The organism is Maribacter sp. 1_MG-2023 (genome assembly GCF_030547005.1).
GTDB lineage: Bacteria > Bacteroidota > Bacteroidia > Flavobacteriales > Flavobacteriaceae > Maribacter.
This window is the reverse complement of record NZ_JAUOPN010000009.1, coordinates 1-57,671: the sequence shown is the minus strand read 5'-3', so window position 1 is coordinate 57,671 and position 57,671 is coordinate 1. Positions and strand designations below refer to the sequence as shown.

Sequence of the window (57,671 nt, the reverse complement as noted above, 5' to 3'; positions counted from 1 at the left end):
GGTAGACTACGCCAAGGCTTCAAAGCATTCGGTGATAAAATGCATGGGTATTATACTGCCGAGGCAAATATTGTAGGTGTAGAATCTAGAACTTCATCACCCATAAGTATTCCAAGAAATGAAAAATTAGAACACCCTGTTATTAAAGGTCTTTTCCCTTGTGGTGAAGGCGGTGGTTATGCTGGTGGAATCGTATCTGCCGCTATGGACGGAGAACGTTGTGCCGAAGCTGCAATGGTGGGACTTTAATTGGTTGTTGGTTGTTGGAAAATAAAATTTTGCGTAGCTAAATTGTTATTGCCTGTAGTCTTTCCTCTCTACTCTATTATCTCTTTTCTACTTTATACTTTATACTTTGTACTTTGTACCTAATACTTAATACTGGCAACTGAAAACTGAAAACTGAAAACTGGTGTAAAAAGTACGGTGGTATGGAAAAACAGGAACTCAAACGCCTGAAAGATTTAGAAGAGAAAATCTGAGACTTAAGCAAAATGTATGCCGACGTAAGTCTCGATAATAAGATGTTTAAAGATATACTGTCAAAAAAATTCTAAGACCTTCCGACAAAAAAGTTCGAGCAAAATATCTCTTCAAAGAATATTTAGTACCTATCTTACATGGGTGTAAAGTAGCTGGTCTGACCAGTATGAAATGGTTAAACGGAATGAATTTAAAGTTGTAGAACACCTCAAAAAAAATGATAAAAACTCTGTGTATATTCAATAAAACAGTTGTCGGTTAGTTTTGACACATTATAATAGTGTTCTTTTGCCTAATTAAAATAGATGAAGGTTGCTATCTTATAGTGTTGAATCGCGTGTGTGGACTATAGGACATAAAAGTTCTAGCGCTACATTTAATTCTTTACCCGGTACGTAATTCTTCTATTGGTAATTACATTACACTTACTAACAGTTAAGCTAGTGGTGGCAGAAATATTCAAAACTGGGTCACCCGGCATACCACCGTATTCTACTACATAACCTTGTGAAGCATAAGCTCCCCCACCCCCATTGTTTGGTAAATCGTTCCAAGCACCTATTGGCGCTCCACCTCTAATTACAGATGCTGCTGCAATGTGCGCATAGTCTTCTCCATTACTACCAACGTTATTAGGTTCACCACCATTCCAATTGGCGAAAGTTAGTTCTGTACCATTAGAGAGTCCTTGCCAGAATTGAGTCCCTGCCTCAGGTCCAGTAACCCAACGCCATTCACCTTCAACTGCTAAATCTGTTGCCCCTATCCATCCAAAACCACTGGCTTGTGCTCCAGAAAAATCAGCTTCTTCCTGTGTTGTAAGCGTTACCAAATATCCTTGTAATCCAAAATAAGTTCGAGCAGATGCGGCGGCCTCTGCTGCTGTCCAAGAAATACCTGGTGCAGAAACAAATTCGTAATAATGCTGGGTAGAAGGTAAAAAATTAGCCTCACCTACTGTAATCGAAAATTGCCTAATTCCAGATGGAGTTAGGGAACTGCTAGAGAATTCAGTCTCTAAGACCGCAGCTTCAAATTCGGTATATGTTGCAGGACCTTGTAAGGTTAACTCACCTTGCACAATATCCCAACTTGTAGTAATGTTAGGATGAAATCCAGTTAGTGTCAAAATATCCTCGCCATTGATATAACCGTTAGATATTTGTATATAAACGGCAGAAGTACTTGTATCATCTGGATCAGTAATACTTATGGATTGTGCTACGGGCAGTGATGCAGCCGGACAATACAGCTGATTTCCTGTTGCCGACAGTACCGGAGGTAAATCTGTGCCTTGCCCTTTTACAAGACTCGTCATCAAACAACATAAAATACTACAAATGAAAAATTTATACCTCAATATCATTCAACAATAATTAACAAAATAAAGCTAACCAAATAGACACCTATGGTCAAAAAAATGTTGTGTAGCGATCCATTTATAACACAAATGGACATTTTAGCATCATTATCCCTTATAAGCCATTACACAAGAGGAAAGGTTTTTTTCAAATCCTTTTAATAATAGCCGTAACTTCGCGCTTTATTAAAAATTATGACATTTAAAGAACTCGGCCTAGCCGAACCAATCCTAAAAGCCTTAGAAGCCGAAGGTTATACTCACCCTACTCCAATTCAAGAACAATCAATTCCTATATTACTTAAAGGCAAAGATCTTTTAGGTGTTGCACAAACAGGTACTGGTAAGACAGCTGCTTTTGGTATTCCAATACTTCATCAATTATATGAAGGTATTAGTTTAAGCCAAAACAAACGAAAGATAAAAGCACTGATTGTTACTCCTACTCGTGAACTTGCCATACAGATTGCCGAAAGCTTTACGGCTTACGGTAAACATACTGGCTTACGTAATACTGTTATTTTTGGCGGTGTAAAACAAGGTAAACAAGTAAATGCACTTAGAGGTGGCGTTGATATTTTAATAGCTACTCCCGGTCGTTTATTAGATTTAATGAACCAAGGTTTTATTTCTTTTAGAGATTTAGAGCATGTAGTTTTAGATGAAGCCGACCAAATGTTGGATATGGGTTTCATTCACGACATTAAAAAAATCATTGCAAAATTACCAGCTAAAAGACAATCGTTGTTCTTCTCGGCAACCATGCCTAAAGATATCGTAGAACTTTCTCGTAAAATGCTTGGTGATTTTGAACGTGTTACTATTAAACCTGAACAAGCAACCGCAGAGAAGGTTGAACAAGGTGTCTATTTTGTTAGTAAAGCGAATAAGCCTAAACTTCTTATTCACCTTATTAATGAAAACCCTGAGAATACGCTTATTGTATTTTCAAGAACTAAACACGGTGCAAATAAGATTGTAAAGAAATTAGACCAAGCTGGTATAAGTTCTGCTGCAATACATGGTAACAAATCGCAAACGGCTAGACAAAAAGCTTTAGGTAGTTTTAAAGATGGGTCGTTGAAAGTATTAGTAGCTACCGATATTGCCGCAAGGGGTATCGATGTTGAAGATTTATCATTAGTTGTTAATTACGATTTACCTAATGTTTCTGAAACTTATGTACACCGTATTGGTAGAACTGGGCGTGCAAATGCAAGCGGAATCGCAATTTCCTTTTGTGATAAAGAAGAAAGAGCATACTTACGTGATATTGAAAAGCTAATAAAGCAACCTATACCACGCATGCCAGAGCATCAATTTACTGATGGGGATTCTGATGATGCACAAGATGAGAAACCAGCTCAACAACCAAGAAATAACGGCAATAAAAATAAAAACCGTAACAGACCTGGTGGCAACAACTTTCGAGGAAAGAACAATAGAAATACGAGTAGACCTAAAAAAAGAAATGACTCTAGCAGAAGCGAATAGCTTCTGTTAGAATTTCATTTATACTAACACACTACATTATGAAAAAGCAACTGGTTATTTATGGCAGCGGTCGTCATACCGTACCATTTTTAAATTACATCGCAAAAGCTACAGGTAAGGAAAAACCAAATATGTGCTTTATACCAACAGCTAGCGGTGAAGATGAACAATATATTGCTTCTTTCTATGATGTGTGCTCTCAAATAGACGTTACTCCGCATGTACTTTCCGTCTGGATAAATTCATACGACCAAAAAGAATCTTTCGAGGAGATTATCTCTCGAATGGATGCTATCATTGTGGGTGGAGGTAACACCTTAAACATGTTAGCAATTTGGAAAGCCCAAGGTATTGATATCGCTCTTAAAAAAGCCTATGATAAAGGCGTAGTTATGGGCGGCGGTAGCGCTGGGTCTTTATGTTGGTTTAATGGCGGTACTACAGACTCCAGACCTAAAGAATTAAGTATCGTTGGTGGTATGGCATTTATTGACAAAAGCCACTGTCCGCATTACAATTCAGAAACTTCACGTAGACCTTTGTATTTCGATAATATAAAAACAGGTAAACTTTCTAATGGTTACGCCTGCGACGACCGTTCTGCAATTCATTTTATTGATGGTGAAGTTCATACTTCTGTTTCGTTAAATGATGAAAACCATTCTTATTACGTGTATTTAAAAGATGGTGAAATTGTTGAGGAGTTGATACCGAGTACGGTATTTTCTTAGATTCTAGGGATTCGGACTAATTCTATAATTATTTATTGAATTCAAATCATTTTAAATTATAGTACTTACAAAACCCACCCCTAGCCCCTCCCAAGAGGGGAACAGTTTGAGCATGTATTTAATCCTTCGTGAAAAAATTTACTAAGCGACTTTAAATTGCTTTTTGGTCAAATACTCCCAATCAAAAACGCAATAATCCCCTCTTGGGGGGAATAGTTCTTGCTTAAATAATCTTTGTCCCTAACGTCAACAGTGTAACTATAGACTTCAAAACTTGATCGGGATATTCATCTAAGTAACTATATATGATAATTTGTTAGAAACTCGCAAACAAAAACGCAAATCTCCCCTCTCGGGAGGGGATTAAGGGGTGGGTAATATGGATGATGAATTGTTCTAAAAGGTAAATCAAACTAAGGAGATTAAATTAGATTTTTACCTATGAAATTTTTACGAACTGTTTGCGAAATACTGCCTACAATACCCACCCCTAACCCCTCCCTAGAGGAGTATAACTCTTGGTTTAATTAATCTTTATTACTAAAATCAAAACAGTAACTAAAGAGTTCAAAATTTGCTTAAAACTCACAAACAAAAACGAAAATCTCCCCTCCGTGGAGGGGATTAAGGGGTGGGTAATACGGATGATGAATTAGTCTAAAAAGCTAAATCATACTAATGAGATACCAACTAGATATTTACCCTGAAAAATTTACGGATTATTTGTTAAATACTGCCTACAAGACCCACTCCTAGCCCCTACCGAGAGGGGAATAAATACTGCGTGTGAGAAACCATTATTATAGACTAATCATTTAAAACTGAAAAATGAGAGCGTTGTACATATGAGTTCAATAATTATTGATTAAATGTTAAAATAAGAAGATTTTTACTACAATAATGTACTTTTTGTATCGTTCAGTATAAATATAACACAATAAAGTAAGAATTAACCTACTTTATTTTAGTTAAAAATCAACCATAAATGAAAATAGCTATTTTAGGTAATTACCTTCCAAGACGTTGCGGTATTGCAACTTTTACAACAAACCTTACAGAGTCCATCATAAATTCTTACAACACTGCTAACGAGGAAAATGAAATATTCGTCATTGCGATGGAAAATGGTGAGACCACTCACGATTATCCTGAAATTGTAAGTAAAACTATTAACCAAAATGAACCTTTGGAATACGATGCTGCTGCTCGTTACATAAATGACTTAAATGCTGACATTTGTATAATACAACATGAATTTGGTATTTTTGGTGGTGCTAGTGGGGTGTTTATATTACGATTAATGAGTAATCTGCAAATGACAATAATTACTACAGTTCATACAATACTTAAAACTCCCAGTTTTCATGAAAAACACATCATAAAAAAAATGGGTGAACTATCTGAAAAAATGATAGTTATGAGCCATTTGGCTGTTGATTTCTTAAATTCTATTTATAAAATTCCTAAGCAAAAAATTGTCCTTATTCAACATGGTGTACCTGATTTTACAGATGTAAAGAAATTAAAAAAATTTAATTATGGAAATAGAAAAGTGCTCGGCACATTTGGATTTTTAGGACGTAGTAAGGGTATAGAAACTGTTATTAATGCACTACCTAGTGTTGTGAAAAATTATCCAGATGTTGTGTATATAGTGATGGGGCAAACTCACCCTAATGTTAAAAAGCATAGTGGAGAATCTTATAGAGATTATTTAAAGAATCTTGCAATTGAAAATGGCGTAGCAGATTATGTGATTTTTGAGGATGGCTTTTTTGAAGAAGAAGATTTAAAAAGCTTTCTTGTCGGTTTAGATTTCTACATAACTCCCTATATAAATGAAGCACAAATTACAAGCGGTACTATTTCTTATGCCATTGGTGCCGGTGCTTGTACCATATCTACACCATTTTGGCATGCAAAGGAATTACTTGCAGACGGGCGTGGTAAAACATTTGATTTTAACGATAGCGATAAGCTAAGCCAAGAATTATGTAATCTACTTAAAAATCCAAAAGAAGCCGACTCAATCCGAAAAATAGCTTTTGAGTATGGTAAAAAAATGTACTGGCCTCAAATTGGTAAAGCTCACCATGCTCTTTTTAAGGAAGTAAAAGAAGCAAATAAAAAACTAAAAAATAGAAATAACTCCAACAAAATTAAATATTTGCCGTCATTTGGTCTAGATCATTTAAAACGACTTACAGACGTGACAGGAATTTTAGAACATGCAAATTATTCTGTTCCAGATTATAAAGAAGGATACTGCCTAGATGACAATGTTCGTGCTTTACTTGTAGTTCTAATGGCTAATGAACAGCATTATGACGATTCTGCCTTAAAGCTTGCTGATACTTATTTAAGATATATAAAGTTAATGCAACAAGATAATGGCTATTTTCATAATGATATGTCTTTTGATAAAAGGTTTTTAGATATGATTGGGTCAGAAGATTCTTTTGGCAGAACAATTTGGTCTATGGGCTACTTAATAAAAGTAGCAGCAAACGATAATTATCTGCAATTTGCCAAAGATGTTTTCTTTAAATCTTTTCAGAATTTTGAAAAGATTAAATCCATACGTGCCATATCATATATTATACTCGGGATAAGTTATTTTTTAGAACGTTATCCTGGTGATGAAAGTTTATTAAATGTATTAAATTCTTTAAGCATGAAATTACTTCAGCAGTATAATGATGAAAATAGTAAGGACTGGAGGTGGTTCGAGCCTATTTTATCTTATGATAATGCCTTAATGCCATTAGCTCTTTGGCATACTTATGCAATTACAAAAGAAAGAAAAGTTCTTGAAGTAGCTTTAGAGACGACAATTTTCCTAGATGAACAAATTCATTTAAAAGACCGAATTTCATTAGTAGGAAACTCTTGGCAAAGAAAAGGTCAATTACGCTCTTCTGATGGGCAACAGCCTATTGATGCCATGGCAATGGTAATGCTTTATAGAAAAGCCTTTGATGTTACTAAAAACAATATTTTTTATGAAAAAATGCATACCGCATTTAGCTGGTTTTTAGGTAATAACGATTTACTAATTCCGCTTTATGATGCCGAATCTAAGGGATGTTGTGACGGACTTGGTGCTGAAGGTATAAATAGAAACCAAGGAGCCGAGAGTACCATATCTTATTTAATTTCTTATTTAACCGTACAACAGTTGGAAAATGCAAATAAATCAGAAAACCATAAAACAATTGAAAATCAACGAGAACCTAACGTTATGCCTTTTAATAAAGTAGTTTAATGTAAAGTATTGATATTGAGTCGTTCTAAAAAGTAGGTTGATATTTTTAAAAAATTAACAAAAAGCCTACGAGCTTAGCTTCTCGGGCTTTTTGTTATTTATAAAGTTAGGTGTTTTATATTTTAGACTCAAGTGTGGTATTTTGTTATTATAAGTTTCAGTAGATTCTTAAATAAGCTGTTTGAATCGATGCCCGTTATTATATTTATAGATTAAGATTTGAGCTTTAAATATGCCGTTTATCCATTCTACCAATGTATGTTGGTAATAATTATAACCAACATACATCGATGGTTATAAATGACTTAGCTGTATTTTTTTTGATATATGATCAAGCAATACTGTAAACGTCTATTGGAACGATGTATTAGAACCTTGTTCGTAAATTTATTGTTTTCAGATTTTTACGCCCTTTAACAAATACTCCGCACTCTTATCATCACTAAAGTGATACCCCATTATTCTTCTACTATAGGCATCGGTTACTAATGATAGGTAATGTGTCCGCTCTCTACTTTTGATATATGTAATGTCGCTGACGAAGAACTCTTCTGGTCTGAAACTTTGATTTCTTTTATCAGATTGGCATGTTTTCTAAGCCAATGTTTAGAGTTTGTTATACTGGTGTAATTCTTCCTTGGCCTTATCAGCATCAATTTCGAGCGTAAATATCCAAACAGGGCATCTCTTCCTATTTTTAAATTGTGCTTTGCGAATTCGTCCTTTAACAGGTAATACAGCTTTCATGTACCGAGCCTGGGAATATTCTTGTGAAAGCTCTGGACCAAATTCTTGACTCTCATAAACTCTTGCTCCTTTTTTGCTATACATTTTTTTGATTGGCAGAAAGCTCGTCTACTTATCCCAAACAATCGACAACAACGAGATAAACTTAATTGTTGTTCTTGTCGGATGCGATGGATTGATCGGGTAAATACTTTTTTCTAATAGCGGTACCATACTGTTTATCGAAAATGTCGATTATGGTGTTGAAAATTTTTTTCCTCAAATTTTAATAGTAAAGCTCGCGTTCCGAGTATTTAATTTTTTTGGCATTGTTTCATTTGATTTTGCATTTGAAGGCGTGTAGAGTTACTTCAGTCACTAGTATCATGTTTTCTGAGCCCAAATAAAACTTATACCTTGAATACTATAAGCCTTTTGCGCCTGTTTATAAGTAATCTCACCTTTTTCAAACTGATTGACAACCGCTAATTTAAAGCCCAAATTACAATCGCGTTGATTACGCCTTTTTACCGTAATAATTGAATGTTTCTTAAATGAGTCGATATTGTGTCAACTTATTTCAGGACAGGATATATTAAACAGCAAAGGCTCGCAAATTAATGCGAGCCCTTGCTGTTTATAAATTTCATTATACTCTTATGAAAGAATCTTATTTAAGCGAAGTTTTAAAATATTTCGCTCTACAGGTTTTTTTATATACTCTGAAGCTCCTAATTCTAATCCCTTTATCTCATCTAGTTCACTAACATAAGCACTCAAGAATACAACTGGTATTTTTATAGCCTTTTCCTTAATAAACTCTAATAATTTATAACCATTTAGATTAGGCATTTCTATATCTGACAAAATTAAATCATAATTCGTTTTACCAATTTTTATTAATGCAAGTAGTCCGTCTTCTGCATGATCTACATCAAATCCATCTTCCGTAAGTGTTTTAATAAGCATCATAGACGTAGTAATATCGTCTTCTACTAAAAGTATTCTCTTGCCGCGATTTTTAAGATTGACTTTTTTTCTATCCACAAAAGTCATGTTCTGTATAATGTCTTTTAATTCTACATGTGCAAAACCACTACTTGTATCACTCATAGCATATGGTATTACAATTGAGTCATTATGTAAGAGGGCTCCACAAGAATACACAACATTAGGTACATAACCTTCTCGTTCAGTTTCATTTGCTGACAATAATGGATTTTCTAGCTGAGCTATCACTTTTGTAGGATCGTTCAAGTCTAAAAGAATTGCACCTAGTACATATTTACGAACCGGTCCTACCCCATGAGTTATAACTAACCAGCCTTCACTAGTTTCAATTGGAGAGCCAGAGTTACCTAATTGAACAAATTCCCAGGCAAACTTAGGTTCTTGAATTAAAACAGCTTCATTATCCCAATTATTTATTTGATCGCTGAACATTACATAATTATTTTCGCCATCATGTCTAGAAAGCATAGCATATTTACCATTTACTTTTCTTGGGAATAACCCCATACCTTTATTTTGCGCATTTCTACCATAAATTGGTTTTACTGTAAATGTGTAAAAATCTTTTGTTTCAATAAGTTGCGGCATGATAACAAAACCATTGTAGGCAGTATATGTAGCATAATACGTTACTTCACCATCATCATCTGTAAATTTTACAAATCTAGCATCTTCAATTCCATTACTTTCTGCATCTGTAACTGGAAAAATAACTCGTTCATTTATTGACGTATCTAACGAAAAACCTATTTGATATTGAGCATTGGCAATGAATTTTATCGCATGAAGAACTTTATTAACTTCTACCGTAATTTCATTATTCTTTTCAAATTCATTTATAGTATACAATAGCTCACGAAAAATAAAAGTATCATTTAAACGATTCATGATTTTCTCTAGCGCTTCTACAGCACTAAGGTTCATGTCATTTAGTTTTACCAAAAAATCTTCCTTTTTATACTCATGTAACTGAACTGTTTCTGGAACATCTACCAACTTACCTAATGGGCTAAATTCTAAACTGCAATCTTTATTCAAGGTTGCACCTCTAAAACAAATAGATGAAACGTGACCTTCACCAGTTGCTCTAAAACTTACAATTACCCTTTTTTGTCCGTCTTCCAAATGCGACTGATCCGGATCCTCTATAATTGAAGGATTAAAAAACGCTGCTGATTCTATAGAATATTCGTGTGTAAAATAAGCCCCAATTAATAGTTTACGCTCGTCTGAAATGTTTTGACTATTTAAGCCAAGTGCATTAAATATATAAGACACCCTTTCAAAATGATTTAAAAATATTCTAGTTATATTTCTATGGCGATTACTAAAATCACGCAGAGTTTGATTTAGTACTTGGGCAGTATCTGAATCTGACATCATTATTACCCTATCTATAATTTTTTTTGCTCTAGATTCTCCTCCAGGCATAAAAAATCGCACAATAACTCGTTTAGGGTCTGGAGTAAAATGTGTGTCTAGTCTGTTTATTTTAATGGCCATGTATAGTAATTAATTGATTTATAAGATTATAACGAAATTATGTTTCAAAACGTATATATTTTCCTACAATTTATGTTGATTAGTATTAAATAGAGGTGAATAAATTTCATGTCCCTACTTGCCTAGCCTCTCAGGTGTCGAACAGTTTGTTGCTGTGTTCAAACTTTTTAATACGTTAAGAATTGTAAACTTGGATTTTCAAAGTAATTATACACTTACCACACAACCTAAATTTCCACTTCTGAGAGGGTAATGGCTCTTGCTTGAATTAAATTATATTGAGAAAAAAATCTCCGTAACTTTAGATATAAATTTGACACAAACTAGCAAACAAAAACGTAACCCTCCCGTCATGTGAGGGGATAAAGGGGTGGGTAATATGGATGATGAATTGTTCTAAAATCCAAAATAAAACTAACAAGATTCAAATAGATGTTTACCCTGAGAGCATTACGAATTATTTACGAAATACTGCCTACGAGACCCACCCCTAGCCCCTACAGAGAGGGGAATAACTCTTGGTTTAATTAAACTTTATTGCTAAAGTCACTAGAGTAACAATAGACTTCAAAACTTGTTAGAATCTCGCAAACAAAAACGCAAATCTCCCCTCTCGGGAGGGGATTATGGGGTGGGTAATACGGATGATGAATTATTGTAAAATGCTAGATATAACTAATCAGGTTCAACTAGATACCTACCATTTAATACTACCAATCACTTGTGAAATACTGCCTACAATACCCACCCCTAGCCCCTCCCTAGAGGAGAATAACTCTTGGTTTAATTAATCTTTATTACTAAAATCAAAACAGTAACTAAATAGTTCAAAATTTGCTTAAAACTCACAAACAAAAACGAAAATCTCCCCTCCTGGGAGGGGATTAAGGGGTGGGTAATACGGATGGTAAATTAAACTACTTGTTCTCTCGAAAACCTACAAACCCTTATAAGCACTCAACACATTCTCAATTTTAGCCTCGGTCTCTTTATCGATATTCTGATGCTCGGGGTTTTCTTTTAGCCACTTTACGGTTCTCTTAATTCCTTCTGAGAACGGAATGGTTGCTTTAAAACCAGGTACGAAGGTTTTAATTTTGCTATTATCAAACAAAACACTTTCTGCTTTGTCCGCCAATAACGTTCCTGTAAATGATGGTTCTACTTTACATATAAAATCTGATGCTATGTGTACTAAATTTGCTTCTTTTCCTAAGGCATCCGCAAGGATTTTATAAATCATATTCCAACTTAAAACCTCATCTGAAGTAATGTGAAAAGCGTGACCGATTGCTGGCTGTAATCCTAATAAACCAACAAATCCTTTTGCAAAATCATCAGAATGGGTAACTGTCCATAGCGATGTTCCATCACCATGTATTATAATTTCTTTACCATCTAGAATTCGTTGTGCCGTATTGTATTTATTAAATCCGCCAATAGCAATCGGTATTACGGTATCGTACGTTAAAGACGGACGAACAATAGTGATAGGAAATCCTTCTTCTCTATATGCTTTTTGCAATCGATCTTCGCACTGTATTTTACCTTGAGAATAGTCCCACAGATTATTACACAACGGAGTAGATTCGGTTATCACCGGATAGCTCAAAGGCGTCTGATAACATGATGCTGAACTAATAAAAATATATTGTTTTGTTTTCCCTCTAAACAATTTAATATCACGCTCAATGTCTTCTGGTGTAAAAGCAATCCAGTTTACTACAACATCCCACTCATGCTTTTTTAGTTCTGTAAGTTCTTCTGGCTTATTGATGTCTCCAATAATGGAATGTGCTCCTTCAATCTCAACTTTAGCTTTCCCCCTATTCAGCACATATAAATCTATTCCCTTAGCAACTGCAAGCTTACTACTTGGCGTACTAATATTTCCTGTTCCTCCTATAAATAATACTTTCATTTTTATATTTTATTTACTGAATATCAACTGATTAAAACTATTCACTTTACATATCTGCATAAAATTATAATACGTTTTTAAACAGTTTATAAAAATCAAACATGTCAATAACATTCCATTCAAAAAAACAGAATTAGTTTAATGCATGCAGTCTTAATCTTCTATAGTGTGAAAATACGAAAAGCAATAAAAATTCGAATGTTAATACTTGTTCATTTCTCTATTTAAGCCGTTCTTTTTTTATTCATAATTGCTATCTTCATAGCATCATTTCAAACCAAATTCAACACTATGAAAATTTATATTAAAACACTGTTTCTCTTATTGTTTACAGTATCTGCAACTGCACAGGTTTCTTCAAATCTTGAGCTGACCGATATTTTTAATATGGAATATGTTTCTGACCCTCAGATATCACCAGATGGTAGTAAAATTATCTACGTTCGTAATTTTAAAGATATTATGACCGACAGAAATTTATCAAACCTTTGGATGGTTAATTACGACGGTTCGCAAAACAGACCTTTAACTACCGGCAACCAAAATGACTATTACCCACGTTGGTCGCATGACGGTAAAAAAATCATCTATAAATCGAATCAAACCGATGAGAAGATGAAGTTGTATGTTATGTGGATGGACACCAAAGAAATTGCGCCACTTACGAATACACCAAAAGCACCCGGTGCCGTTAGTTGGTCTAATGATGACCGCTACTTAGCTTTTACCATGTTTGTACCAGAAGCTGAACAATCTATTGTAAAACTACCGGCAAAACCGGAAGGTGCAAAATGGAACACGCCACCAACATATATTGATAAATTGAACTATAGAGGTGACGGTCAAGGTTATATAAAAGGTGGTCATGACCAAATATTTACATTATCTATTGATGGTGGTACTCCAAATCAATTGACAACAACAACATTTGACCATGGTGCTCCTGTATGGGCAAAAAACGACAGAACGCTTTATTTCTCTGCAAACTTTAATCCTGATGAGGCTTTTGAACCTGCTAATAGTGAGGTCTATGCTTTAAATATTGCCACTGCTGAAGTTTCTCCATTAACTACAAGATATGGTCCTGATGGTTCACCAACGGTTTCACCTGATGGTAAAATGATTGCATACACCGGTAATGATGATAAATTACAAGGGTACCAGATCACAAACCTTTATGTGATGAATACCGATGGTAGCAACTCAAAATTACTTTCTGGAAGTTTTGATAGAGATATTGCCAATGCGCAATGGGCTAACGATGGCAAAGGGCTATACTTTCAATATGATACCGAAGGTGCTACTAAAATAGGACATATTACATTAGACGGTAAAGTAACCACTATTGTTGAAGGGCTCGGCGGATTGTCTTTAGGCCGACCTTATAATGCAGGTGATTTTACGGTTTCTAAAAATTCAAGATTCGCCTATACTTTAGGAAATACCGAACACCCTTCTGATTTAGGAGCTGCCGATAAAAAAGGCTCTAAGCGATTAACTTTTGTAAATGATGACCTTTATTCTTTTAGAGATTTAGGTAAAACCGAAGAAATTTGGTGGGAGTCTTCGTTTGACCAACAAAAAATTCAAGGTTGGGTGGTGACTCCGCCAAATTTTGACCCTAATAAAAAATATCCTTTTATTCTTGAAATTCATGGTGGACCATTTACTAGCTACGGTTCTGTGTATAGTGCAGAAATACAAGCTTATGCTGCTGCTGGTTATGTGGTTTTGTATAGTAACCCACGTGGTAGTACCAGCTATGGTGCTGAATTCGGTAATTTGATTCACCATGATTACCCTAACCATGATTATGACGATTTAATGAGTGGTGTAGATGCTGTTATCGCAAAAGGATATATTGATACCGATAATCTTTTCGTGACTGGTGGTAGTGGTGGCGGAGTATTGACTGCTTGGATCGTTGGTAAAACAGATAGATTTAAAGCTGCTGTAGTTGCCAAACCAGTAATTAACTGGACAAGCTTTGTACTTTATGCCGATGGTGCTGCATTTTTCTCTAAATATTGGTTCGGAAAAAAACCTTGGGAAGATCCAGAAAACTATTTTAGACGTTCACCATTAATGTATGTTGCCAATGTAACTACGCCAACCATGTTGCTTACTGGCGAAGAAGATTACAGAACGCCTATTGCAGAATCTGAACAATTCTATACTGCATTAAAATTAGAAGGTGTAGAAACGGCAATGGTACGTATACCTGGTGCGGGGCATGGTATTGCCAACAGACCTAGTAATTTAATTGCTAAAATTGCAAGTGTATTGGCTTGGTTTGAAAAATATAAAGATGACGAATAAGAATTCATAAACGAATTATCATTTTAGTTACCATCATCACATAAAAAAATCCCGATTGCTAATTGCAATCGGGATTCATATTTTTAGGATTTTTAATCTACTTATTTAGAAAAGAAATCAATATTTCATTCAACTCCTCTGAGTGCGTAACATTGAGTCCGTGTGGGGCTCCTTTAATAACCTCTAACGTACTATATTTAATACCATCATGTGCCTGTTTTGCCGAAGTTTCAATAGGTACGGTAGCATCAGCATCTCCATGCACTATTAATGTCGGTACAGTTACATTTTCCAACTCTGGTCTAAAATCGGTATGCATCCATGCTAACGCTGCTTGTATGGTTGCTCTAGGCGATGCAAATGAAGCAATGGTAAAATCATAATCTAATTGCGCCTGACTAATTCTTTTACCTTCGTTTTCCTCAAAATTATAGAATCCTTTATGAAACTTTTCTTTAAGAAAGCCTACTCTATCTTTCTGTAGCATGCCTATAATACCATCTAAAGCTTCTTCTGGTACTCCCGCTGGGTTATCTGGTTTTTGTTTTACTAGTGGAATTATCGAACTAATCAATGCTGCTTTAGCGATTCTACTAGAACCGTAATCAGTTAAATAACGAATTACTTCTCCGCCACCCATTGAAAAACCAACGATAACGGCATCTTTTAAATCCAGCTCTTCTATGATTGCATTTAAATCGCTTGCCAAGGCTGAATAATCATAAGCATCCCATGGCGAAGACGATGTTCCAAATCCTCTACGGTCGTAAGATAAACAGCGATAACCTTCCTCTACTAGCTTCCATACTTGTTGTTCCCAAGACTTACGACTTAATGGCCAGCCATGAATTAAAATCACCGGTTGTCCGCTTCCGTAATCTTCGTAAAATATATCTACTTGTTCTTTTGCTTTTGTATTTGTTATAAAAGGCATATTCTCGTTTTAAAATTCATATACAAGATAATTAGTATCTCGCTAATTATGTAACACGAAACATTAAATAATTGGTTCTAAAACAATTTGCTCAAAACGGTTATATTTACACAGAAAACCAGACCGCATGTTTATACCTGAGCACTATAAAAATAATGACGTTAAAGAGATTCATGACTTTTTAAAGAATAATAGTTTTGGCATCTTAATTAATACTATTGAAGGGAAACCCTGGGGTACACACATTCCTTTAGAACTATCAAAAAATTCAGACGATAAAGATATCTTGGTCGGTCATATTGCGAAAGCGAACTTGCAAAGTAAAAATCTGGTTGATGGCGATGAAGTGCTCTGTGTTTTTAACGGTCCGCATAGCTATATTTCATCATCATGGTATCAGCAAGAAGAGGTGCCTACGTGGAACTACATTGCTGTTCATATATATGGTACTGTGAAAATTCAAACTTCAGAAAAGTTGATTACCTCTTTACATGCACTCGTAAATAAATACGAGCAAAAATCTGAACAGCCTATCTCATTAGATAATATGTCTAAAAAAACCATGAGCCAAGTTAATGGTATTATAGGGTTTGAAATTTTAGTTAACGATATACAAGCTGTAAACAAACTTTCGCAAGGCAGAAGTCATGATCACCCTAAAATAATTTCTGAACTTGAAAAACAAGGCGCTCCTGAAAAAGCGATTGCAGATGAGATGAAAAAACGGATGACTTAATTGTTTCTCATATCAGTTAAAATAAATTTGGTTAGAGTGGTTGCATTACCTTCTTTACCCCTAAATTTAATCGCACTAGCATACCCAATAAACACTTGATATTATGAGCGAATTAAAATCTGTTTTTGAATTCAATAAAAAGTCCAACATCAAACAATGGCATATTGTCAACGATGATGTTATGGGAGGTCTATCAATGGGACTCATGCAAATAAATATACAAGGTAACGGTGTTTTCAGCGGCCATGTTTCTTTAGATAATAATGGTGGATTTTGCCTTGTTAGACATGATGTAGAACGCATACCTGTAGATAAGTATTCATTTTTTGTATTACGAATTAAAGGAGATGGAAAAAAATATGCTTTCCGCTGTAAATCTGGTGAGCATCAAAGACATACCTATAGCTTTGATTTTAAATCTAGCAAAGAATGGCAAACTATTGAGATTTCGTTTGCTGAAATGGAAGCGGTTTTTAGAGGTGAAGAATTAAAATTACCAAACTACCACGGCGACTATCTAGCTCAGATCGCTTTCATTATAAAAAATGGTGTTGAAGAAGATTTTAAGCTTGAAATAGATAGTATTGCATTGAAATAATGCAAACCTCACATTTAAATTAATCATTTTAAAAAAATTAAACATTGATTTTTATCATCTGTAAATTCCTTAAATTTTTATAAGTTTAAGTAACCAATACTTAAACCTATGTACCACCAGCTACAACCTATTAAAAAATTAATTATTCCGTTTAAGGTAGATGCATTATTGCCTAATGTTCTAATATTGATACCTAGGGCAATCACTGGCTATCTTCTTTCTTTTGTTTTTGCAATAAATAAATTTGGAACTCCATGGACTCCTGCTTCTGTGGGTTTAGCGTATTTTGAGGTTTCTGATTGGTTTGTTGCATTAGTAACACAATTTGGAATTCCATTCTCCTTTATGCCAGAACTGTTTGCTTGGTCTGCGGGATTAACTGAGGCTCTTGGTGGTATTCTATTAATATTAGGATTAAACACTAGAATGACCGCCTTCTTTATTACCGTAACCATGTTTACTACTATAGTGTGCAGGCCATGGGACGGTTCTTGGAATATAATGCCCACATTTATCTTTTTCTGCCTAGGCTTATTTTTTATGGGTTTCGGCTCTGGAAAATTTGGACTTGATTATTTGATTACCAAAAGGATATAGAAATTTAGTCTTTTTAATAATCATAGTTTTTTGTACTAGTACTCCCTTTTTACAATTCAGTAACACATTTCTACAATTGGGTTCATCGCTTTTTTAATAAATGCATTTATAAGACATCTTTGAAGTATCAATTAATCTTTAAAACCTTATAAAATGAAAAAGTTATTATTTACAATTACCGTATTTGCAATGAGTTTTACAATGAATGCCCAAGAAGAAACAGGTATAACACTAACCGTAGTTATCGAAAATGTATTGAACAATGAAGGTCATATATTAAGTGGATTACATAATCAAACTACTTTTATGAAAGCAGATGGTATTAAAACCAGTAAGGACAAAGCTGAAGCAGGAGAGTTGATTTTAACTTTTGAAAACATACAACCTGGTGATTATGCGTTTTCTGTTCTACATGATGCCAACGATAATAACCGTATGGATTTTGCAACCAATGGCATGCCTACAGAAGATTATGCCATGAGCGGTGAATCTTTACCAATGGGTCCGCCAACCTTTAGTGATGCAAAGTTTACTATTGTAGAAGATGATATGAAATTGACCCTTCGTTTTTAGAGAGAAATTAACGTCTGAATACCTGTTGTCAATAGGTTATAATAATGGTTTTTAGTAATTTTATAGCCTTATACTATCTACATGACCATTACTCAATTACAATACGTACTTGCTGTTGCTGAATACAAAAATTTCACACTCGCTGCCGAGAAGAGTTTTGTAACGCAACCAACTTTAAGCATGCAAGTACAAAAGCTTGAAGATGAATTAGATATACTTCTTTTTGATCGTAGCAAAAAACCAATTACTATTACCGAAGTCGGTAAAAAAATTGTAGCGCAAGCAAAAAATATTGTAAATGAAGCGGCACGTATTAAAGATATTGTAGAGCAAGAAAAAGGATATATTGGTGGGGATTATGTATTAGGGATCATCCCAACAATAATGCCCACTTTATTACCTATGTTTCTGAAGAATTTTATACAGAAATATCCGAAGGTAAACCTTATTATTAAAGAGCAGAATACAGAGAGCTTAATTCAAAATATTGAAGACGGACATATTGATGCCGCCATTGCCGCAACACCTTTAGAGGTAGACTTTATTACCGAAAGACCTTTGTATTACGAACCCTTCGTTGGTTATGTACCAAAGGAGCATCGTTTAGGGAATAGTACACAGATTACACCAGAGGATTTAGATATTGAAGATATTTTACTGCTACAAGATGGACACTGTTTTAGAGAAGGTGTTTTAAATCTTTGCAAAACTCCAAAAATTGGCGGAGACCATTTTAGTTTACAAAGTGGAAGTTTTGAAACCCTTATCAATCTTTCTAACGAAGGCTTAGGAATGACGCTTCTACCCTATTTAAATACGTTGGAACTTGACGATGTAAAAAAGAAAAACTTGAAGTACTTTGAAGAACCTTCACCTGCACGTGAAGTCAGTCTTATCTACCACAAAAAAGAATTAAAGGTGCAGATTACAGAAGCTTTAAGAGATGTCATTACAGGCATTGTTCGTGGTGCAATCGCTTTTCAAGATGTTAAGATCATAAGTCCGATTCATAAGTAAAACCTATTGTTTCTTAAATCTATACAAACAACCTTCAATACAAATACCAGGGTAAGATGGCGATAGCGTTAATCTTGTTTTACTCTCATTGAAATCTGCGCTATACCCTAGAGTATCTTTTTCACCTTTAATTATAAAATATAGATAAAGCTCGTCGTCTGTAATTTCATAATCGCCAGAATTCAGTACTTCTTTATTAAAATCGGTTCTTTCGTAATTACCGAATTCATCGAAGAAATAACGGTAGCCTTCTTCTACATCTTTCCACTCTGTGGCACCACCGGGACTCACATATGATTCTGTCAACAACCACTCACCTACTAAACGAGTATCGTCAACAGGTGTGTCATCAAATGGCATGTCGTCATTTTGACATTGCATTAAGAATAACAAAAATATCGCAACCGTAAATTTAATAGCCATCGTGTCTTTTAATGTAAGATGTAAATAAAGCTATAGGTTGCGTAAAAAAAAAGAGCCACTTTACATGGCTCTCTATTATGCTTTTAAATAAACTAAACTTTGATGTAATTCTGGTTTATCGGTTATAAAACTTTCTAACCAGACTTTTAACTCTTCCACCTCTTCGGGTAGTAACGTCGTTAAGGCTTTCTTCAACTCTTTACAAAATAGTAAGGTATCAAAACTAACCTTTTTAAGTACTGTTTTACTATACTCTAGCATAGACTTAGACATGTTGTTGTTAGATTAATAGATTTGTTGTTGTATAAAGGTAAACAGAAATACCGTTGTAATATTGTATACAAAAAGTTAAAGTAATTACTTACATGTTAAATTTTTATCGCATTCGTAAGTATGCAATTTTGTAATTTCGAATTCATGAAGAATTTTCTTTTTTTAGCAGTTGCTTTTTTGTTGTTTTCTGCCTGTAGTTCAAACAAATCTTTGATTTCAAAATCCTTTGACAAACAGTTATCATCAGCGTTTTATAAAAATCAATTCACGGGGGTTTTAGTTATGGATGCTGAAACGAAAGACACTATATACACCAATAACAGTCATAAGTATTTTATACCTGCCAGTAACACCAAAATTTTCACACTTTTCGCAGCACTTAAAACCTTGCCAGCTCAAATACCCGCTTTAAAATATATTGCCACAAATGATACCTTATATTTTGAAGGTACTGGTGACCCTTCATTTTTGCATCCTTATATAAAAGACTCAACGGCTTTAAATTTTCTTCAGAATCAAAGTAATCTAGTTTTTGTAACGAACAATTTTCAGGATAAAAAATATGGACCAGGTTGGGCTTGGGACGATTACCAATGGTATTATTCTGCAGAGAAAAGCGCATTACCTATAAATGGTAATGTGGTGATGACTTATAAGAATCAGGAGCTTATCGTTTCTCCTTCTTATTTCAAGGACAGCGTTTTAGAATTGACCCATAATAGCAATAGAAATGAAACTTCAAATAGGTTCTATTTTCCGCCAACAAAAAAGGATACTTTAGAAACTCCATATATCACAAGTGACGAGACTACTAGGTCTATTTTAGAAAACTTACTTTCCAAAAAAGTTGGTACCGCTTCGACAATACCTTCGGGTGAAAAACAAACACTGTACGGTAGTAATGCCGATTCGCTTTATGTTCGTATGATGCATGAAAGCGATAATTTTATTGCCGAACAGCTTTTACTCGTAGCATCGGGAGTTCTCACTGATACCTTAAATGCGAAATTAACCAGAGATTATTTTTTAGAAAAAGAACTGAAAAATTTAAAGCAAGAACCTAGATGGGTCGATGGATCGGGACTCTCGCGATACAATCTGTTAACTCCGCAAAACATGGTCTCGGTTTTAGACCAATTATATGAAATGGTACCTCAAGAGCGTTTGTTTTCTATTTTTCCTGCTGGGGGATTATCGGGTACTTTAAAAAATAGGTTTGCAGGAGATAAGAAACCTTATGTATTTGCAAAGTCTGGAAGCCTAAGTAATAACTACTGCCTTAGCGGATACTTGGTTGCAAACTCAGGAAAAGTGTTGATTTTCAGTTTTATGAACAATCACTTTAAACAATCTACATCAGAAGAACGAAATAGACTTGAACAAATGCTTCAAACACTTAGAGATTCCTATTAATTATAGAACTTTCGTTGACACATGTTTGGCATATTTCTCTTTCAACAACTTTATTTTAGGGGATATATGTGTTCTACAAAAAGGCTTCTCGGTATCGCTGAAATAGTAATTATGAAATCGTTCTTCGGAAGTTTTAAATGCCCCGAAAGGAAAAATTGCCGTAATTAAAGGAATCTCAAAATCTTGCTGTAAACCAGTCATAATTCCCTTTAACAAAAACTCATCATCCTGTTTAAAAAAATAAATACCTGAACGATACTTATTTCGCATAGAATGATTTTGGGTGCTTCTATGCGTATCTAAATGAATAGCTACTAAATCTTTCAACGCTATAACTGCAGCATTATAATACACGATTACAGCCTCAGAAAAATCTGCTGTATTTTCATTTGGAGCAATAAAGCCTTGTTCTACTTTCTCTACGCCGTTAAGTGCTATAAATACAGCTTCGGTACACCAATGACATCCACCACCGAATCCGACTTTAAAGACTTTACCCATATTAGAAGAGTCGGCTAATAAGCTTTAAACTAACGAATTTAACTTTGCATGCTGTATCAGCATAATGGTTTTTGCATCTTTAATTTCTCCGCTCGCTACCATCTTCATAGCGACATTAAAATCTAACTCCAAAACCTCAATATTTTCGGTTTCATCGTCTGCTCCGCCGCCATCACTTACTTTCATACTTTCATCATACTCCCCCACAAAAAGATACACTATCTCGGTCACCGAACCAGGCGACATGTAGGTTTGAAATACTTTCTGTACGTTACTAATTTTATAACCCGTTTCTTCTTCGGTTTCTTTACGAACACAATCTGCAGGGTTGTCACCATCTAGAAGTCCAGCACAAACTTCTATCATCATTCCGTCTTGATTACCATTTACATACGTAGGCATTCTAAATTGTCTGGTAAGCACAACAGTCCGCTTTTTAGAGTTATACAACAAAATAGCTGCTCCATTACCTCTGTCATAAGCTTCTCGTTCTTGTGTCTCCCAAGTGCCATCAGCTCGTTGATACTTGAATGTATATTTATTTAGCGTATACCAATTATCAGAAAGTAGTTTTTTTTCTACGTCTTTTATGCTTCCGTTTTTCAACTCAATTGAATTTATAATTCGATTATAAAGATATAACTAGTACGTTCCAATTCATAAATAAAAAGGGTATTGTCTTCTCGCATATAACCTTAATAGCCTGAAAATTGTTATCCAGTAAAAACTCTTGCTATTTAAATCTCTTTTTCTTTATCTTATCAATGCTAACATAAACTTCCACTACCTTGAAACAATTCTACATCTACGTCATTTTACTTTTAGTATGTACAACCTCTTGTAAAGACGATAAGTCATCAAAAGAAGATAAAAAACTACCAAAAATTGCTATTGCCGGTTTAGGTATTGAAAGTAGCACCTTTTCTCCCGCTCTTTCCACTGAAGAGGCTTTTCACGCAAAAGTGGGCGATTCTGTTTTTAGCAGATACCCATTTTTACAACCAGACTCCATAAATAGAAAAAGAGCGGAATGGGTGCCAACTCTAGTTGGCAAATCGCTGCCTGGTGGTACTGTAACTCGTGATGCTTATGAGTCGTTGGTCACTAAAAGTTTGAAACTGCTGGAGGAAAATAAGCCTTATGACGGACTCTTCTTTGACATACACGGTGCAATGAGCGTTGTTGGTCAAGATGACCCTGAAGGTGATTTTATAGTTCGTATTCGCGAAGTTCTCGGTAACGATGTATTGATATCTACATCAATGGATTTACACGGTAATGTATCTGAACGTTTAGCTGAAAATACCGATTTAATTACCTGTTACCGCATGGCTCCGCATGAAGATGCTATTGAATCTAAAAAGAGAGCGGTTACCAATTTAATAGATCGATTAGAAAGTGGAAAAGGAAAACCTGCTTATAAAGCATGGGTTCCTGTACCTATACTTTTACCCGGAGAAAAAACAAGTACACGTATAGAACCTGGTAAGAGTCTTTATGCAGAAATACCTACAGTTGCCGACCAAGACGGAGTTATAGATGCTGCTATTTGGATCGGTTATGCTTGGGCAGATGAGCCACGTAACCATGCCGTGGTAATGGTTACAGGCGATGATAAGAAAAAGGTTGAAAAAGGTGCCGAGCAATTAGCTCAAAGCTTTTGGGATGTTCGTAATGAATTTGAATTTGTTGCGCCCACAACTACATTAGATGAAAGCTTAAAATTGGCATTAGCTAGTGATAAAAAACCTTATATGATCAGTGATATGGGCGACAACCCAACTGCGGGTGGTTCAGGTGATGTAACTTGGACTTTGAAAGAGCTATTGGCTAGACCAGAATTTAAATCTAAAAATGGAAAGTCTCTGATATATGCCTCAATACCCGGACCTGAATTTGTTGAAAAAGCGATGAAAATAGGTGTTGGCGGAAAAATTAAGGCGGAAGCAGGTGCAGCCGTAGATCATAGATTTGCAGGACCTCTTTTGTTAGATGGAACTATTACTGCCATTAAAGAAGGTGATACCAATGCGGAAGTTGAAGTAGTCGTTAAGGTTGGAAATATTGAGGTAATCGTTACCACAAAACGGAAACCTTATCACCACTTAAGTGATTTTACAAATTTAGGATTAGACCCTAAAAATTCTGATGTTGTTGTCGTAAAAATCGGTTATCTAGTGCCGGAATTATACAACATGCGTGGCGATTGGACTATGGCACTTACTCCCGGCGGAGTGGACCAAGACCTTAACCGTTTAGGGTATAAAAGAATTAAAAGACCTATGTTTCCTTTAGATAGTTTAATGACACATCCAGATTTAAAAGTAAGATGGATTCCTGCAGCTGATGCTAAATAACTAAACCGTAATCGCTTTATTTAAATAACGCCTAAACGGAAGCATTTCTTTATAGGCGTTTATTAATTCATCATCAAAAGAAGCCTTGTTGGTTTCCTTAGTAGAAAACTCATGAAAAACTGCAAAGGTTTTGTTTTTGAGTAATTCTATATGCTTATGATCCTTTGAAAAACCTTTAGGTACGTTTGTTAGTTTCGCATCTTCAAAGAGTTCGCCAAATCGTGTTTTGAAGGTTTTTTTGTTCAATATTTTGACAAAGTCTTCGCCGTCGTAATCAATAGCATCACGAACACTTCGCAATACTTTAGACTCAGGTCTCCATAATCCACCAGCGAAAATGCAATGTTCAATACCTAGTTCAAAATAGAAATCTGCTGTCTTTGGTTTCTTATCGAACCCAGCTCCAAAATGGTCTTTGTACACCGGTTTATTCGGATGAAACATCAGATTATTATTAATACGGTTAATTCCTTTTTTACCAGGTGTATCATAGTATTCGTCATCAATAGCATATAGTCTTGTATTCACACTATTTAACCAATCGATATATTCATCACGAACTTGGTGGTACCATTTACGATTGGCATCCATCCATTCCTTTGAATTGTTTTTCTGTAATTCTTTGAGGAATTCTATTTGATTTTTGAAACTCATAAATTGGTTGTTGGTTGTTGGTTGTTGGTTGTTGGGAAAAATAAATTCAAGTTCAAGAGACAAATTCAAATATTAAACCTTCTTAATACTTCATTCCTTTAAACAAAAGCTAACTTTGAAACCGGTTATCTTTTCTCACTTTTTTCTTTCCTCCTCCAAAGATACATCCAATGGAAACGCCAAAGTAACTATCCTGAACACTTCCTGCAATATTACCATTGGTCGTTTGTATTTTTGATTTAGGAATAATATTATACTCAAATCCAAGTCGAAATTTATCTAATTCAAATCCGCCTCTTGTTAGTATTCCAATTTTATCTTTAATTTTAGTTGAAGAAACTAAATCTCCACTAGAGCTATCTTCAATTGAAATTTGATGTAATTTACTTAACTTATAATAACCAATTCCTCCACCTACAAAAGGTTGTATTCCACTTGTTTCTTTGCGTAAATATCTATCAAAAGTAGCTACCAAAGAGGAGACTATATGTAAAATAAATCCTTCTTCTATAGTGTATTGAGAATTTTGTGATTCTTCAATATTTCTTCCTAATACAAAGGCTACTCCTAACCGTAGACCTATAGAATTATTCTCATTAATATTATATTTAGGTTCAATAGCCATTAAAACACCTAAACCTGAAGCTAGTGCAGCGCCAAAATCAACTCCGACAATAATTCTATTTTCTATTTAAGCTTGAAACGTCTGTAATAATAATGTAAAAACGACAAATAATATTTTTTTTTAATAACATATTTTTTTTGGATTGAGTAATTCTTGATGCATTTTACTGTTTATTTAAAAGTTAAACAGTATTACTGTGCATTAGCATAACTTTTTTATACTAAATAAAACCTTCATCATTTTCTGTAATATGACAGCTGTATTTCTTTTAAATATTAATTGACCAAAAATGCCTATAGCAATACTTGCTATTGAGTACTTGGGCAAGCTTAAAAAAGGATTTTACCTTTGTTATTCTTTTGTTAATTTTATTTATTTTCTTATCAGTAACATTTCTTTTAATAGTAACAAATGGACTTTTTATTAAATAGAGAAATGTCTGTTTACTGTCCTCATCAAATTCAACCAATCCGTATTTCATTTGCTCTACGGGCATCATTTTAAACGTTCCAAATATTCTGTCCCAAACAATAAAAATATCTGCATAATTAGAATCTGTATAAAACTGGTCTTACTGATGATGTACTCTATGATGGTTAATTCTTTTCTTAAAATTGAATGAAGTTTTCATTACCTGCTCTAATGAAAAAAAGAATACAATTAATCCAATTATAATATAGTTTGGGTCAATACTCAATAGTTTATTTAGTAAATCCATAGTTTAAATTTTTTACGCTATTTATCTCGTTATTCTCTTCAATTTTTACCTAATTCATAAATAAGAAAAACCACCATATAATGATGGTTTATGAACAAGTTGTTTATTTAAGGTCTGGCTTCTAGTATCAAGTTGAAAGGCGTTTCCATTGCTCTCTTGAATCTAGAAAAACCACCTTTGGTGATGACTTCTTTCAGTCTCTTTTCTCCGGCTTGTGCGCCTAATGCCAATCCTACTTCTTGATTTAGTGAACACGGTGTGCAAAGCATTGTTGAGAAAGCGTAAAAGGCTCTACCTACAGGATTCAAGTTTTCTTCTAAGGAATCTTTTGCAAAAGGCTCTACAATCATACAAGTACCATCAGGTTTTAAGGCTGCCTTGGTGTGTGCACATGCACCAACAGGATCTCCCATATCGTGTAAGCAATCAAAATACGCGATAAAATCATAATCGTTACCTGGAAAATCTTTAGCTGTTGCCACTTCAAAAGATATATTAGATAAACCAGCCTTCTTAGCTCTTTCTTTTGCTTGTTCGATGGATGCTGCATGAAAATCAAATCCAATAAAAGAAGAATTAGGAAATGCTTTTGCCATTATTATGGTAGAAGCTGCATGTCCGCATCCAATATCAGCTACTTTTGCCCCTTTCTCTAATTTTTTGACAAGGCCTTCCATAGCTGGAAGCCAACTAGAAATTAGGTTTCCTTCGTAGGAAGGACTAAAAAATTTTTCTGTTCCGCAGAATAGGCAATTGTTATGGTCTCCCCAAGAAACGCCCTCCCCTGTTTTAAAAGCTTCTTCTATTTTTGGCTCATCGTGGTATACTGAAGCAATAGCATAAAATGCTCCTGTCATAAAAACAGGACTCTTTCTGTTTCCAAAAACCATGGTTTGCTCTGGCGTCATAGAAAATGTTTGTGTATCGGCATGATATTGTACATAGCCAGATGCCGCTTGTGCCGATAACCATTCTCTCACATACCTTTCAGTGGTATTGGTTTTGGCAGCTAATTCATTAGATGATAAAGGGTCTGATTCTGATAGCGTAGTAAAAAGACCTAGCTTATCTCCAATTGTAATTAATGGACCGTTAGCTGCAGCACCCATTTCAGTTACTACTTTACCTAGTAAAGCGTGTAATTTTTCTTCATTTAATTCCATAAGATAGTATTTTAAATGGTTTATTTATATTGACAACATTGGTTGCCTATTGCAATTCGAATAGAGAAAACTGTTTGCTAAACAAGTTGAGGTAACTTGTATAATGTTAGCATAGCTCTGTACAATTTTATAATATTGTCAACCAGATTTCTTTCACTATTTATTCATTTTCTAGCAGTATTAATGAATGTCAATGATTCAACAACAATCTAGTGTTACAGAGTATATTTCCTTAAAAATTCATGTAAATAAAGGTTTCAGGGAAATAACCCTTAAATAACCTATCATTTACAAATAGCTTAGCCACCATTTATCGCGGTTGTTATTCTTATATTTCCAAAACCATTTACATAAAGGGTAAAGAGTTAGTGTTATAGCTATCGCTAAAATGTATACCACTACCAGATTAAACCCAAAACCTTGAAGGCTTTTTGTTAAGCTTATAAATAATTCAATAACCATCAATCTTGGTGAAAACCCCATTATTGTTGCTATGATTAAAGCAACTAAGTGAATGACAAACAGGTGAACGACGTAAAAAAACAATGGCACACGACCAATGATAACAATAGCATGGTGAATACGACCTTTCCAATTCTCGACAAAGGCTAGTAAAAGTATAGAAGGACCTAATGTTATCAGTAAATATAACAACGAAGGCGGATATTTAGAAACATTCATGAATGACAAAATCGTAGAAGTCAACGATTCAAAATTTGACCAACTATTCGGGTCACCATAAAAGTTTAATGCTCTAATAATAAAGAATAAACCTATTGCAGTTAAACCCAAGTAGATCAAATATTTCTTTCTAACTCTCGGGTCAAAATCTTGGGTATATAATACTCCAAAATGGTAACCAAGGGGCATTACAAAAACCCAAGGTACAAGAGGGTAGAAAACCATTATCGCGAAGTATTTGGTATCTATCGGGGCTTGTAAGTGAAGAATAGCCCATAGCCCATTCCAAGTTTCAGGTTCAAATCCATCCAATGCATTATGTCCGAATATCACTATTAAACTAACTGTAATCATGAGCCTTTTTGGGACATAAATAAATGCTGCTAAAAATATCATAGATACCCCAAGCACCCAAATTACTTGAAGTACATTCATAGTATAATCTAACTGAAACTGCCAGACGAATTGTACAATTGTTAATTCTAAAATAACAAGCCAAACGCCACGTTTTATCAGCCAAGTACTCAGTTCTTTCTTATTTTTTCTTCCTCCACTCAAATATGCCGAAGTACCCGCTAAAAAAACAAATACTGGTGCACAGAAATGGGTAATAAAACGGGTAATGAATAATGGAACAGTAGTCTGCAATACATCCGTAGGACTAAAAAAATAAGAATCGTAATGTAGAAATGCCCTTGTATGATCTAATGCCATTAACACCATAACAATACCTCTTAATAAGTCAATTGATTCTATTCTATTATTTTTCATGAAATTCTTAACTAGAGGTTTATTCTAATTCATTAACCACACATCATTTAAGTAGGAATCGGCAAGTATGCCTCCTCTGCCACCAATTACCCATATTTTATCATCAAAAACGACACAGGTATGTCCTCTTCTTTCGGTAAAAGAAACTTCTTCTGTTCTTTGGCTCCATGTTATTCCGTCAATACTCTGATAAATATCATTTTGGTTTAGCCGAGAATCACGGCCTCCTATAAGCCACATTTTATTATCAAAAACCACATTAGCGTGACTAGTTCTTCCTTCAATAGCTGTTTCTTCAGTGACTTTTATCCATTCACGACCATCGGCACTTTGCCATACATCATCTAACACACCTTGTAAACCATTAAATGTGCTTCCCCCAATAATCCATATTTTATCATCATAGACCATAGTAGTATGTCCATACCTTTCTGGAAAAGACACTGTAACATCTACCGGAGTCCACATTTCTCCATCACTACTTTGCCATATATTATTTGATAGTTTTGCAGATTCATCGAGACTACCAATAACCCATAATTTATCCTTAAAAACCACAGCAGAGTGGAGACCATTTTGAGGGAATGGTGAAGCACCAGTAATTTTAGCCCAAGTTTCCCCGTCAGAACTTTTCCATATATCTCTTAAAAAGTCCACACCGGTAAAACCACCGATAACATATATTTCATTATTAAAAACTACAGAAGTATGACCACTTCTTCTATGAAATGGCGCTTCTGCGGTAATTTGAGTCCATGTTTCCCCATCAGAACTTTGCCAGATATCGTTTAAATATGAAAAACCATCATACCCACCTATGACCCAAATTTTGTTATCAAAAACGACTGAAGTATGATCTGTTCTTTCTGAAAAAGCTGCATTTTCGGTTACTGGGGTTTCAGGTATCTGAAGATTTCTTGTTGTAAAACTGAAGGTCTCACTAGAAGTCTCATTTCCTTCGGAATCATTCGCTACCACTTTCCAGAACAAGTCTTGGTTTAATGGTAACCTTTCTTCTAGGGTAAAATTGGTTTCGTTTATAGTATTTGCCAAGCTAGTAGTGGGGTTGCTATTTTCATCCACAAACAATTCATAGGATATAGAATCTCCCTCAGGATCCACAGCTGCATTCCATAAAAAATTTGGCATTACATCTACGTCTGTTGCGCCATCTATAACAGCTATAAGCTCAAAGTCATCTGGTGCTTGATTGACTGTTTTATCTGGTTGATTAGGTGTTTCGCCTTCTTCTAAGATTACTTTATCATCATCACTTCTACAATTAATGAATATTGAGGATAATGTGATAAATGAAAAAAGCACCAAATACATTTTTTTTGTTTTCATCGTATTTGTTTTTGATTTTATAATAAATCGGTAAGAGTTTGGGAAATTATTTTCATTAGACATTTATAATACTACCCTGAAAGATTTTACAGCACTCCCTGAGTAGTATTTTATGCTAACAATTCCTTTTTTATTTTTCTAAATCAAAATGAGTAATCAATTCATCATGTGACATTTCACTAAAGTCATTGCTGTTTTTAGCAGAATTTACAGGAGAAGATGGAGAAGAAATAGAGGAAGCCGGAATTACAAATATTTTGAATTCTTCAAAAGTTACTTCTGTCAAATATGGATCTAGAGTTCCTAAATCATATAGATTTACAATATAATCAGAACTTGGACCACCAGACAGAACAGCAGTGCTTCCCTCTATAATTACCCTTGTTTCAAATAAAGTAGGTTCACCTATTCCAGGAACGGGTACCCACCTTTTTTTAGTTACAAAAGAATTTCCAGCGTTGGGTGTTTGAAAAATCTCAGCATAAAACCCTAAAACTAAACTCTCGTTTAATTCATTTAGCGATACACCGTCCATTGGGTAGGTAACACTACCCGTAGTAATGGTTTCTGACCCATATTCTAATAGTTGAACATCTGCATTACCATCTTCGCCATCTATACCATCAGTACCATCTACTCCATCTGATCCATCAACTCCATCTGATCCATCAGCACCATCAACTCCGTCGAGACCATCTGAACCAGTTTCACCTTGAGTACCAGCAGGACCAACAGCTCCATCTTCACCGTCTTTACCACAAGAGGTGATTGTTAATGATAAAATGATTAATGCGTAGGTAAAAAGTTTCATTGTAGTTTTCATAATGTTTGTTTTTATTATTATGATACAATGATATTTTGCTCTTGTAAAAAAGGCTTTTACATTTTATTCAATTGATAGTAGTATTCGTTCATTCGTAGAAAAAGATAAGCAGTATTATTGCATTTTATGCAAAAAAAACATCATAAATATTTGATTATCAATTATTTATTAATATCACTAGGAGAAAACCCAAATTCATCTTTGAAAGCTCTGCTAAACCAAGAAGGATCATTAAAACCAACTTCATAGGCTATTTCCGAAATTGTTTTATTGGTGGTTTCAATTAATTCTTTAGCTTTTTGAAGTCGAATAGAACGAATAAAAACCGCTGTAGATTTATCGGTAATGGCTTTTAGTTTTCTATAAATCTGAGATTCACTTAAATGCATTTCTTTAGCTAATTGAGATAGTCCAAAATCAGTATTATCCAAATTCTCATGAATGACTTTAATTATGAGTTTTAAAAATTTAGTCTGAGGATTTTCAATTTTGTTCTTGATTAGGGAAGCAAATCCGTTTTTCTCTAATTTACCAATCAGTTTTTTACGTATTAAAATCAATTGATTCAAACGTGTAAATAGTTCTTCTTTTATAAAAGGCTTTACCAAATAGGCATCAGCACCATGACTAAGACCAGTAAGTCGATCTTTTGTTGTAACCTTTGCCGTTAAAAGTATAATAGGGATGTGATCTGTGCGTTCATCTGTTTTTAAGGTTGCACAAACTTCATAACCATCTTTAATAGGCATCATTACATCAGAAATAATTATATCAGGTATTTTTTCAAATGCCATGTTTATTCCCATATTTCCATCACTAGCATGTATGGTATGATAATCGGATTTTAAACAAGTCTCTAAGTAATGGGCAACATCTAGGTTGTCTTCTATAAGCAAGACCAACGGTAATTTTGAATCAGTTTCTTCAAATAGCGATTCTTCTTTTAAAATTGGTATAGAAGCTTTTACAGAAGGCAATACGGTTACTTTGGAATTCTCAGTTTTGATTGAATTATTTGTGATTGGTATTTGAATTACAAAGGTACTTCCTAATGACACTGTACTAGTAACCGTAATACTCCCATTCATTAATTCAACAAACTCTTTTGTTAATGAGAGGCCTATACCAGTACCTTCTTGTTTTGTAGAAGTGCTATTACCTTGATAAAATCGGTCAAATAAATGAGCTATATCTTTTTCGGCTAAACCAAGTCCGTTATCTTGAACTTTTATGACTAAAAATTGCGAATCATCTAATTCAGTTTTATTGAGATGAACAATTACTTTCCCATTGGCAGATGTGAATTTTATAGCATTGGAAAGTAAATTTGAAATTATAGAAGCTACTTTATTAACGTCTAGATCCATCTGTAGAAATTCAACTTCAGAATAGACAGTTAGGTTTATTTTCTTGCTCTCTGCCAATGAATGAAAACTTTCGCTTAAATACTTAATAAACGGAATAACATCTATCTGTATTAGATTTAGCTCCATAGACCCATTTTCTATTTTTGCCAAGTCTAACATTTCATTTACCATTTCTAAAAGACTATTTCCATTACGAAGGATTATATTCAAAGAATTTTTGTCAGATACCGAAATTGTACTTTTTAGATTGTTTTTTAAATTTTGCGTCATCCCTAAAATTACCGTTAAGGGAGTTCTAAATTCGTGAGTGATATTTGTATAAAGGCTACTTTTTAAATTGCTGACTTCTTTAAGTCTGGTACTTTCCGCCACGGCTAACTTTCTAGAAAGCTGAAAACGATAAAAATAGTAGGAAAAAGAAGAAATAGTAATTAGGTATATCGCATATGCCCACCAAGTTAACCACCAAGGGGGTAAAATAGTCAAGTTCATAGTTAGAGGGTCTTGATCCCATACTGCGCCTCTAGAAAAACCATTTACTTGTAAGGTGTAATTACCTGATGGAAGATTCAAAAACTGAATTTCGGGTTCCTTTAAAAAGGTCCAATCAGAATCTGTAGGTAATAACTTGTATCCGTATTCTACATTTTTATTAAGTCTATAATCTATAGATGAGAATTGAAGAAAAAATGGAAATTGATTATGCTTGAATTCTAGGTTATCAGTTTTTTGTAATGATTGTTTTAATATGGAATTAGCATTATTACTGACTTTTAATGATTCACCTTTTATATGTAATTCTGAGAAATATAATTTTTGAGGTTTATCAATTTTCTCTAAATCATTTGGATGATAGTAAGTAACTCCTCCAATACCGCCCATATAAATCACCCCTTCCTGATCCCTGAACCTAGCATGTATATCAAATTCTTTACTTTGTATACCGTCTGCAATACCAAACTGCTTGAAGCTATTATTTTTAGGGTCAAAACGTACTAATCCATCATTGGTTCCCATCCATAGGTTATCATTTTCATCATCTTGAATACTATAGACCACATCATTGCTAAACTGCTTTTGCTGTGTCCAAGATTTAAATTTTCCATTACCTAAATATTGACTAAAACCTTGGCGCGTGCCTAACCAAATTCTGTTCTGTTCATCAAATAAAATATCATAAACAGAATTGTGAACCAATGAACTTTCATCACCTTCAATTTTAGAAAAATTGGTAAATATAAAATGCTCATAATCTGTTTCGCTAAAATTCATTTTAGAAAGACCAGATTGGGTGCCGACCCATATATTGTTTTCATTATCTACTTTTATACAATCTGTAAAATCATTTTTTAATGAATTTCGATTATCAATATCATTTTTATACCTAAAAAAGGTATAATCTTTTTCATTTGAAAATTCTAAACGAAAAATACCATGACCATATGTTGCTCCCCATAGATTGTTATTTTGATCAAGAACAATATCTTTTATAAAATCTCCATTGATAGTGTTGTTATTTTCTGGATTATGATGGAATACTAAAAATTTAGGATTATTTGGATTAAATGTTTTTAGGTCAATCATATTCAACCCTCTTGTGGTGGCCAACCATAATCTTTGATTTATTTCATCTTTGATAATTGCTCTTACTACGTTACCAGAAATACCATTACGATTATTTTGATTATGTATAAAATGGTAGGCTCGACCTTGCCTTATTAAATTTAAACCTCCATCAGATGTACCAATCCACAAATCGTCATTATCTTTAAAAATGGAAAAAATAACATTATCACTAAGTAAATGATCTCCTTTAAGATTTTTAGAAATATTCTTAAAATGAGGCTCTTCTAAATCGACAAGGTTTAAGTAGTTTGCTGTACCAATTAGCATTTGATTACTAGAAATTTTCAATAAAGTCTGTACGGTTCCATTACTCAGTCCATTCTTTTTATCCTCTGAATATAAAATTTTGTTTAAGACTTTTTGCTGTTCCCAATCAAAGAGATAAACACCGTTACCTGTTCCTACCCAGATACTGTGGTCATCATTTTTTAAAAAATCTAAAACATGTTTTGTTGGTAATTCATTTTCAGTACTCAGCTCGATTAATTTGAGCTGTTTTTTGGTAATATCATACAAGTAAAATCCATAATCACTACCAATTAAAAGATGATTTTTTATTCGATAGAGCGCTTGGACATTGCCTTGAACCTTAACAATTTGTGTTGGGTCATTTTCTAATATGTTTAATTTATCAAAAGCATAAATATTACCTGTAAGATCACCGGTCCATAGTATATTTTCCTTATCAATTAATACACTACCAATAGGTATACCTGCTAAATAAATTGTTTGTTCAAAAGAACCTTTATTGGTTTTCTTTAATTTATGAAGCCCAGAAATACGTGATCCAACCCAAATATTATTTAGATTGTCTTCTGCAATAGCTGAAATGATTTCATTATTATCAAGAGAATTTTTCAATTTAACTCGATGAAATATGTTCAAGTCTGGATCATAATAGTTCAAGCCATTACTTATCGTACCTACCCAGATTTTCCCTGAAGTATCTTCAAGTAATTTATTTATTAAGTTACCAGAAAGTGTTAATGAATCTTGCTTACTGTATTTAAATTGCTCGAATTTTTCACCATCAAATTTATTTAATCCGTCTTGAGTGGCAATCCAAACAAAGCCACACTGATCTAATAATAGGTCATTAGAAGATACTTGCGAAAGGCCATCTTCTAAAGTGAAGTATTTAATTCTCGGTTGGTTGATCTGCGAAAGAATACTACTATAGCAAAATAGTAGAAACAAACTAAAAAGGACAAATTTAAGATTTGTAACTCTCCGCATAGTAGGTTTTTAGTGGTCCTAAAATAATCTTATCAGGTTTAAAAAGAAGTCTGTTTATAATTCTCTTAAAACCATTATCGATTAATATACGGAATCATAATTACTATGATGTAAAACTTGTGTGAAGTGTTCAGTATCAGACTTTATCTGTTAGTTTTTGTATATAAAATACATGTTATAAAAAAATAGTATTCATCTCTCATGTAAACATTGAAACGTAAATCACGCTTGCAATTAAATGAGTTATGGACACTAAAGGAATAAATTACTTGAAAAACAGCGAAGAACTACTAAAACCTAGTATCCCCTCCAACAATATCTCCTAAAGTACCTAGAATACTACCTTCTCCTTTATCTTTTCCTCCTCTTGGTATAGATGCTAGTACCCTTCCTGCTAAACGACTAAATGGTAAAGACTGAATGTACACAGTACCTGGCCCGCGTAGGGTTGCGAAGAATAAACCTTCTCCGCCGAAAACTGTATTTCTAATTCCGCCAACGAATTCAATATCGTAATCTACTTCTTTGGTAAACCCTACAATACAACCGGTATCTACTTTTATAACTTCACCCGGAGCCAATGTCTTTTTTGCCAATGTACCACCAGCATGAACAAACGCCATACCATCACCTTCTAATTTCTGCATGATGAAACCTTCACCACCAAAAAGACCGCGACCAAGTTTCTTTGAAAATTCTATACCTACAGTTACTCCCTGAGCTGCACATAAAAAGGCATCTTTTTGGCAAATGAAACGACCACCCATTTCAGAAAGGTCAATTGGTAGAATTTTACCAGGATATGGAGAAGCAAAACTCACTTTCTTTTTACCCTGACCTATATTTAAAAATGCAGTCATGAACAGACTCTCGCCCGTAAGCATACGTTTACCTGCAGAAAAAATTTTACCTAAAACGCTATTATCCTGGTTGCTACCATCACCAAAAATGGTGTTCATTTTAATATCGGTATCCATCATCATAAAGCTACCAGCTTCGGCAACAATTGCTTCTTGCGGGTCTAGCTCAATTTCAACATATTGCATTTCTTCCCCAAAAATCTCATAATCTATTTCGTGTGCGTTCATATGTATTTTGTTTTTGATTGATGCTTATTAGTTCCTACAATGCTTGGGTTTGTTACACTAAACCTTAATTTTCTTTAAGAGATTTCAAAAACTGTTCTGCCTTTTTCGACCCAATAAGATATTTCTCGCCATTTTTAAGTGTAAAAGCAACCCCTTCTTTACCCTTTACATTATATACGGTACCGTACTTTTTAGTTTTTCTAATACCATAACCTACAAAATTATAATCGATATTTTTAGCCTCGTTAATATCACTTAGGTTGATTACTCTTTTGAAGAATAATAGATGACAAATTTTAATTTCATTGTTTAACACGACAACTTTAAGTTTAGATAATGCCAAAAATAAAAAGGTAAGTATATAAATTAGTACGAATATAAATTGAACCATTGATATTCTACCTGATATCCAAGATATACTGACATTACCTGAGTCGTTCAAACTAGGACCACCGTACAAACTAATTAAGGTACTTATTATATTTAAAACAGTTAAGACAATAGGCGCAAGGATAATTAACCATAGCCGTCATTGCGTGAATTCTTGTATTTCCTTAAACTTTATACCCTCTTTCATTGTGACTATTTTTTCTTCTTCAACCTCAACGTCCACTCAAACTTAAAGGTACTTACCACTACTCCATCCGTATTTACTCCAACAGATTTCATCCAAACGGTTTGTCCTTCTCCGGTGGCAATAGTTTTATCTAGAGCTTCCTTAATTAGGTGTCCGTCTTCACATGTAAATGTTATTCTACCTGTTGCTTTCTTTGAAAAATTAGCGGTATTGTTCGCTACTAACATCGAAATTTTCTTACCTGATGCTTCTATTTGATCTATCATTAAAGCCCCTGTTGTCAACTCTGCTGCCATACCTTGTACTGCCCAAAACATAGAATTAAACGGATTCTGATTAAACCATCTGTGCTTTACCGTTACTACTGAACGGTTTTTATCTAATTCTCTTAAACGTACCCCACACCACCATGCAGACGGTAGTTTAAAAAATGAGAACATGTTGATTTTACTAGCTGTTACCGCCATATTATATTATAATTTTTATAAAAATAGCCATTATTAACAGCATACTCAAATGTTAATATATTGTTAAATATTAGTACTATGTGTTACATAGTACCTTTTTTTAGACATATATTTGCATAGGAAGTTAATAGGTAATCAAAGTAATTAGCTTTTACATAGTATTATAATCAATCATCATCAGTAACGAATCAATCATGACAGAATCAGTAACAAAACACGAAAGAAACCTCTCTGCATTAATACATGCAAGTACGTTCTCTAAATTCTTTATTCCGTTCGGGAACTTCATCATTCCTCTTGTATTATGGACGGCAAGTAAAAAGGAATATGAATTTGTAGATCATAACGGTAAACAAGCGCTGAATTTTCAAATTAGCATACTCCTCTACTCTATTCTTGTAGGTATGGTTAGTATCCCTTTTTTCTTAGGTGGCTTTCTTCCTAATATTTTTGACTTTGATCATTTCAGCTTTTCAAATATTCACAGTTTCAACAGCATCAATTTTAATTTTGATACTGACGACCTTTTTGGTCCATGGATGGTTCCTGTAGCATTATTAGGTCTTGCACAATCGGCATTATTTATTATCAATATCGTGTATACCATACTGGCTACCATAAAAACAAATGAAGGGGAAGTTTTTGAATATCCCTTCACTATAAAATTTATTAAATAGCATCATCAGCTTACATTATATATCGGGTATTCATCACACCCTTAAGAGTTTATTAATCAATCAAAAATCAATCAGGATGTTTATTCATCAAACAAAAAACGAACAGTTAACCTATGCAGACAACAGAGACAATGGAGCAATCCCCTCCGAAAGAGGGACTGCATAAAAAGCAAAAAGAGATTATGAATGTAGAAAATACAAAAGCACAAATGCGTAAAGGGGTTTTGGAGTATTGTATCCTGTCCATTTTAAATGGGCATGATAAATATGCTTCTGAAATCTTAGCTACGCTTAAAGATGCAAAAATGCTTGTAGTAGAAGGTACTATCTATCCACTACTGACCAGATTAAAGAATGCGGGACTTCTGAACTACCGTTGGGAAGAATCTACTTCTGGACCGCCACGAAAATATTATACATTAACCGAGACGGGTAAAATATTCCTTAAAGAATTAGATACCACTTGGGACGAATTAAGAAAAGCCACCAACCTGGTAACCAACTCAAAAAACAGCTAATCATGAACAAAACAGTAAATATAAATTTAGCAAACATGCTCTTCCATATAGACGAAGAGGCATACAATATAATGCGTAGGTATTTAGAATCTGTAAAACGTTCTTTTGCCAACACACCGGGCAGCGATGAAATCATTGCCGATATAGAAGCTCGTATAGCCGAACTTTTTCATGATAAATTAGAGAATGAAAGACAGGTAATTACTCAAAAAGAAGTAGACGAGGTTATCGCCATAATGGGGCAACCTGAAGATTACATGGTCGATGAAGACATCTTTGAAGATGAGCCTAAAGCCAAGACTGCTTCAACCAAAGAAAGAGTAAAGAAATTATATAGAGATACCGAAAAGAAATATGTTGCCGGTGTATCTTCTGGTTTAGCGCATTACTTTAGTATTGATCCGTTATGGATTCGCTTACTTTGGATTTTCTTGACTATTTTCACTTGGGGCGGATTCATCTTTATATACGGTTTACTTTGGATCCTTATTCCTGAAGCTAGAACAACTGCTCAAAAATTAGATATGAGCGGAGAAACGGTCAACATCAGTAATATTGAGCGTAAAGTTAAAGAGGGTTTTGATGACGTAGCGGATCGTGTAAAAAGTGTTGACTATGAGAAAGTAGGTGACACCGTCAAAAAAGGAGGTAAAACGATTTTTGACACCTTTGGTGATATCGTAATGTTCCTTTTTAAAATCTTCGGCAAATTCATTGGTATTCTTTTAGTTATCATTGGTGCCGCTACATTAATAGGTCTTTTTGTAGGTATGTTTACTGTGGGTATTTTAGATATTATTCATGTACCTGGTATTGATTTCTATAATGTAGTTAACTCTACCAACTTACCTATTTGGGTAGTATCGTTACTAGCATTTTTCGCTATCGGTATTCCGTTTTTCTTCTTAATGTACTTAGGATTAAAAATATTGGTAAACAACTTAAAGTCTATTGGTACCATTGCTAAATTCTCTTTATTAGGATTATGGCTGATTTCAATTATATGTTTAGTCGTCTTTGGTATTAGAGAAGCTGCGGCACATGCGTATACAGGTAGTACTTCTGTAGAAAGTGAAATAACTTCCATCATGCCTTCAGATACTTTGAATATAAGATTGGTATCTACAGATGAGTATGATTATGAAAAGGATATGCACATGGGCGATACCTTTATTTCTTATGATGAAGCTGGTAACAAGGTTTTGGTTTCTGATGATGTTAGATTCCGTATTCGTAAGTCTAAAGACACTTTGGTTCGTGTTCAAATTAGAAAAGAAGCTGACGGACCGTCGAATAGAGAAGCAAAAGATATTGCTAGTCAAATTATCTATGAATATGAAGTAAACGGTAATACCATCTCTTTTGATGATTATTTGACCACACAGGGTCCTAAGTTTAAGGATCAAGAGGTACGTGTTAATATATTCTTGCCAGTAGGTACCATTTTAACCTATGACCAGACAAATTTTAGAGATTGGATTACGACTGTAAATACCGATAGAGATGTTGAAGGTCTAGAAGGCTATATCTGGAAAATGACCGAAAGCGGAGAACTTGAATGTCAAGACTGTCCTGATTTTATTGAAATGGAAGATGAAGATGATACGGGTTCTAATCGCATCAATATCAACGAAAATGGTATCGATATCAATATCAATGATAATGGCGATAAAGGGAAAATTATTATCAATGAAAACGGAATTGATATCAACGTAAATGATAACGGAGAATCGTTTAAAATGAAGTTAGATGAGAATGGTGTAAAGGTTAACACCAACGATAGTATCAACTAATTACAGTTCAGACCTCTAAAACAACAATTCAGTATTTATAAATAGAAAAGGAATTAAAAAACAATCAATTTTACATCATCATAAAATAGTAATCAATCAAAAAACGAACAATCATGACAACATTAGTAAGAATAACAGTAGCACTTGTATTAGCCCTATTACTTTCATCTTGTGGCTTTGATATTAACTTCGGAGATTTTGGATCTGGCGAAAAAGGTAACGGCGTAGTCGTTGAAGAAACTAGAGAAATTACTGGCGATTTCACAGAAGTTTCCAGTTCTGAAGGTTTAGAGGTATTTGTTACCCAAGGTGCTGATTTTGATATTGCCGTAGAAGCAGACGAAAATATCATTGACTTAATTGGTACAGATATTAAAAATGGAAAATTAAGAATTCACAGTATAGAGAATATTGGTAGAGCAACCAAAAAAGTTTACGTAACCATGCCTAATGTAACCAGCTTACGTGCGTCGAGCGGAGCTCACTTAACCACTGAAAATAAGATTAAGTCAGACAAATTAGAGATCGATGCTAGTAGTGGTGCCATTATAAATGCAAATGTGCTTGTTACCAATATGGATATAGATGCCAGTAGCGGTGCAAATATCTCATTAGAAGGTACTGCAAAAGAAGTTTATGTGGACGCAAGTAGCGGAGCAAATATTAGAGCTAAAGACTTATCAACTTTGGTAGCTACTGCAGATGCTAGTAGTGGTGCAAATATTAGCATCGATGTTACCAATGATTTAACCGCAGAAGCTTCTAGTGGTGGTAATATATCATACAAAGGCGACCCATCGGTTCAAAAGAACAAATCGGTTTCTGGTAGCGTGCACAAATATTAAAAATCACATCAATCAATTCAACTTTAAAACCCACTGAAATATCAGTGGGTTTTCATTTTGTAGTCAATGAACTCATCTAGACTTTCTCTTTTACCTACGAATTATACATTTTGCACACTAATTTTGTCATTTTTAAGTTCCGTAGCTATGGCTATGCAAATAAAAAATGACTTCATTAAAGCACAAAAGCCATACTTCTCGGTTCCAAACAAAAAATCAAGATGAGTTCAATACCTAATCTGTATATTAGTGGTATGCAAGTAGACCTTAAAAAATATACATTACCATTAAAGCACACCTTTAGCATCTCAAGAGAATCTCATGATTTTCAAGATACTATGATTGCTTCTTTAACTTTAGACGGAAAAACGGGTTATGGAGAGGCTACCTCTAATCCGTATTACAAAATTACTACACAGAGTATGATGGCAGAAATTAATGCCATTTCTTCTGAAATTCAAGAATTTGAATTTACAAAGCCAGAAGTTTTTCATGCCTTTTTAGTGAGTAAAGGGTTATCTAATTTTGCTATTTGCGCTTTAGACTTGGCTGCTCATGACCTTTACGGCAAATTACTTGGTAAGCCGTTATATGAGATTTGGGGTACCAGTATTAAAGAATATCCTACTACAAATTACACTATTGGTATCGCTTCCATTGACATTATGTTAGCTAAAATGCAGGAGATGCCTTGGCCTATCTATAAAATTAAATTAGGTACTAGCGATGATGTTGCTATTGTTCGCGAATTACGAAAACATACAAATGCTATTTTTAGAATAGATGCCAATTGTGCTTGGACCGCTACAGAAACTATTCACAATGCCCCTCTTTTAAAAGAGTTGGGAGTGGAATTTTTAGAACAGCCATTAAAAGCTGATGATTGGTCTGGTATGGAAGAGGTAATGCACCATAGTGTTTTACCTGTAATTGCCGATGAAAGCTGTATTGTAGAAAGTGATGTAGAAAAATGTGCACTTCACTATAGTGGTATTAATATTAAATTGACCAAGTGTGGCGGACTCACCCCTGCCCTGCGCATGATTAAGAAAGCTAAAGAATTAGGTATTAGTGTTATGGTGGGTTGTATGACAGAATCTACCGTAGGCATTTCAGCTATTGCGCAATTGATTCCGCAATTAGATTATGTGGATATGGATGGTGCTTTGTTATTAAAAAGTGACATTGCAACGGGAGTTCATATTGAACCTGACGGAAAAGTTATCTTCCCAAAACTAGCCGGTAGCGGTGTTCAATTGTTAGATTAATGTTTACTATTGATGAATTCCCCGATAGAACTATTGCCATTAGCGGTAAGAAATACCTATACTTTGGCGGCACCTCATATTTAGGACTACAAACCGATGCCGAGTTTCAATCGCTATTCATCAATAACATTAAAAAATACGGTACAGCTTACAGTGCTTCTCGTAAATCTAATATTAGAATATCAATTTTTGATGAAATAGACGCCCATTTAGCTGAAATAATTGGTAGTGAAGCTTGTGTGACGATGTCGTCTGGTTATCTCGCTGGTCAATTGGTGTGCAACTATTTTAGTAAACCAAATTACCAACTATACTATGCGCCAAATACCCATTCTGCCTTATTTAGAAATCAGCAAGAAATATTTGAAAGCTGGACCGAGCTTGAAAATGCTATCAAACAGCATTCTAACGAAACACCTGTACTCTTTTTAGATAGTATCGATTTTCATGGTGATAATTATCCGCAGTACAACTTTCTTAAAAAACTACCACTAAAAGATATAATTCTAGTTGTAGATGATTCTCACGGGATAGGAATTACTGGAGAAAATGGTGGAGGAAGTTTTAAATTTCTACAATCTCTGGCACCGAAAGAACTTTTGGTTTCTTGCTCCTTAGGTAAAGGTTTTGGAATTCAATCCGGAGCAATATTTGGCAGTAATAATATGATTAATGGGTTAAAAAACACACAGTTTTTTGGAGGCGCCAGTCCCGCTACACCTGCTGCTTTAGCAACTATAAAAGATGCTCACGCTATTATAGCAACCAAACGAATACAGTTAAATGAAAATATGGATTTGTTCTTGAAAAATTTTTCAGGCAAGTCTCTTTTTGTCTATGCAGAAGGGCATCCGACCTTTAATTTTCAAAATGAAATCCTTGCTAATTACCTGGAAGTAAACGGAATTATAGTTACTAATTTCAGGTATCCCACAGAAAATGATTCCCTCATGAGTCGTATTGTTATAAGCGCCTCACACATCAATGAAGACATTTTAAAGCTTTGCACCATTCTTAATTCATACACTTCAAACCTGCAATAATTACTACAATTACCTAATTATCATTATGTTATTCGTAATTATTGATGCTGTTTTTTGTTAAATTCTGATATTTAATTCGTATCTTTTTAGTAGACATTCACTCTATTATTAACTAACACCTTACCACTATGAAAAAAATTATAGGATTGGTATTGTTGATGCTTCTATTGGTATCGGCCGCCTCAACAAATTCCATCAGCGAAAATTACATGCATACCATAGAAGGTACATGGGAACTGGAAAGTTTTTATAATTATGACGGACAACAGGTTATTGACACTGTACCAACTGCCGATGGGTACAGACAGGTTAAAATGTACTATAACGGTAAAATTATGTGGTCGAGATATGTACCTGTAGATAAAGTAGGCAGATTCGGCTATGGCAGTTATAACATTACTGACGACAGATTAATGGAAACGTTAGAATATGGTGATAATGAAATGATTCAAGCCATGGATACTATGCGTATTTTCACTTTTGAACTACAGCTTAGCGACGATAAATTCAGTCAAATAAGCTTAGATGAAGAAGGCAACAGAACATTCTCTGAAAACTATGTAAGAATAGATTAACTAAACACATTCACCAAAAAAAGAGCCCATTCTAAAGAATGGGCTCTTTTATATTTTATAGTATTCTATATACTAGTATTTATCTGCAATTGCCTCTTCAACAGAACCAATAGATGCTAGGTAACGCTCTGCATCTAAAGCAGCCATACAACCTGATCCAGCAGCTGTAACCGCTTGTCTATACTCTTTATCTTGAGCATCGCCACTAGCGAACACACCAGGTAAATTAGTTTTGGTAGACTTACCTTGTGTAATAAGGTAACCCGTCTCATCCATATCTAATTGACCTTTAAATATATCGGTATTTGGTTTGTGACCAATAGCGATAAAAATACCAGTAATGGCAATTTCTTCTTTCTCGCCTGTTTGGTTATTCACCATACGTAAACCTTCAACTACCTGCTCACCTAAAACTTCATCAACCTCAGTATTATAACGAACATCGATATTCTTAAGGCTATGGACTCTATGTTGCATTGCTTTTGAAGCTCTCATTTCATCTCTACGTACCAACATCGTTACTTTATTACAAATGTTAGCTAAATAAGATGCTTCTTCTGCTGCTGTATCACCTGCACCGACGATTGCTACATCTTGTCCTTTATAGAAAAAACCGTCACAAACTGCACAAGCAGATACACCACCGCCACGTAAACGTTGCTCACTAGGTATATTTAAATATTTAGCAGATGCACCCGTAGAAATAATAATAGTTTCAGCTTCTATTTGCTTGTCATTATCTGCAACTACTTTATGAATACCTCCTTTTTCTTTTGAAAACTCAACTGAAGTAATCATACCAATTCTAACTTCGGTACCAAAACGCTCAGCTTGTTGTTGCAATTGCACCATCATTGTAGGTCCATCGATACCTTCTGGGTATCCTGGAAAGTTATCTACTTCAGTCGTGGTGGTCAATTGACCCCCTGGCTCCATACCTGTATACATAACAGGTTTTAAATCTGCACGGGCAGCATAAATAGCTGCTGTATACCCTGCAGGACCAGATCCTATAATTAATGTTTTTACACGTTCTATTTTATCAGACATAATATCAAGTGGTTCTATTAAATTCTCTACAACAAAAGTAGGTTTTTGAGCTAAAAACTTACAATATAGTTATCAAAAGTTTTTATACGAATATTAGCTATGAAGATAACTATTTACTATTTTTCGCCTGTTTTTCTAACTTTTTGTTCAAATTAAATTGAAGAAAAATGAACTTTCCCCCATTCTTTACGTATGTATAGTAGAACTTATATTATTATCGAATGAAAACCTTTAAATGCGCTATCATAGAAGATTCTAACACGCAGCGAAAACTTCTTGAGCAAATTATTGACAAAAATAAAAGCTTAAAGCTATTACATTCTTCTAGTGCAAGTACTGAAAGCTTAGCAGAGGTAAATGCCTTGAAGATAGATTTCTTGTTTCTTGATATTGAAATGCCCGTAATGAACGGATTCGAATTTTTAGCCGGACTAACAATTCAACCGCTGGTAATTATTACTAGTCAGAATCAGAAATATGCCCTTGATGCTTTTGAGTTTAATGTGACCGACTTTCTTTTAAAGCCTTTTAGCAATACTAGGTTTGAAGCTGCGATTACCAAAGCCATTGATAAGGCGAAATCGATAAAAAAGAAACAACCCGAAAGCAAATTAGTAGTAAAGCACAATCTTAAGCAGGTGGAACTTAATGTGCATGGCATATTATATGTGGAAGCTTTGGGCGACTATGTAAAAGTTGTTACTGAAGAGCGCAACTACATTATTCTCTCTACCATGAATGCTTTTAATAAAAGACTTGGCTCTGAGAATTTTATACGAATTCATAAATCGTATATCGTTAATTTAAAAATGGTAGAGCGCTATAACCACGAATTCATTGAAATTAAGAATAAGAAAATTCCAATTAGCCGAGCCAAAATAGTTGAACTCGACCAGCTTTTAAATTGTCTAGATTAAGCTTATCGCTTTACTCTATTTCTAAGATATCTGCGGTAGCAACTGTTCTAAACCCAGTGTGCTCTAAAGAAGAATCCATACTAGAGCCCATTCTGGCAGACACTCGGTAACTAGCGCAATACGATGCACTACATAAAAAAGAACCGCCTTTTATTACGCGTTCTTTTGCTAATGGATTATTTGGTGTAAACGGAGTTTCTGCTCCTGTAGGATTTACTAAAACTGTATTTCTATCTTTTATCTCTTTATAGTAGTTGGTGTTATACCAATCACTCGTCCATTCCCAAACATTACCTGCCATATCGTATAAACCATATGCATTTGGAGGATATGATTTTACAGGGGCACGCAACTCGAATCCATCTGCTATAGTATTTTTCACAGGAAACTCACCTTCCCAAGTATTTGCTTTTTCCCTTAAAACAGATTCGTCATCACCCCAATTATAGATGGTACCATAAGAACCTGCTCTAGATGCCAGCTCCCACTCTGCCTCTGTTGGTAAACGTCTATTTGCCCATTCGCAATATGCCAAAGCATCTTCATAAGATACCTGCACTACGGGATAATTGTCTTTTCCCTTAATGCTACTTTTAGGTCCGTTTGGGTGTTTCCAATCTGCACCAATCGTCCAGTTCCACCATTGTGAGAAGTCATATAGATTCGGGACTGTTGATTTCGCTTTTTTAAACGTTAATGATCCTGGTTGCAATATTGAATCGTGTGGTTTTTCGGTACCTGGTGGTACTTGCTTTTTAAGTTCTTCCCAATCAATTCCCTTTTCGGCAACAGTTACATAGCCCGTAGCTTTTACAAATGCTGCAAATTGAGCATTGGTTACTTCTGTGACATCCATAAAAAATCCGTCAACTATTACATCAACTGCTGGTTTTTCATGATCCATTGCCGCTTTATCAGTATCTACTGCTCCTTGCTTAAAAGTTGCACCAGATACCCATACCATGCCATCGGGAGCAGTTACTCCTTCAGGTTTTTCGTTCAAAATTGTATGTTCGACTACCTGTGCAGTTTCTTCAACCTTCGCAGCAACTTTTTCTTGGACTTTGTTTTCTTTGGGTTCTGACTTACAATTTACCATTCCAAATATCAGTAAACCCAAGCCTAAAAACTGTACACTTTTATTCATGTGCTAAATATACTTTCTCTTCTTTAAATTCTAGTCAAATACTGCGATTTTAACGAATGGGACTAATTACATATTCAAAAGAAAGGTTCTCAGGTTGAATCTGATATTTCTCCATCGGTAGTAATCCCCAGCTATTATCACCACCAACACCCATTTGACTATGATCAATATTGATATTGATTAAATCTCTTGTTGGTATATCGTAAGTGTGCTGCTGTCTTTTTTGCATACCTTCATCAAAATCTGAATTCAACTGATGATGCGCACTGAAAGAGAATAATTCTGGAGCGGTGATTTTTATTCCTTTTCCGTTCTTATTTTCGAATGACAAGGTTCTTATATCGGTTCTGTTTCCATTCTCTTGCGGACGAATATATTTGAAATATAAATCAGATACTTTAGCGTCATACACACCTACCAAAGCAGAAGTATTACGATCTAAATAATTTTCGTGTTCTCCTCTACCATACCATTCTACTTGGTCGTAGCTGTTATTAATAATTAGATTATTACCAAATTTTGGCATAATTGGTAAATCGCTGCTCATACCTTTTAACTGGGTGCTAACCAATATTTCTCCATTAGAATTAATGGTATAGGTTACATTTACCTGACCATTTACAGAAGGTAATTCGTAATCTGCACTCAGCTTTAAATCTTTTCTAATTTTAAACGGATTAGCAGTTAGTTTAACAGCATCTATAATCTTTTTACCCTCATTTGAGTTTACTTCTAGACTCATGATATTTTGTGTATCGGTAGCTTCTTTCCATTTCTTTAAAAGTTTAGGCATATTGTAGCCATAATCATTATCATTTGGTGCTCTCCAAAAATTTACGGTCGGTCCTTTTTGTAATAGGTTCCCTTGTCCGTAATCGATAGATGATAAGGTACCGTCTTTACTATTGAATCCGATTTCAAATCCGTCACCTTTTACAATAATGGTTTCATCTATTTTAGTCACATTCAAGCCCTCTATATTTTCTTCAAAAACAGATGGATTAAACTCTGTTAACTGAAACTGCTCATAAGCCAATAAATAATGCTCAGGTATTAAGGCACTTTCTTTTTTTGTAGTCATATATACATTCAAATGATATTCAGAACCTGAATTTGCCAATTCTGGTAAGTCTATTTGAACTTCTTTAGTTTCATACGGGGCGATATCTACATCAGCAATTTTTCCTTTCCCTACTTCCACTCCATTTTCCAATAATCTCCATGAAAAAGCATATTCAGATAAGTTGGTGAAATCATACATGTTCTTCAAACTGATTTTTCCAGATTTCGAATCTTCAGCCTTAAACTTCACATATTGATACACTTTCTTCACCTCATACAAAGCCGGATGCGAAGAACGATCAGGATCTACCAATCCGTTCAAGCAGAAGTTATTATCATTCTGTAATTCTGCTCCGCCTAAATCACCACCAAAGGCATAAAACTCCACACCATCTTCATTGGTCGCTTTTAATCCTTGATCTACCCAGTCCCAAATAAAACCACCTTGTAATACATCATACTTTTCGATAGCATCCCAATACTCTTGTAAGTTACCTACGCTATTCCCCATCGCATGTGCATATTCGCACTGAATTAATGGTCTCTTCGGGTCATTTTCGGCATAGGCAATAGTTTGATCTACCCTTGCATACATAGGCGCCTGTATATCTGTATTCGAGAAATTAGTCGCTCCTTCATACTGTACGGGTCTGGTAGTATCATGAGCTTTCAACCAGTCGTAAGTATCAAAAAGGTTTTGACCGTTACCGGCTTCATTGCCTAATGACCAAGTTACGATCGATGTGTAATTTTTATCGCGCTCGAACATACGAATCGTTCTATCTAAATGCATTTCTCTCCACTCTGGGCGGTATGCTGGATGAATGGCAATTGCGGCTTCATCACCATCTAAACCTTGGTTAGTCGCTCCCATACCATGAATTTCAATATTGGCTTCATCAACTACATAAAAGCCGTATTTGTCTGCCATTCTATAGAAAAACTCGTTTTTAGGATAGTGACTGCAACGAATGGAATTGATATTGTTTTGCTTCATTACCTCCATATCTTTCAAGGTAATTTCTTCGCTAATAACATGACCGGTAACTTCGTCATGATCATGAAGATTTACCCCTTTTATCAATACAGGCATACCGTTAACTAAAAACTGGTTGTTTTTGATTTCAATTTTTCTGAATCCGATTTTAGAACTGATCGCTTCGGTGGTGTTTCCTTTTTTATCCTTGAATGTAAAAAGTAGCGTGTATAAATTTGGCTTTTCAGCATTCCATGTTTTTACATCGGGAATTTCTTGTGCGAATTTTATTGTGGTCGACCCTTCAACAACATCTATTTTCTGGTCTACTTTAAATATCTCTTTAGCACCATCTAATAAGGTAACTTTTACTTGAGTACCTTTTTGCTTTTTGCCTGTATTTTCTAGTTTTAAATTTAAACTGAATTTACCGTTGGTATACGTATCATCTAAATCTGCCACCACCGTATAATCTTTTATGGTCGCTTTATTAGTTGCATATAAATACACATCTCTGTCTATACCGCTTAAACGCCAAAAATCTTGGTCTTCTAAATAACTGGCATCTGACCAACGTAATACTTGAACGGACAAATCATTTTTGCCCTCTTTCAGGTATTTCGAAATATTGAATTCTGCAGGAGTTTTACTGCCTTCGCTATACCCCACCATTTCTCCGTTCATATATACATACATGGCACCACTTACGCCGCCAAAATGCAAATACACTTCTTTACCATCCCAATTTTTAGGAGTTTCAAAACTGCGTTTGTAGCTACCTACGGAGTTGATATCGTGAGGAATAAATGGCGGATTCTTAGGAAAAGGATACACGACATTTGTATAAATTGGTGTGCCATGACCCTTAAGTTCCCAGTTAGATGGTACCGTAATTTTATCCCACCCTGAGGTATCGAAACCAGCATTGAAAAATGTAGTTGGGCGTTCTGGTACGCTTGCGGCATAGTTAAAATCCCACTCACCATTTAAAGATTGATAGAAAGAGGAATTCTCCCAGCTTTCATTAGCTAGAGCCGACGTTGCATTTTCATAACGATATAAAGATGCCGTTGGATCTTCGCGATTGATTTGAAAAATTTCCGGATTCTCCCACTCCGGATTTTCCCATTTCGGAGCTTGTGCATTTATAAATGCAGTGAATAAAAAGATGCCGAGTACGCAAATTTTAGTACAGTTTTTCATGTTCTAGTTGTTCAAGTGTGTTAGTTTCAAAGTATACGAATTCACTACCATTATAATGATTTCGCATTTTAGATGTTGTAATTTATGGAAATTCATATTTTAATACCTGAATATTTCAGATACTACCAAATATTCCATCCTTGCAAAATACAATTAAACTTGCGAATTTGAAAAGGATACCATGTTGTAGACCATATAAAATGATGCTCTAACAAACGCTATGTTCTTAATCACTTAATAATCCGTTTTCTAGCATTGGAATCTGAAAACGTTCGGTATCTGGTTTGGTATGTTCTTTTTTGAATATTGCTGCCGCCTTTTCTAAAATCTCAGGATAATCTAAAGCTATATTATTCTTTTCCGTAGGGTCGCTCTTTAAATTATACAACTCTAAGGTTGGTTGCTCGTCATCTTTTAAATGTTGACGAACTACTTTAAAATCGCCCATTCTAATCGCTACTTGTCCGCCATATTCGGGGAATTCCCAATACATAAACTCATGCGCTACTTGGTTCTCCTCGCCCAATAATGTGGGTAAAAAACTGATTCCGTCTGTTGCTGGTTTTTCAAAATCTAATATATCTGCAAAGGTTGCCAGCATATCGTAATGTGCAGAGGCGTGATTGCTTGTAGTACCTGGCTTAATTTTACCTGGCCAGGTAAAAAATGTGGGTACTCTTATTCCACCTTCATATACAAATCCCTTTCCTTTGCCATACTCCCCTTCATAAGGTTTAGCACTTTCAAAAAATGCTGGATCTGTACCACCTGCATAACTTGGTCCGTTATCTGACGTAAAAACAATCAGTGTATTCTCATAAATACCTTCGTCTTTTAACTGCTTTACCAACTTTCCTACATTCTCATCAAAATAGGAAACCATGGCGGCATAAGCTGCATGCGGAGTCTGGTGCGAAAAATAACCATTACCCTCACCTGATAAATATGGCTCTTCTGGTCCGAACTTCTCTCTATAATAATCTACCCAACGCTGCGGAGCTTGTAATGCCACATGCGGAATGGGAGTTGCCCAATACAAGAAAAACGGATTGTCTTTATTTTCTTCAACAAATCCAGTAAGCTCTTTGAACATTAAATCGGGCGCATAATCTGTTAACGTATAGTCTTTATAGCTCTCTGGATTCTTTGGATCTAACCCTTTAGGGAAAGGTGAACTTGGTGCAACCGTATCATTAGCCAAATGAACGCGGTTTTTGTTCTTATACAAATGCAATGGATAATAGGTATGTGCCTGTCGTTGACAATTGAAGCCGTAGAAAAAATCAAATCCCATTTCATTGGGTATGGAGTGTGTATGCGGTGCGCCTAATCCCCATTTTCCAACTAAACCAGTCTTATACCCTTCTTCTTTTAAATAATTGGCAATGGTCTTGGTTCCTTTCGGAACTGGTCTTTGCCCTTCTAATGTAGAATCTTTTGCCATGGCGTTATAGTTCCAAACATCACCACGGTCGTTCCACTCATCATTACCACGTATAAAAGAATTACCCGCATGCTTACCGGTCAAAAACATATATCTGGCAGGTGCACAAACGGGAGCACTAGAATAATGCTGGGTAAAAATCATGCCCTCTTTTGATAGGGAGTCTATATTAGGAGTTTCTATTTTCTCTTGACCAAAAGCACCAATTTCGGCATACCCTAAATCATCTGCCAAAATGTAAATGATATTTGGTTTTTGCGGTTTTATATCCTCAATTTTCTTTTGATCTTGACAAGAAAAAAGCTGAATAGCTATAAAAAGTATTAATAGTAGATTTTTCATTTTTGGTGGATAGGTTGTTGGCTGATTTTACTAACTATAGAAAGGTAGATAATATAAAATTATCAAACTCTCATTTCCTTAGGTACTCGCTTATTCATGATTGCAAACCATAATGGCGGACATAAAGAGAGTACCATAGATGTGGGATACCCATATGCCATTTGCGGACTCTCATCGTGGCAATCTAATATTTGATATTTTTTTGAAGATTTATAGTGGTGATCGCTGTGCCTTGTTAACTCATACAAAACAATTCGCCCAACTACGTGGTTAGAGTTCCATGAATGCATTTCGCGAACACGCTCATATCTACCAGATTTGGTTTTATGTCGCAATAAACCATAATGTTCGATATAGTTTACGGTTTCAAGCATAATGAAACCAACGATACCCGCTAAAATTCCAAACAATAGTACTTTAGGACTGAAGAAAAATAATATAGCCCCTAAGTAGATCATCTGGAAAAATGTATACCAAAGCATATCGTTTTTAAAGGAAAAAAAGCCTTGATTATTACTCTTCAATAGTCTTTTCTGAATTTTCCATGCATTAAAGTATTGTCGAATACTTGAAGTAAACCAGAAAGAATACACACTTTGATTGTATTTGGCAGTAGCCGGATCTTCTGGTGTTGCGGCATGCAAATGATGCCCGAAATTATGTTCAATATAAAAATGCATGTAGTAGCTAGGTAATAGCAAAGCCTTACCAATAAAACGCTCGTTGGTACTTTGTCGATGACCGAGTTCGTGGGCTACATTTATACCATTAGTACCTAAAACAATACCTACAGAGAAAATTAAACCTAAAAATTCATATGTAGCCAGATTTTGCGTGTTCACAATGTAAAAACTCCATAGTAACAAACCAATAATAACTGGTAAATTGAGGTACAGAAGCCAATCAAAAACTTTTCGTTTTAGTTTATCTTCCACTTCAACTTCATTTAAATTGGAAGTTTCTACAGGTAGCAAAAGCTCTAAAATGGGTATAATTACAAATGCATAAAAAGGCGTTAAAAAGGTAAAAATTCCTTTAAAGTATAAACCTATAAAAGCAACTAAGGGCAAAGAAAATGCAGCTAGGTATTTTAAGTCTTTCATAGAGGTTACAGTGATTTAATTTATCAAGAAAGCAATAGTTATATCGTGTTTATTTGAATCTGTAATAAACTTAATGACAGCTGACTAAAGCTAAGCAATTTACTTTGATAAATTAAATTTATTGATGCAAGCCACACTTTTTAGGCACAAGTTTTATTATTATTTTTGTTTCAAGTTATAGATATTAATGAATTTATATAATTCATCTTCCATATCTGCTGTAGGAAAATATTTATCCATTTCCGAGTCGTATTCTACCCACTTTTCTAATCTCGAATCCTTTGCAAAAGAAAATACACTTTGTTTTACTTCATCAGTTTCTTTGGAGATTTCGTCATCATTATCTTTATAGCTGTTAAGCATCCATTCACCACAATACATTATCGTAAGCAGAGTTTTATATTGCTCTTTTGTAAATTCTATTTTCATATCCTATTCAAATGGCTCTTTTGGGAGTTTTTGTAAATTCTCAATATATCTGGCATTATTGTATGGTTCATTGGTTTTCATAATTTGATATATTTCAACAGAAACACATTGTCCAATCATTTGTCTAGCTTGAGAATCATCAAATCCCTGAGCCCGCAATCTATCCAATGTAATTTTCGTTTCAGGAGGATTGTTATCCTTAAGTTGATTTTTTATTATTTCAAAAATTTGATTTCTTAATAATTCGTTCGTCTCCATAATTAAATGTTTTGCCAGCTATTGTAAGCAATAGTTTAAGATAACAAGTTATCGTATCCAACTAACTTACCACTAATAAATAACACAAAAAAAAGCTCAAGAATCTTTTTTTTGAATCTATGAGCCTAGAATAATATTGTCTCAGATCAAAGAAGAATTCGTATGTTTTTCACCTCAGTTCTTTGTTAGCAATAGTTATTATACCGTTCCAGAATGTAATATTATCAGTTCTGCATTTTTTTCATCACTAAGCGATTTTTCTAAAACTTCTTTTCGTGAAAAAAATAGTGCATTTCCAACTTTAATTTCGCTTAATTTATTGTTTTTAATAAGGTTTTCTAGCTGTAAAATAATTGTGGATTCCTTTATCCTGTATATTCCAGCACTCCATGCATGATTTCCCATAGTCATACTCCAATTATCTTGAGATTCTGACATTAGTAAAGAATAATCAATATAAGCTCCTGGGTCTGTAGGTGATGGATGAACTATATCGTGAATGCCAAATTCAATATTATTAGTTCTAAAAATTTGTATTAGGCGTGGAATATCACTTAAAGAAAAGTTGTCACCTATTAATAATTTATTCCCTTCTATAGTTAATCCAGAATTATTTTTTACAAATTCAGTTAAAGTCATTCTTTTGCTTTTTATTTTTTGTTCGAAAGCTAAACCCATAAGATTTAGCGATATTATAAACCCGCTTGCAGAAAAGTATACAAAGACCTTAATTCAGCCCAAAACTCTTCATTATGTTTAGATTTTGTTAGCAACAGTTATTATTTCTGAATACTTTTTCAAAGGTGATAATTCTAATAGGTCAATAGGAATTAACGGGTTATCGATTTTTATGTCGAATCCATTAATCTTAGCTATTTTCAGATAGCCAATAGCCGGGTAAGAAATTAATTCAGGAAATCTGTCATGTTGATTTCTGTAATTATGTTCTTTTGTCAAAAGAAATTTTTCAATAGAAGATTTAATCTGATGCTTGTTCTTCGCTATTAGGTTTTCATAGAATTCTAAATCCATAAGCATTCTTTGATTCATCTTCTTTTTTAAAGTTTTAGATTTAAATATTTTTAAATTTCCCTTAAGTTTATCTATATCTTTATTCATGGAATTGAGCATTAATTCAGAATAAATACATTCTTGACCATTTGCAACCCACGATTTATAATCTGTTTCTATTGTTTTGTTTCTGCTGACATAACTAATTGGATAGTTGAAATTACCGTATGTATTAATCAATTCTAAATTGTCTGAAATTGCAACATTTGATATAAGTGTCCTAGCTACTTCAAAAATTCTACTTCCCTTAGTAAGCTGAGCTTGTTTAAGTTTATATTTCCCCTGTAGATTAAGTAGGTCTTTTGTTTTGTTTTTGTCATTCTCTACAAAATATGAGTGGATTGCATATAGAAATTGCATGCCAGCTAATAAACCATATATGTGTCCTAATTCATTGTTATTAATGTTCGCAATCAAACCAGCTTCTTTACTCTTTAATAGGTTAACAATTTTATTTATGTGCTCTATTTCTTCTTCCCTTGTTCTTTTCATAATTATTGCTAACGACAGGGCTATGATCAGTGTCCTTTTTTCAGGCTAATATGTTTTTAAGGACATTGATTATAGGACCTGTTGTAAGTGGTTTTATTTTAATTTTACTTTTTTTTGTCCAAAGCTAAATCCCAAAGATTTAGCGACTTAGTAAATATACACAGACCTTTCGATTTAGCCCAAAACCCCGCATTACGTTTAGGCATTGTTACCATTTGTTGCGAAACACAACAGTAAGCCCAGGCTCTTTACGCAGATTAATCAATGAAGATTCCTTTTTCGATTGCGTAATGATTGCTCAAATTGGAACTTTCTGTAAAAGGTTTGAGTAAAATTCATTTACCCAATCTAGCTAAAAAGTCCATTCTCGTAACAGTTGCATGTTTTTTGTCCATTTGCTCGGACTTGCTCAAAGTCTATAACTTAACCGCTATAATTCTTTGAAAGAAAAATATTATTAATTAATTAACGTTATAATTTGAAAAATTAACCAATGCAAAAATCATTTCAGAATTTCATTATTGTTTTCTTAGCATTTAATATGCACGGTATTGCTCAGGAATTATCGCAAACTCTTGAGATAAAAGATGGTTTTTATATTTACAATGATAAAGCGCATCAAAAAAATAGTTCCTTAACCCTGCTACAAAAAAACAAATCTTCTAAAAAAAAGCAAATTATCTTTTCTAATATTAACTCCGAACTTGAAATAAATAATTTTAATTCAAATAATAAATTAGGAGCAGGATATTTTCAAAAAGACTCACAATTTGCAGATTACTTTTATTCCCCAAGTGGAGAAAACTTTGTCTTTTTTGATGGTAAAGATTATATTAATATTAACGGAGAAAAGAAGATAAGCGATATTGATTTAAATGGGGATATTGAGGAAAACCCCAAATACAATAATATTAAACAAAAATGGGTTGATGTTATTTCAAAAGAGTTCTTAACTGATACACATATTATTTCTTTAGGTAGGAAAACAGGTTCAGAGCATAGAAAAAATGGCGATTTTAAAGCTATTGAAATTTATATTTATAAAAAGGAATTAAACAGTTTACAGGAAACATATAATAAACTAGAGTTGCCTGAGGGATATTGGTTTGCGGGTAGAAATCCAAAGCTTTTTTATTATAACAGTAAGTATTTTATGCTGAAATATACTGTTGAGGGTAATAAAGAATTAAATTCATATCACGTTTTAAAATTTGATTACAAGGGAAAACTATTATCAAATATCAAATTAAGCTCTAAACCAACTAATGATAAAGAAAATTTCGCGCTTGTAAATTATGGGGCGGATGCTTTCACAGAGTGGAATAGAATTAGCTCGGGAGGTCATGTAGAAAGTACTTTTTATAGAGCGAATATTAATTCATTTGGAGCAATAAAATATAGTGAAATCGACAACTCTTTTTATTTAATTTCCGGCTTACAAATAGAAAACGAAGATGATGGTTTTATAGTGACCAAATATGATAACACAGGTAAGCTAGATTGGATTCGCAAGCATTTAATAACGGATTCCAATTTAGTTATGTCCAATAGCTACAATAGGCATTTATATTTAGATATTTCAAAAGATTATGCAGGTGTTAGTTACTATACAAAAAAAGGAAAGCGTCAATGTAAATTCTTTTTACTAAATAAAGATGATGGCGAATTAATTGTTAAAGAAGAATTTAAGAATTATGATTTTTATAAACTTAATGGTTTAAATGACTACAATTACAATGGTTTATATTCTAGATTTATTCTTAAAGATTCATTTACAAAAAAAATACGACTAAATAGGCAAACAATTTTGGGAACTATTTTTAGTGAAGACTTTAGAAAATTCGTTACTAATAGTAGCGAAAATGGTAAAGACCAAATGATTGTCTCTTATTTTACTTCAAAAGGTGTTGCTCTAATTAAAGCTGAAAAGAAAAATCCTAAGATGTCAGTTTATAGTTTCCAGTAAAATTTAATTAGTAATTTTAATAATGAGCTATAAATGGTAACGACAGGGCTATGATCAGTGTCCTTTTTTCAGGCTAATATGTTTTTAAGGACATTGATTATAGGACCTGTTGTA

The 57,671-nt window shown here is 34.3% G+C and carries 49 protein-coding genes and 1 pseudogene (1 of these 50 running past the window's edge); 21 read left to right on the top strand and 29 right to left on the bottom strand.

Annotated elements, in window-relative coordinates:
• Positions 1-249, top strand: partial view of an NAD(P)/FAD-dependent oxidoreductase gene (locus Q4500_RS11405; RefSeq protein WP_303599786.1) — the 3' portion only. Its footprint begins 1,302 nt before the window's first position; 249 of the gene's 1,551 nt are visible here — the last part of the coding sequence; the start codon falls outside the window, past its left edge; the stop codon is at positions 247-249.
• 610 nt (positions 250-859) lie between these two features.
• Here Q4500_RS11405 and Q4500_RS11400 read toward each other — a convergent pair.
• The gene (locus Q4500_RS11400) at positions 860-1,801 is read right to left on the bottom strand and encodes a C-type lectin domain-containing protein (RefSeq protein WP_303599785.1); all 942 of its coding nucleotides are present in this window, start codon (positions 1,799-1,801) and stop codon (positions 860-862) included.
• Between the two features lie 237 nt (positions 1,802-2,038).
• Between Q4500_RS11400 and Q4500_RS11395 the strand changes: the two genes are divergently transcribed.
• The 3 genes from Q4500_RS11395 to Q4500_RS11385 all read left to right on the top strand — a co-directional run bounded on the left by Q4500_RS11395 (position 2,039) and on the right by Q4500_RS11385 (position 7,333).
• The gene (locus Q4500_RS11395) at positions 2,039-3,337 is read left to right on the top strand and encodes a DEAD/DEAH box helicase (protein WP_303599784.1); all 1,299 of its coding nucleotides are present in this window, start codon (positions 2,039-2,041) and stop codon (positions 3,335-3,337) included.
• Between the two features lie 38 nt (positions 3,338-3,375).
• Positions 3,376-4,068, top strand: coding sequence for a peptidase E (locus Q4500_RS11390; RefSeq protein ID WP_303599783.1), 693 nt, complete (start codon positions 3,376-3,378; stop codon positions 4,066-4,068).
• Between the two features lie 985 nt (positions 4,069-5,053).
• Positions 5,054-7,333 carry a glycosyltransferase family 4 protein gene (locus tag Q4500_RS11385; protein ID WP_303599782.1) on the top strand — a complete coding sequence of 760 codons (2,280 nt, stop codon included), beginning with the start codon at positions 5,054-5,056 and terminating at the stop codon, positions 7,331-7,333.
• 606 nt (positions 7,334-7,939) lie between these two features.
• On the opposite strand, the gene Q4500_RS11380 is transcribed toward Q4500_RS11385, so the two are convergent.
• The 4 genes and pseudogenes from Q4500_RS11380 to Q4500_RS11365 all read right to left on the bottom strand — a co-directional run bounded on the left by Q4500_RS11380 (position 7,940) and on the right by Q4500_RS11365 (position 12,494).
• The gene (locus tag Q4500_RS11380) at positions 7,940-8,164 is read right to left on the bottom strand and encodes a hypothetical protein (protein ID WP_303599781.1); all 225 of its coding nucleotides are present in this window, start codon (positions 8,162-8,164) and stop codon (positions 7,940-7,942) included.
• A gap of 285 nt (positions 8,165-8,449) precedes the next feature.
• Positions 8,450-8,599: pseudogene (locus Q4500_RS11375) on the bottom strand (IS3 family transposase); the annotation flags it as partial.
• A gap of 117 nt (positions 8,600-8,716) precedes the next feature.
• Entirely contained in the window at positions 8,717-10,573 is a 1,857-nt protein-coding gene (locus Q4500_RS11370; protein WP_303599780.1) for a response regulator, read from the bottom strand.
• Positions 10,574-11,510: 937 nt separating this feature from the next.
• Positions 11,511-12,494, bottom strand: coding sequence for an SDR family oxidoreductase (locus Q4500_RS11365; RefSeq protein WP_303599779.1), 984 nt, complete (start codon positions 12,492-12,494; stop codon positions 11,511-11,513).
• A gap of 291 nt (positions 12,495-12,785) precedes the next feature.
• On the opposite strand from Q4500_RS11365, the gene Q4500_RS11360 reads away from it, so the two are divergent.
• Entirely contained in the window at positions 12,786-14,813 is a 2,028-nt protein-coding gene (locus Q4500_RS11360; RefSeq protein ID WP_303599778.1) for a S9 family peptidase, read from the top strand.
• 97 nt (positions 14,814-14,910) lie between these two features.
• On the opposite strand, the gene Q4500_RS11355 is transcribed toward Q4500_RS11360, so the two are convergent.
• Entirely contained in the window at positions 14,911-15,747 is an 837-nt protein-coding gene (locus tag Q4500_RS11355) for an alpha/beta fold hydrolase (protein ID WP_303599777.1), read from the bottom strand.
• A 127-nt stretch (positions 15,748-15,874) separates the two neighbouring features.
• Between Q4500_RS11355 and Q4500_RS11350 the strand changes: the two genes are divergently transcribed.
• From Q4500_RS11350 to Q4500_RS11330, 5 genes are all read left to right on the top strand, one after another.
• Positions 15,875-16,483 carry an FMN-binding negative transcriptional regulator gene (locus Q4500_RS11350; protein ID WP_303599776.1) on the top strand — a complete coding sequence of 203 codons (609 nt, stop codon included), beginning with the start codon at positions 15,875-15,877 and terminating at the stop codon, positions 16,481-16,483.
• Between the two features lie 103 nt (positions 16,484-16,586).
• Positions 16,587-17,081 (top strand): CIA30 family protein, encoded by a 495-nt coding sequence (locus tag Q4500_RS11345; RefSeq protein ID WP_303599775.1) that lies wholly within the window; start codon positions 16,587-16,589, stop codon positions 17,079-17,081.
• 108 nt (positions 17,082-17,189) lie between these two features.
• Positions 17,190-17,678 (top strand): DoxX family membrane protein, encoded by a 489-nt coding sequence (locus Q4500_RS11340; protein WP_303599774.1) that lies wholly within the window; start codon positions 17,190-17,192, stop codon positions 17,676-17,678.
• A gap of 153 nt (positions 17,679-17,831) precedes the next feature.
• Positions 17,832-18,251: a DUF2141 domain-containing protein gene (locus tag Q4500_RS11335; RefSeq protein ID WP_303599773.1), complete on the top strand. Its 420-nt coding sequence runs from the start codon at positions 17,832-17,834 to the stop codon at positions 18,249-18,251.
• Positions 18,252-18,332: 81 nt separating this feature from the next.
• Complete coding sequence (locus tag Q4500_RS11330) at positions 18,333-19,268, top strand: LysR substrate-binding domain-containing protein (RefSeq protein ID WP_303599772.1); 936 nt, start codon at positions 18,333-18,335, stop codon at positions 19,266-19,268.
• Between the two features lie 3 nt (positions 19,269-19,271).
• On the opposite strand, the gene Q4500_RS11325 is transcribed toward Q4500_RS11330, so the two are convergent.
• Positions 19,272-19,691, bottom strand: coding sequence for a hypothetical protein (locus Q4500_RS11325; protein WP_303599771.1), 420 nt, complete (start codon positions 19,689-19,691; stop codon positions 19,272-19,274).
• A gap of 75 nt (positions 19,692-19,766) precedes the next feature.
• Positions 19,767-19,964, bottom strand: a complete 198-nt coding sequence (locus Q4500_RS11320; RefSeq protein WP_036155302.1) for a hypothetical protein — start codon at positions 19,962-19,964, stop codon at positions 19,767-19,769.
• A 144-nt stretch (positions 19,965-20,108) separates the two neighbouring features.
• Here Q4500_RS11320 and Q4500_RS11315 point away from each other — a divergent pair, with 144 nt between their 5' ends.
• Positions 20,109-21,377, top strand: a complete 1,269-nt coding sequence (locus Q4500_RS11315) for a D-alanyl-D-alanine carboxypeptidase/D-alanyl-D-alanine-endopeptidase (protein ID WP_303599770.1) — start codon at positions 20,109-20,111, stop codon at positions 21,375-21,377.
• Here Q4500_RS11315 and Q4500_RS11310 read toward each other — a convergent pair whose 3' ends face one another.
• A complete protein-coding gene (locus tag Q4500_RS11310; protein ID WP_303599769.1) occupies positions 21,378-21,878 on the bottom strand; it encodes a peptide-methionine (S)-S-oxide reductase in 501 nt (166 codons plus the stop codon).
• Between the two features lie 24 nt (positions 21,879-21,902).
• Positions 21,903-22,484 (bottom strand): GDP-mannose pyrophosphatase NudK, encoded by a 582-nt coding sequence (gene nudK / locus Q4500_RS11305; RefSeq protein WP_303599768.1) that lies wholly within the window; start codon positions 22,482-22,484, stop codon positions 21,903-21,905.
• Positions 22,485-22,666: 182 nt separating this feature from the next.
• On the opposite strand from nudK, the gene Q4500_RS11300 reads away from it, so the two are divergent.
• The gene (locus Q4500_RS11300; RefSeq protein ID WP_303599767.1) at positions 22,667-24,235 is read left to right on the top strand and encodes a M81 family metallopeptidase; all 1,569 of its coding nucleotides are present in this window, start codon (positions 22,667-22,669) and stop codon (positions 24,233-24,235) included.
• On the opposite strand, the gene Q4500_RS11295 is transcribed toward Q4500_RS11300, so the two are convergent.
• From Q4500_RS11295 to Q4500_RS11250, 10 genes are all read right to left on the bottom strand, one after another.
• Positions 24,236-24,889 carry a DUF2461 domain-containing protein gene (locus Q4500_RS11295; RefSeq protein ID WP_303599766.1) on the bottom strand — a complete coding sequence of 218 codons (654 nt, stop codon included), beginning with the start codon at positions 24,887-24,889 and terminating at the stop codon, positions 24,236-24,238.
• 109 nt (positions 24,890-24,998) lie between these two features.
• Positions 24,999-25,514: a hypothetical protein gene (locus tag Q4500_RS11290; RefSeq protein ID WP_303599765.1), complete on the bottom strand. Its 516-nt coding sequence runs from the start codon at positions 25,512-25,514 to the stop codon at positions 24,999-25,001.
• Between the two features lie 825 nt (positions 25,515-26,339).
• Positions 26,340-27,395 carry a class I SAM-dependent methyltransferase gene (locus Q4500_RS11285; RefSeq protein WP_303599764.1) on the bottom strand — a complete coding sequence of 352 codons (1,056 nt, stop codon included), beginning with the start codon at positions 27,393-27,395 and terminating at the stop codon, positions 26,340-26,342.
• Between the two features lie 288 nt (positions 27,396-27,683).
• Positions 27,684-28,847 carry a DUF1624 domain-containing protein gene (locus tag Q4500_RS11280; protein ID WP_303599763.1) on the bottom strand — a complete coding sequence of 388 codons (1,164 nt, stop codon included), beginning with the start codon at positions 28,845-28,847 and terminating at the stop codon, positions 27,684-27,686.
• Positions 28,848-28,871: 24 nt separating this feature from the next.
• Complete coding sequence (locus Q4500_RS11275; RefSeq protein ID WP_303599762.1) at positions 28,872-30,194, bottom strand: kelch repeat-containing protein; 1,323 nt, start codon at positions 30,192-30,194, stop codon at positions 28,872-28,874.
• A gap of 130 nt (positions 30,195-30,324) precedes the next feature.
• Positions 30,325-31,017: a hypothetical protein gene (locus Q4500_RS11270; protein WP_303599761.1), complete on the bottom strand. Its 693-nt coding sequence runs from the start codon at positions 31,015-31,017 to the stop codon at positions 30,325-30,327.
• A 161-nt stretch (positions 31,018-31,178) separates the two neighbouring features.
• The gene (locus Q4500_RS11265) at positions 31,179-35,246 is read right to left on the bottom strand and encodes a two-component regulator propeller domain-containing protein (RefSeq protein WP_303599760.1); all 4,068 of its coding nucleotides are present in this window, start codon (positions 35,244-35,246) and stop codon (positions 31,179-31,181) included.
• Between the two features lie 290 nt (positions 35,247-35,536).
• Positions 35,537-36,334 (bottom strand): TIGR00266 family protein, encoded by a 798-nt coding sequence (locus Q4500_RS11260; RefSeq protein WP_303599759.1) that lies wholly within the window; start codon positions 36,332-36,334, stop codon positions 35,537-35,539.
• 64 nt (positions 36,335-36,398) lie between these two features.
• Positions 36,399-36,677 (bottom strand): hypothetical protein, encoded by a 279-nt coding sequence (locus tag Q4500_RS11255; RefSeq protein ID WP_303599758.1) that lies wholly within the window; start codon positions 36,675-36,677, stop codon positions 36,399-36,401.
• Between the two features lie 239 nt (positions 36,678-36,916).
• Positions 36,917-37,378: a DUF4442 domain-containing protein gene (locus Q4500_RS11250; protein ID WP_303599757.1), complete on the bottom strand. Its 462-nt coding sequence runs from the start codon at positions 37,376-37,378 to the stop codon at positions 36,917-36,919.
• Positions 37,379-37,572: 194 nt separating this feature from the next.
• Between Q4500_RS11250 and Q4500_RS11245 the strand changes: the two genes are divergently transcribed.
• The 7 genes from Q4500_RS11245 to Q4500_RS11215 all read left to right on the top strand — a co-directional run bounded on the left by Q4500_RS11245 (position 37,573) and on the right by Q4500_RS11215 (position 44,097).
• Positions 37,573-38,055, top strand: a complete 483-nt coding sequence (locus Q4500_RS11245; RefSeq protein WP_303599756.1) for a DUF4870 domain-containing protein — start codon at positions 37,573-37,575, stop codon at positions 38,053-38,055.
• Positions 38,056-38,237: 182 nt separating this feature from the next.
• Entirely contained in the window at positions 38,238-38,573 is a 336-nt protein-coding gene (locus Q4500_RS11240) for a PadR family transcriptional regulator (RefSeq protein ID WP_036158368.1), read from the top strand.
• A 2-nt stretch (positions 38,574-38,575) separates the two neighbouring features.
• Entirely contained in the window at positions 38,576-40,366 is a 1,791-nt protein-coding gene (locus Q4500_RS11235) for a PspC domain-containing protein (RefSeq protein WP_303599755.1), read from the top strand.
• A 113-nt stretch (positions 40,367-40,479) separates the two neighbouring features.
• Complete coding sequence (locus Q4500_RS11230; RefSeq protein ID WP_303599754.1) at positions 40,480-41,211, top strand: head GIN domain-containing protein; 732 nt, start codon at positions 40,480-40,482, stop codon at positions 41,209-41,211.
• 254 nt (positions 41,212-41,465) lie between these two features.
• Positions 41,466-42,479 carry a dipeptide epimerase gene (locus tag Q4500_RS11225; RefSeq protein ID WP_303599894.1) on the top strand — a complete coding sequence of 338 codons (1,014 nt, stop codon included), beginning with the start codon at positions 41,466-41,468 and terminating at the stop codon, positions 42,477-42,479.
• Positions 42,479-43,522: an aminotransferase class I/II-fold pyridoxal phosphate-dependent enzyme gene (locus tag Q4500_RS11220; RefSeq protein ID WP_303599753.1), complete on the top strand. Its 1,044-nt coding sequence runs from the start codon at positions 42,479-42,481 to the stop codon at positions 43,520-43,522. Before Q4500_RS11225 ends, Q4500_RS11220 begins: the two co-directional genes overlap by 1 nt.
• A 128-nt stretch (positions 43,523-43,650) precedes the next feature.
• Complete coding sequence (locus Q4500_RS11215; RefSeq protein WP_303599752.1) at positions 43,651-44,097, top strand: hypothetical protein; 447 nt, start codon at positions 43,651-43,653, stop codon at positions 44,095-44,097.
• A 72-nt stretch (positions 44,098-44,169) separates the two neighbouring features.
• Here Q4500_RS11215 and trxB read toward each other — a convergent pair whose 3' ends face one another.
• Complete coding sequence (gene trxB / locus Q4500_RS11210; RefSeq protein ID WP_303599751.1) at positions 44,170-45,147, bottom strand: thioredoxin-disulfide reductase; 978 nt, start codon at positions 45,145-45,147, stop codon at positions 44,170-44,172.
• Positions 45,148-45,368: 221 nt separating this feature from the next.
• On the opposite strand from trxB, the gene Q4500_RS11205 reads away from it, so the two are divergent.
• Positions 45,369-46,064, top strand: coding sequence for a LytTR family DNA-binding domain-containing protein (locus Q4500_RS11205; protein ID WP_303599750.1), 696 nt, complete (start codon positions 45,369-45,371; stop codon positions 46,062-46,064).
• Between the two features lie 10 nt (positions 46,065-46,074).
• Here the strand turns inward: Q4500_RS11205 and Q4500_RS11200 are convergent, their stop codons facing one another.
• From Q4500_RS11200 to Q4500_RS11165, 8 genes are all read right to left on the bottom strand, one after another.
• Complete coding sequence (locus Q4500_RS11200) at positions 46,075-47,211, bottom strand: formylglycine-generating enzyme family protein (protein ID WP_303599749.1); 1,137 nt, start codon at positions 47,209-47,211, stop codon at positions 46,075-46,077.
• 49 nt (positions 47,212-47,260) lie between these two features.
• Positions 47,261-50,452, bottom strand: a complete 3,192-nt coding sequence (locus tag Q4500_RS11195; protein WP_303599748.1) for a glycoside hydrolase family 2 TIM barrel-domain containing protein — start codon at positions 50,450-50,452, stop codon at positions 47,261-47,263.
• Between the two features lie 226 nt (positions 50,453-50,678).
• The gene (locus tag Q4500_RS11190) at positions 50,679-52,238 is read right to left on the bottom strand and encodes an arylsulfatase (protein WP_303599747.1); all 1,560 of its coding nucleotides are present in this window, start codon (positions 52,236-52,238) and stop codon (positions 50,679-50,681) included.
• 62 nt (positions 52,239-52,300) lie between these two features.
• Entirely contained in the window at positions 52,301-53,341 is a 1,041-nt protein-coding gene (locus tag Q4500_RS11185; RefSeq protein ID WP_303599746.1) for an alkane 1-monooxygenase, read from the bottom strand.
• A 159-nt stretch (positions 53,342-53,500) separates the two neighbouring features.
• Positions 53,501-53,722 carry a hypothetical protein gene (locus tag Q4500_RS11180; protein ID WP_303599745.1) on the bottom strand — a complete coding sequence of 74 codons (222 nt, stop codon included), beginning with the start codon at positions 53,720-53,722 and terminating at the stop codon, positions 53,501-53,503.
• A 51-nt stretch (positions 53,723-53,773) separates the two neighbouring features.
• Complete coding sequence (locus Q4500_RS11175; RefSeq protein ID WP_303599744.1) at positions 53,774-54,028, bottom strand: hypothetical protein; 255 nt, start codon at positions 54,026-54,028, stop codon at positions 53,774-53,776.
• A gap of 198 nt (positions 54,029-54,226) precedes the next feature.
• On the bottom strand, positions 54,227-54,706 hold the full coding sequence (locus Q4500_RS11170) for a hypothetical protein (protein WP_303599743.1): 480 nt from the start codon (positions 54,704-54,706) through the stop codon (positions 54,227-54,229).
• Between the two features lie 78 nt (positions 54,707-54,784).
• Positions 54,785-55,591 carry an Imm49 family immunity protein gene (locus tag Q4500_RS11165; protein ID WP_303599742.1) on the bottom strand — a complete coding sequence of 269 codons (807 nt, stop codon included), beginning with the start codon at positions 55,589-55,591 and terminating at the stop codon, positions 54,785-54,787.
• Between the two features lie 493 nt (positions 55,592-56,084).
• Here Q4500_RS11165 and Q4500_RS11160 point away from each other — a divergent pair, with 493 nt between their 5' ends.
• Positions 56,085-57,557: a hypothetical protein gene (locus tag Q4500_RS11160; RefSeq protein WP_303599741.1), complete on the top strand. Its 1,473-nt coding sequence runs from the start codon at positions 56,085-56,087 to the stop codon at positions 57,555-57,557.
• Positions 57,558-57,671 lie beyond the last annotated feature (114 nt).

Coding starts and splice junctions, on each gene's coding strand:
- Q4500_RS11320 (WP_036155302.1), bottom strand. CDS start 19,964: ATGTCTAAGTCTATGCTAGAGTATAGTAAAACAGTACTTAAAAAGGTT.
- Q4500_RS11260 (WP_303599759.1), bottom strand. CDS start 36,334: ATGAACGCACACGAAATAGATTATGAGATTTTTGGGGAAGAAATGCAA.
- Q4500_RS11290 (WP_303599765.1), bottom strand. CDS start 25,514: ATGGCTATTGAACCTAAATATAATATTAATGAGAATAATTCTATAGGT.
- Q4500_RS11355 (WP_303599777.1), bottom strand. CDS start 15,747: ATGCCTTTTATAACAAATACAAAAGCAAAAGAACAAGTAGATATATTT.
- Q4500_RS11240 (WP_036158368.1), top strand. CDS start 38,238: ATGAATGTAGAAAATACAAAAGCACAAATGCGTAAAGGGGTTTTGGAG.
- Q4500_RS11360 (WP_303599778.1), top strand. CDS start 12,786: ATGAAAATTTATATTAAAACACTGTTTCTCTTATTGTTTACAGTATCT.
- Q4500_RS11190 (WP_303599747.1), bottom strand. CDS start 52,238: ATGAAAAATCTACTATTAATACTTTTTATAGCTATTCAGCTTTTTTCT.
- Q4500_RS11230 (WP_303599754.1), top strand. CDS start 40,480: ATGACAACATTAGTAAGAATAACAGTAGCACTTGTATTAGCCCTATTA.
- Q4500_RS11390 (WP_303599783.1), top strand. CDS start 3,376: ATGAAAAAGCAACTGGTTATTTATGGCAGCGGTCGTCATACCGTACCA.
- Q4500_RS11345 (WP_303599775.1), top strand. CDS start 16,587: ATGAGCGAATTAAAATCTGTTTTTGAATTCAATAAAAAGTCCAACATC.
- Q4500_RS11235 (WP_303599755.1), top strand. CDS start 38,576: ATGAACAAAACAGTAAATATAAATTTAGCAAACATGCTCTTCCATATA.
- Q4500_RS11285 (WP_303599764.1), bottom strand. CDS start 27,395: ATGGAATTAAATGAAGAAAAATTACACGCTTTACTAGGTAAAGTAGTA.
- Q4500_RS11185 (WP_303599746.1), bottom strand. CDS start 53,341: ATGAAAGACTTAAAATACCTAGCTGCATTTTCTTTGCCCTTAGTTGCT.
- Q4500_RS11315 (WP_303599770.1), top strand. CDS start 20,109: ATGAAGAATTTTCTTTTTTTAGCAGTTGCTTTTTTGTTGTTTTCTGCC.
- Q4500_RS11250 (WP_303599757.1), bottom strand. CDS start 37,378: ATGGCGGTAACAGCTAGTAAAATCAACATGTTCTCATTTTTTAAACTA.
- Q4500_RS11205 (WP_303599750.1), top strand. CDS start 45,369: ATGAAAACCTTTAAATGCGCTATCATAGAAGATTCTAACACGCAGCGA.
- Q4500_RS11325 (WP_303599771.1), bottom strand. CDS start 19,691: ATGGCTATTAAATTTACGGTTGCGATATTTTTGTTATTCTTAATGCAA.
- Q4500_RS11160 (WP_303599741.1), top strand. CDS start 56,085: ATGCAAAAATCATTTCAGAATTTCATTATTGTTTTCTTAGCATTTAAT.
- Q4500_RS11270 (WP_303599761.1), bottom strand. CDS start 31,017: ATGAAAACTACAATGAAACTTTTTACCTACGCATTAATCATTTTATCA.
- Q4500_RS11395 (WP_303599784.1), top strand. CDS start 2,039: ATGACATTTAAAGAACTCGGCCTAGCCGAACCAATCCTAAAAGCCTTA.
- Q4500_RS11275 (WP_303599762.1), bottom strand. CDS start 30,194: ATGAAAACAAAAAAAATGTATTTGGTGCTTTTTTCATTTATCACATTA.
- Q4500_RS11170 (WP_303599743.1), bottom strand. CDS start 54,706: ATGGGTTTAGCTTTCGAACAAAAAATAAAAAGCAAAAGAATGACTTTA.
- trxB (WP_303599751.1), bottom strand. CDS start 45,147: ATGTCTGATAAAATAGAACGTGTAAAAACATTAATTATAGGATCTGGT.
- Q4500_RS11175 (WP_303599744.1), bottom strand. CDS start 54,028: ATGGAGACGAACGAATTATTAAGAAATCAAATTTTTGAAATAATAAAA.
- Q4500_RS11165 (WP_303599742.1), bottom strand. CDS start 55,591: ATGAAAAGAACAAGGGAAGAAGAAATAGAGCACATAAATAAAATTGTT.
- Q4500_RS11370 (WP_303599780.1), bottom strand. CDS start 10,573: ATGGCCATTAAAATAAACAGACTAGACACACATTTTACTCCAGACCCT.
- Q4500_RS11335 (WP_303599773.1), top strand. CDS start 17,832: ATGAAAAAGTTATTATTTACAATTACCGTATTTGCAATGAGTTTTACA.
- Q4500_RS11245 (WP_303599756.1), top strand. CDS start 37,573: ATGACAGAATCAGTAACAAAACACGAAAGAAACCTCTCTGCATTAATA.
- Q4500_RS11200 (WP_303599749.1), bottom strand. CDS start 47,211: ATGAATAAAAGTGTACAGTTTTTAGGCTTGGGTTTACTGATATTTGGA.
- Q4500_RS11385 (WP_303599782.1), top strand. CDS start 5,054: ATGAAAATAGCTATTTTAGGTAATTACCTTCCAAGACGTTGCGGTATT.
- Q4500_RS11380 (WP_303599781.1), bottom strand. CDS start 8,164: ATGTATAGCAAAAAAGGAGCAAGAGTTTATGAGAGTCAAGAATTTGGT.
- Q4500_RS11265 (WP_303599760.1), bottom strand. CDS start 35,246: ATGCGGAGAGTTACAAATCTTAAATTTGTCCTTTTTAGTTTGTTTCTA.
- Q4500_RS11330 (WP_303599772.1), top strand. CDS start 18,333: ATGACCATTACTCAATTACAATACGTACTTGCTGTTGCTGAATACAAA.
- Q4500_RS11220 (WP_303599753.1), top strand. CDS start 42,479: ATGTTTACTATTGATGAATTCCCCGATAGAACTATTGCCATTAGCGGT.
- Q4500_RS11310 (WP_303599769.1), bottom strand. CDS start 21,878: ATGGGTAAAGTCTTTAAAGTCGGATTCGGTGGTGGATGTCATTGGTGT.
- Q4500_RS11295 (WP_303599766.1), bottom strand. CDS start 24,889: ATGAGTTTCAAAAATCAAATAGAATTCCTCAAAGAATTACAGAAAAAC.
- Q4500_RS11280 (WP_303599763.1), bottom strand. CDS start 28,847: ATGAAAAATAATAGAATAGAATCAATTGACTTATTAAGAGGTATTGTT.
- Q4500_RS11215 (WP_303599752.1), top strand. CDS start 43,651: ATGAAAAAAATTATAGGATTGGTATTGTTGATGCTTCTATTGGTATCG.
- Q4500_RS11195 (WP_303599748.1), bottom strand. CDS start 50,452: ATGAAAAACTGTACTAAAATTTGCGTACTCGGCATCTTTTTATTCACT.
- Q4500_RS11400 (WP_303599785.1), bottom strand. CDS start 1,801: ATGACGAGTCTTGTAAAAGGGCAAGGCACAGATTTACCTCCGGTACTG.
- Q4500_RS11350 (WP_303599776.1), top strand. CDS start 15,875: ATGTTTATACCTGAGCACTATAAAAATAATGACGTTAAAGAGATTCAT.
- Q4500_RS11340 (WP_303599774.1), top strand. CDS start 17,190: ATGTACCACCAGCTACAACCTATTAAAAAATTAATTATTCCGTTTAAG.
- Q4500_RS11180 (WP_303599745.1), bottom strand. CDS start 53,722: ATGTATTGTGGTGAATGGATGCTTAACAGCTATAAAGATAATGATGAC.
- Q4500_RS11365 (WP_303599779.1), bottom strand. CDS start 12,494: ATGAAAGTATTATTTATAGGAGGAACAGGAAATATTAGTACGCCAAGT.
- Q4500_RS11225 (WP_303599894.1), top strand. CDS start 41,466: ATGCAAGTAGACCTTAAAAAATATACATTACCATTAAAGCACACCTTT.